The following is a 57,671-nucleotide window of genomic DNA, read 5'->3' as shown; positions in this document are numbered from 1 at the left end:
AATCGTTACCAGTTCCGTATACTGCAAACTGGTAAACGGAGGATAGTGCTTTAAAAAATCGGCAATTCGTTCTGCAATAGGATTTCTCATATCAAATTGTAATATTTACTAACTCATTTCCAATAGAATAACCTGTAAGAAATTAGCGATAGTATAATAGGGAATAATTTTCTAAATATAATAAAAAATAGTATACTTCAAAAGGGTAGCGGTTTAAACTTTATTAAGCATACAGTTGCGAAATTGTTATTATAATGACAGCCAATAAGGCACAGCCAATACCGTAGTAATTAATTTTTGAAAGTTTTTCATTAAAAGCGGTGATTCCAATTAAAGTTCCCAAAGCGATTACACCGAAATTCATGGCGGCAAATACAGTTGATGGGTTGTCTGTCAGTGCTTTATGTGCTTTTAAATAGAAAAGGATGTTACCGAAATTAAAAATCCCCAGCACCATACCGAAAATAAAATCCTGTCGCGTTAATTTTCGATTTTTAAAAATAAGCGAATAAACGCTCATCAAAGAACTGATGATGAAGGCGCCGCAAAAGATAAAAAATAATGAAGTGGTAAATGGGATTTCTTTGTACAACGCAATTTGTTTGAAAAGAACGTCGATGATTCCGAATCCTAATAATACGAGTAAAGGAAAAATCCAGTTGCTATTTTCTGAAGAAGATTCAGATTTTCGGTTTAACGTCAGGAATATTGCTGTAAATCCGATTGTCAGTCCGATACATTTTAATACGCTGATATTTTCATGAAAAATGAAGTACGATGCTAATATCGGAATGAACAAAGACAGACGCTGAGCGATTTCGGTTTTTATAATTCCAATATTTTTTACCGACGACGCTAAAACAAGAAATATGGTTGGTAGTAATATGGATAATGGCAGATAAAATTTCCATGGCGCCGAATTATCCAAAATTTTCATATCCGGAGAAAACGAAATATAGCTCAGAAGTGCAGCCGCTAAATAATTCCAGTTAATACTTTGTTTGATATTTATTTCGTAACGACGTGCTATTTTCAGGAGTACAGCAACGGAAACGCTGCAACAAATACTTAAAAGTATATAGATCATTTGGTAGGGAATATTTAATAGAGACAAAAGTAATAAGATTTCATAACAGCATTATTACACCTATTTAAATTTTCTATTTTACATAATGTATATTATAGTTCAAAAGTGGTTATAGCAATTTCTGCTTAAAATCGGCATATTTTATCGTCTGCGGCTACTTTTATGTACTTATTCGAATAAACAACAATCTTGTACTCTTTAAAATCTTGACATTTTATGGATTTTTTTAAGATCATCTCGCGTTTCCCGGCTTCTGATGAAGTTATGTCGAAATTATTAACTGAAGATTATCTAATTTTTTCTGAAACTAATTATATACTGTTTATCATATATAGTAATTGGTTTTAAAAACGTGCAAAAACTTCTTAAAAAATGTGCATTTCATCGATAAAAAAAATCACTTCGTCGAAATTTGACGATTTTAAAAAAATATCGTAATAGTATTCTTATGTAAATTTCGCGTAATTTATTGATTAACAAATGTTTAACATTGGTTATTTTGGTCGTTTTTGAGTATTTTCTGATAGCAAAATGCTGTTTCTGTAGAAGAAACCCTATTAATAAGGTTAAATTATGCATTTTGTCGATAAAAAGTGCATTTCGGCGATAAAATAATTTTGTTTTTTCGAACCTAACTTATAGGTTTGCAATGAGTTACAATTCAAAATAGCTCACAAGATTAAATCAGCAACAACTAAAAGAAATGATTATGAAGAAGGCAATTTTAACTGCAACATTACTTTTTACAATTTTCAGTTTTTCCCAAACTGCAACTAACGTAACCTATACCGCTTCGTCGGAAAATTTCACTAACCCTGAGCGTGGTTTTTATCACCACACAGAAACTCACTCAACTGGATACAACAGTTTAAGTCAATCTACTTTGACAGGCTACAGAACCAGTCAGAACATCACTTTGATACTTCGTGTATTCTACTTAGAGAATTTTAGAAATTCCCCAATTTCTTCAGATTATCTAAGCAAGGTACAGGCCGATTTCAATGCTATCAGAAATGCAGGTTTAAAATGTATCGTACGTTTTGCTTACTCTGATTCAGATGCAGCCGGTCAAAGAGATGCTTCAAAAGCACAAGTATTAGCTCACATCGAGCAACTTAGACCAATTCTTCAAAGTAACGTGGATGTAATCGCCGTTATGCAAGCCGGATTTATCGGGTCTTGGGGAGAATGGTATTATACAGACTACTTCGGTATGTCTCCAAGTTCAACAGATTATGCTAACAGAAGAGCTGTAGTTGAAAGTATTTTGAGTGCTTTACCTGCTTCAAGAATGGTGCAGATCAGAACACCTAAATTAAAACAAAATACTTTAGGATCTTCCTCTGCTTTAACTGCTAGCCAAGCATATAACGGATCGATTCTTTCAAGAGTGGGACACCATAATGACTGTTTCCTTTCAAGTTCAACGGATTACGGAACCTATAGTAACACATCAACTGAATACCCTTATTTGGAGCAGGAAACTAAGTTTACACCTATGGGTGGAGAAACTTGTTCGGTAAACTTACCTCGTTCAGGTTGTGCTACTGGTATGCAGGAAATGCAGAAATTCCACTATTCTTATTTGAATACAGACTATAACGCACAGGTAATTAGTGGTTTTGCATCTGAAGGTTGTTTACCTGATCTTAAAAACAAATTAGGTTACCGTTTTGAATTGGTAACAGGTTCGTTCCCTCAGGCAACTAACCTTGGTCAGACAATGAATGTAAACTTTAAAGTTAGAAACTCTGGTTTTGCAACGCCATTCAATCAAAGAACTGCTTACATCGTTTTCAAAAACACTGTAACTAATGAAGTGTATACTAAAGCTTTAGCAACAGATCCTAGATTATGGACAAGTCAGGCTGAAACAACAATCAATGAGACAATTACATTACCGTCAAACATTGTTCAGGGAACTTACAAATTGTATTTACACATTCCTGATGCAGCATCAAGCTTAAGCGCTCGTCCTGAATATGCAATCAGAATGGCAAATGCAAATACTTGGGAAGCTTCAACCGGATATAACAATCTGAATGCTACCGTAAATGTTGGACAAAACCTTGGAACAGGTGATACATCTTTGACTGTTAACGCATCAATTTACCCTATTCCTGCAAACACTGAAATATTCGTAGAAATGACAGGTATTGATCAGTATGCAATTGGGATGTACAACTCATTAGGTCAGAAAATAAATGTAAACTCTACATTAACAACCAATAAATTAGCTATTAACACAGAATTTTTGAGCGACGGAGTATATTATATCAAAATTTCTAATGGCCAAAAAAATGACACAAGACGCATAGTGGTAAAACACTAAACTTTTCATATTTTTTTTATTAGTTGATTGAAAATGGGAACTGTTGAAAAATGGTTCCTATTTTTTTTTCTTTTGTTTCAGATTATGTTTTACGCCAAATTGTAACGCATTCGAATAAAATTTATCCTGAAGATAAAATTCGAATATCGCTGAAACGGACGTGTAATCAAAGATCTGCCAATTGAGGTTTCCGACAAATCGTCCGAATTCTGAGGCGTAATCATCATAAAACCAACCCCCCTCCAGTTTCATACTGAAATCATCTTCGGAATTCCCGACGGAATAACCCACTCCGCCACCAATAAAAAAGCGGTCATCGATCATCCAATAAGGATATCCGGTAGATAACGGAATTGTCGATTCTCCCAGAGATGCCTGCGTTCTTGTTGCTTCAGTAAACGGTTGGAATCTGTGTTTTTTCTGCATCCAACGGTCAAAAATTACTTTTCCGGTTATACTGCCTTCATAAGACTCCTTCACGTAATAATCCTTATTGAGTATCTCGCTGGTGTTGTAATAATTGCCTTCAAGAGACAAACTGGTATTAAAATATTTGAAAAACTTATAATCCTGATAAAGGTTCAGCTGAAATCTGTAAATGCTTTTACTGTAAGACGGTCCGTTTTCTGCAGGCGCAATTTTTAATTCTGCGGAAGAATAACTGGTGTTTTTTGAATAATTGGCACCGGCTCCAAACTGAAAAAATGATTTTTGCAGCAGACTGTATTCATAACGGATGCTTGACCAATATTGCAGTTTTTCAAAATTTTTAGGATTATTGAACTGATACTGAACTCCGAATACATCATGGGTCCTGTTGTCTTCATAATCCGGGACTTCATAATCCACACGGTACATTGAACTATAGGTTACTCCAAAACCGTGCTGGTTTTTCTTTTTATCAAAAACGTTGTACGACAGCACATTTTCAAAAGCTGAAAGTTTGTCTTTGTTCGTTTGTAAATCGGTGTCATATTTTATGAAACTACCGTATTCCCTGCGATTTGTTTTGATTACATTTTTCAGAACATCGGGAAAAAATAAGCCCGGATAATTTTCCACCAAATCGTTCTGAAGACTGTTTTCTTCATAAATGACATCAGTATTCAACATTTTTTGAATGGTTTCCTTATCAGCAGATTCATCCGGAAGTTCGCTTGCCAAAACCCAGGATTCCTTGAATTTCCCCATGTCGTGGTACGCAATACTCATTTGCGCTTTTACTCTGTAGTCATCAGGATGATCTTTGATGTAGGCACTATATTCGTTAATCAGTTTTTGATATTCTTTTAATTCAACCAACCACGACATTTTGCTGTAAAAATCAATTTCGCTACTGTAGGCCGACCAGTCATACGCTTTTTGAAAATCGTTGTTATCCGCATAGATCCAGGTAATCGCGGTTGCCAGTTCTTTATAATCATCAGAAGGTTTTATTTTATCCAGTTCCGATATGGCGTTTTGCGGTTCATAATTTACCAGATAATCAAGGTATTTCATATAACTTTCATGAGAAGGATCCACCTTCATTAAATTGGTGAGCGCGATCTTTATCTTATCCTGATATTCTGCAGAATAAAAATAAGCGATGTAATTGTTGAGCAACTCCTTATCCTTTGGATTTGCAATCATCTGCGCACTCATCCATCGCTCCTGAATAATGTCATTTGGATAATAAACATGCTTAGCCAATTCCTGTGAATACATTATATTTTCCGGCATTGGATATTTGAGACAGTGTTCCTCAAGCATGGTCCATACTTCTTCTGCCCTCTCCTCCCAGGAAAGGTATTCGGCGTACTTGTTCCAGACTTCCGCATTTATTTTTGGTTCGGTAAGCATTCTCTCTCTTAATGCTTTAATTTCCGCTGCTAATTTTTCATCCGAATCATCTACCCAAATTGCTTCTTTTGCCAGACGTTCTACTTCAATTTTGTATTTTTTGAATTCAGCTCTGACATTTGCAACAGCTTTATCCAAAGAAGCGACATCATTATCGGCACGGAAATCCGGCATAGTTATTCTTGATTTATTGGTTCGCACCGAATATAAATAACCATCTAAATAGGGCACTTTTTTAAAGGCAGCACCCTGTCTTTTTAACTGCTCTTCTATTCGTGCTGCTTTTTCTTTTGTTCCGTAAACAAACCAATCCTGCTCCGAAAAATTGGAGTCTTCAGGTTTCAGTTTTTCAACAGTGTATATTCCGTGAACGGTTTTGTGATTAAAATAAGAAGCTCGCCAATCGTTTGTCATCAAGCCACTTTCACGTGCATCAAGATATCGGATGTTTGGGAAATCGGTGCGCATTGTTTGTAACAACTTATCAAATTCGGGATACATTGCCCTGTTGCTGTTTGGGGTTTTGTACCAGCCCAGATTATCATAATTACGTAAATCATAAATTCCTTTACTGATATTGGTACTCGGAATTTGATAAATATCGTCCGGGTGAAGAAAGTGTGTCCAGACTCCGGTATACATGTATAGCGAATACATCGTAAATTTTAAATCGGGATCGACATAAAATCCACTGGAAATCCTTGGAAAATCGAAGAATTCCGGTTCATAAGGATCAAAATCAAATTCACGGTCCCCTCCGTCTTTTTTAGCTCCGACGAAAATACTACACATGAATTTTATGGAAGGCATTCCTTTTTTTAATTGCTTCAACCCTACTCTGTCAATGTAGTTAGAAGGCGGTACATAGGTTACCGGCAGCGGTCCAAAATCGTTTACCTCCCATTTTTTTTCGGCAGCTTTCAGTGAGGTTGCCATAAAATCCGGGTTTTTCCAGTCGGATACGAGAAGGGAAACGTGGTTATATCCATGGAAGGCCAATTCATGTCCGTGTTTTGCTACGTCATTTACAAGCCACGTACTTAATCCGATCTCCTTTCCTTCGATTTCAATTATTTTTGAATCCCATTCTCTGAATAAAAATGGAGGTTTTACATTAGCATTGTAATCAAAGGTCGTCATTGCCGCATACTTTATATCGTGCTTTTTAGCCAGTTTTACTAAATCAGGCCACCAGACATGATGTACGTAATCCGTTATGGTTAAATTCATTTCGGAAAGCACGGGTTCACTTTTGATATCGTATAATGGTGACGGGAAATCATCTAAAAAAATCACTCCGGTATCGACCACGGGATAAGGAACTCCTTCCAGGCCTTTAAGAAGTCCTGCCACGATCAGACCACGGTCTTCTTTAATGAAAAAATAGGTGGTATTATAGTAGATCACTTTTCCTTTTCCAATTGAATTTTCAATAATTAAGGGATATTTCGGGTCGTTATCCGCGTAAGCGTCGACTTTTACTTTATCAGAAAAACAAACCCCTTTCAAACCGAAATGTTTAAGGTCTTTTTTATAGCTATGGTCTTTAAATCCGGGTAAAATATTGGTCTTGAACAAAAATCCTTCAGCTTCAGGATCCGTTTGATAATCGTTTTCCGGTTTCATTCCCACCAAGAATGAAAAGCGTTTGTCTTCACTACCGAAAGGCATGAATAAGGTACCTCCCCTAGCCACAAAATCGGTAATCACATCGATACTTTTATTGTTTAGTTTTTTGGTGTCCAAGAGACTTAAAACTCTGACACTGTTATCGATCTTAGGGTTTTTGTTCCATTCGGCCAACGTGACACTGCGAAAAGGGACTTTTGTATAATCACAAACCTTTCTGATATTTCTGTTTAAGGTCAGACTTTCAATATCACCCTTGTCACTAATGAACTGAACCATTGGCGGAAGGTTTAATGGTATTCCCGAATATCTGCGTAAAGTTATTTCGCCTGGTTTACGGGCATCCAATCCTGTTAATTCGTCGATTTGCACGCAGCCGGAAGCGATTGCCACCGCCAGTAATGCAAAAAACACACGAATTCTCAGTGAAGTATTTTTGTTGACAATCTTCATACATTAAAAAATTAAATCTTCTGTTTTACTTTGACCGGGATCGTTCTCAATCTCAAAAATTTTGATCAGATCACTTTCATAAAAAACGCTTATTTTACGACCGCGCTTTTTGAGGGTTTCCAGTTTTGAAAGTATCAGAGGTGTAATTTCACAGTTAACTATAATTCGGTTGGTTTTGTCATCACCTTTCTTGTAAACGAAAACCAAAACACTTTTAGGAAGTACGTATTCCGGATTATTTTGCAGGAATTTTGTATTCTTTTTATTCTTGAAATAAATGGAATCCCGTGTCAGATAATTTTTTGTGAAATCGGTATAATGAATAAAATAATGTTTGTTAATACTGATGGATTGCGTGGTATAGTCATTTACGACAGCATAAGAAAAAGGATAAAAACTAGAAGTTATCTTTTCATAGACATTGATGATGTCTCGCGGAATATCATCTGTTTTATGTAGTTTTTTATACTCTTTATTCTGGTAATAAAAAGCGGAATAAAGTACACCTGTAATAATAAGCACGGCAAAAACCGGTCGGATAAATTCAATTTTTGTGTAAAAGAAATAGCCTAACCTGATTATGAGTGCAATCGCAATTCCAAATAAAATGGGGATAAAAACACCTAAGGACAATTTCACCAAATCGGTGTCAATCCAACTGTTATCGATTTCCGAGAGAACGACCAAAAAATTAAAATAAACGAGAAAACACATTGCGGCATTCCATTTTTCGTTTTTTAAAATGATCAGTAAAAGACAGAAAGCCATACAGATATAGCTTAAATACTGATAGTAGATCATCAGTCGTTCATAAGAAACTACCAGGTGTGAAAAATAGGTATAGGCACTTACCGACATTAAGCTGGAGTGCACAAACAGAACGAAATCATCCCCAAAATGAGAACAGGCGGTTCCGTAGATGATAAAAAGCACCATCAGTGAAATTAAATAGGCACCGATGGTTATAAGGTTAGCGATTTTATGTTTGATGGAGGAAGTTAATAATCCGATAATTAAAAAAGGAAATATCAGTACCACCAAAGTGAAAATATCTATTAGACCTATGGCTGTAAAACCTAAAATATAATTGATAAAACAATTGAGATTATTGCTGTGCATTATTCCCGGTTTAAGATATAAAACCATAGCCGGGAGCGCGAAGGAAATGGCAAGAAACAAGGCCTGATGCTGCAAAATAAAAGTCAGATTCAAAGGCATAATGGTGTAGCTCACACTATAGAAAAGAGCGACCATCATAGGAGCTATTATTTTGGAATAAGTGATTTTGTTCACCACCCAAAAGAGAAGGATGCTGATTAAAACCGATTCCAGAATTCCCATGGATTGTAGCGCCACTTCGGGGCTCACGCTCGTAAATTTTCCGTAAAAATTGATCATGGCAAGTTCTCCAACTGTCAGGATTCCGTTCGTGAACCATCGTTGGGAATCAAAATCGATCACGCTTTCAAGATCAGAAATCCAGGAGCCTGATAAGGAAAACAAATCAAACTTGTAGAAAATGTAGCGACTGTAAAAAGTAACACACCCGATTATGGAAAGTAAAAAAAGATACCAAAGTCGGTTTTTGCGTTCCTTTGGGTCAGAGCGTGTTAAAACAAAAAAGCCTATCGGCTTTTTAAGTTCGATATTTTCGATCAATTCAAAAATATTTCGCTTTATTTTCTGGGAAACTATATTAACGGAATCGAAGATCTTCTTTATTCCGAAATAGTCAACGAAAATGGTAACCATTAAGATGATTACAACATTCAGTAGATTGTACATTCCAAGTTGCACCAATCCAAAAATCAGGAGCATGATGATGCTACCGTACTTAAACCACTGCTTTGCAATAAAGTCGAAGTAATTTACAGATTTGTCGTACGATATGAATTTTCTGTTCAGGTAGAACAAAAACAATATCATGAGACAAAGCCTCACAAAACCTGTTATTATTGCGCTTGAAATTATCATATACTACTACTCTATTTTATAAAATTTGGTATGCCCTGAAGATCAATCGTACCGATAAAATATAGAAATCTGGTTTTTGAAATTCGGTTCTGAATGTCTTTATACAGCGCTTCAGAATCAGCGTACTCGACAAGAATTATAGGGAATTTATATTTCTTATGTAACACGTTAAGTTTTTTGATATACTCTTCATAATCATTCTTTTCTCTGAGTTTGTAATTGTTGTCTGCAAAAGTGTAATTGCTTGCAACAGATTCCACCACAACGCCGTTTACGAATTTATGTGTATCTTCCAGAAGCTCTATTCCTGCATTCTGAAGGATAAAATGTTGCGGGTATTTGTTTTTTAATTTTTCTATGAAAACTACAATTTCTGCCCTCTGCTCTTTTTGAGGGCCGAAAGAAGTAAAATTGTCAATATTATCAAGAAATAGACCGTCGTAGCCTTCAGAAAGCATGCGGTCGATTTCAGAAAAAAGTACCTGAGAAGTTGAATCGGATTTTAGGTCTAAATAATAGCTGTCCCAATTCTCATTTTTTCCTATCGTAATGTCTTTTAGCTTTTTATAATGCTTTGATTGACTGTTTACTTCACCTAAACTAATGTAGGCTAAAACTTTACCATTTAGACTTTTTACCTTTTTAATGTCAGACGGATTGAAATTTTTTGATTCGAGAATTACGTATTCGAATCCCTTAATTTCAATCGGATTGACCTTTCCGTAGCAAAAAAAAACATTAGGTTTCTGATCGGTGTTCGACCAAACCCTAAATCCTAATAATGAAGGAAGTAGACAGAGAAACAATTTAATATGCTGCATAATAGTAGTAGTCTAAATTTTTAAAAAACTCGATATTGGCTTTTAAAGTCAAAAGCATAAAAACTAGCGAACCGACCAAAAGTCCGACGACACTGTACTCATAGGAAACAAAGCGGCTCATCAGGAAGCCCGTAAACGCGTTGGCTAGACAAGCAAAAACTATTGCTCTCAAAGGTTTTACCGGTTGCCCTAATGTGAAAAGGTATAGTGTGTTAAGCATACCCCAGGACAGAAAAAAATATCCCAATCCCCCTATCAGACAAACCCTGAAACTCAATGCTTCAAAAACCTCATTGAACTGAGCCTGATATCCCCAGGAAGATGTTATTATGAAATAAATCAAAACGAATATAAACAATGCGGAAACCGTAAGAATCCCGATATGCTGCCAGTACATTTTATAGAGTCCGCCATTGTACTTATCCGGAACACTATACGAGGTGTTTTTTTGGCCGATATCAATAAATTTTGAAAATGCTGCCAGGCTGTATTCCAACACTCCGGAAAGCAATAAGAAAAACATTATGGCTACATCCATTCCCAATTCATATTTCTTTTCAAAGTAGATTATATAAGGAACTGTGCCGCTTACATCCGCAGACCATGCCAGAATACGGTCAATGAAAATGAATATGTAAACCAACAAACCGTAAAAGAAGTAATGATAGTTCTGATAAAGCATTACAGGCGTTTTCACTTCCATATTGCAGTCGACCTGACATTTGTCTATTTTGTTTTTAAAAAAGTAATTTAAATATCCCTTTGATAAAATAATAGCCATCGCTATTCCGATCCAGTGTGTTAGATAAATAGGCGTGTCAGTAAATTTCTTAAGAGAAACAGCAGTTATAGTTGCCAGAAATATTGCCAATGATATTACCCAACGTCGTTTTATGGTATGCAGCGGAGCTATTACCAAAAGAAGCATTCCTACCAGAAAAGCATACATAAATAAAACAAACAGCAGCTTTGCAGGATACACGTGAAAAAAGAAATTAATCACAAAAATGCAAAGCAGCACCAGTGAAACTGATTTCGCTCCCAATAAAACCAGAAAATCAATGGTTTTACGTGTCATGGTATAATCTTCATAATTCCAGTAAAAAGACGCCTGATGGCCAATCACCTGTACAAATCCGCCGGTGGAAATAAGTCCGACAATTACACCCAGAACCACAGCGGTAGACTGCATATGGTTAAAACCAACATACGTCCACAGTGAATATCCGAAAAAGATAATGGCTAGTATTTGAACAAAAACAGGTAATAAATGCAAAATTCCCAAAGGATAATACTTTGCAAAAATTCTCATTTTGATCATCAGATATTCCGAAACCTGAAACGTTTTCGTCTCTTCATTTTTTTCAAGCTCTTTTTCCTTTTTATTTTTTAAAGTGATGTAATTAGGCGCCGAAATCAACTGATTGAATACTAAATCGGCCAAAGCTCGAATAGAAACAATGCCGAAATCATTCATAGTGTCTTTGTCTCGGATCCCCAACGATTCAATAGTGGCCGCCACCACGCGATTGCTCACGGGTTTGCCTATCTTGTCCATGATAACCTTTTTGAGGTTCTCGATATTTTGTAAATGACTTTTCATTATTGTTCTGAATGGTTAAGATGCTTCCATTGTTTTTTGGTCTGCGAGCTGCATATAGAAGGATTGCGTCGAGTTTTTCATGATTTTCTCATACGCTTCTTCGTATTCTTTTATGAACTTTCCGATGGTGAAATTTTCAGTCACTTTTCTGCGGGCATTGATTCCCATTTGTTTACGTAATTCATCATTTTGCAAGAGTTTGATAACGCAATTGCCGATATCTTCGTAATCTTTTGGTTTGCAGATGAATCCGCAATTTTCGTCCAAAGCTTCGGTAACACCTCCAACATCAGTGGCAACGACCGGAATTCCGCAACTCATGGATTCCAAAACCGTATAGGGGAATCCTTCTGAAATTGAAGTCAGAATCGAAATATCGCCTTCACAGAATAACTGGTGGGGCTTACTGTGGTATCCCGCCAGTTTAAAGTTGTCCCGTAATTTCAACTCGTCGATCAGGTCTTCACATTCCTTGGTATATTCCGGCACGGCATTGTTATCGCCGTAAACCAAAAACTGCACGTTCGGAATCTGCTGTGCAACTACGTGGCAGGATTTTATCATTGTGATAATATCTTTCAAATCGAAAATACGGGCTGCGGCGACCACGGTCGGAATGCCTGCAAGTCTTTCAGGTTTGGGTGCCGGAACAAACAAATTATGGTCGATTCCGTTATAGATCACATCGATGATTTCCGGATTAGCGCCATAAAGTTTTTCCCAGACCATGTTGAATTTATTTACCGAAAGTATCATGTCAGCCTTGTAGTATACCAGTTCGGTAATACTTTCTGAAAATTTGACAAGCATCTTTTTAAGAAAATAGGAGTATTCGGAAGAGTTGATTGCCAGCAGTCTTTCACGGATAAAAACCCCATGTTCAGTAGCGATTATTGGCGTGTTGTATTTGTATTTTAGAACCAATGCAGGGATCACCGGAAAACCGGAAATGGTTAAATGGGATATATCCGCTTTAGGAACATCGATCGAAAGCGGAATAAGAAAACGATAGATCCAGCGCATTCCAAAAGTCAGATCATTCAATGTTGCTTCTTCTTTCGTGTTGCGGCTTAGTTCGACCACCAGGTTACAGAAACAACGCCATACTGCCATACTCTGCATGGTTTTTTTGTAATCATGATGCTGAAAAAACTGCCACATTTTGAAGATAATATCATCAAAATCTTCTGCTTTTCGGGTATCGGAATAAATATTGGTTATCATTCTCCTGAATACGGGAATGAATTCTTCTCTGATTGTTTTTTCGTTCAGGTCTTCTTTTTCGTCAACAATTGTATAAAAATGTTTACCGTAATTGATCATCTCCTGCGGTTCAAGAGGTGACCAGAGCGGAACCTGAACAATCTGTTTTACATTTTCGCTTAAAGTATAACGTGGACGGCTCTCATATTGAGCGTTAATGGAGTACAGAATGAAATTAGCATTTTTTATTTCATTACAAAGCATGTGTGACCATGTTGAAACACCGCCACCATTATAAGGATAAGTTCCTTCTAATATCAATAGAATATCGTACTTTTTATTCATTTCAAAAACTATTTATTCCTTACAGCGGTAAAAAGGAATACCGCCTAAAAAAATGAATCACTAAAACCTCTGGGGTGTTTTTGAAACGTAGTACAGCTTGTGGTTAACTGTTAAAAATGTCGTAACGTATTGATTAATACAAATTTAAGTCAAACAAATTTGTTCCGTAAGCCGTGGCGTGTTAAAATAGTCAAATACAAAAAAATATCGACGAAATGCAATATTTGTTAAATCGTAAACAAATTAATCGCCGTTTCTTTGTCAAAGTATAAATTGTTAAAAATAAATGCCGTTTTTTTATTTAAAAAAAGAGAATAAAGTTTAATTTTGCAATCCAAATTTTTGAGTTCTTAACTAAACAACAAAACCGTGGAAAATCCAACTGCACAAAAATTAATCAATAAAATCCAGCTAGATTTATTCAAAAATGGATTTAATGCTGATACATTGATCACAGATTTAAAGAGATTAAGAGAATACGCTCTTGAAGAACAAAATCCTGTGTTGGTTAAAGCTATTCGTTTAGCTTATGAACACATTGAAAGCAATAATGGCTTTTTTATTGCTATTCCGGATGATGAACCAATGGAAGGATTTGACGGTACTTCAACCAATGTAACCGAAGAAGCTACAAACATTGAAAGTTTGGAATATCTGATTTCGCTTTTCGCGGATCTAAAAAACAAAAACAATATTGCTGATTTAAGAGAGTACAACAAATCTTTCTTGGCTTACTAATAAAGAAACGAACTTTTACGTTATATTGAAACTACGCTTTAGGCGTAGTTTTTTTATAAGTTTTAGTTAAAAAGTGGTTTTTTCTTTAATTTGTACGCTACATTTGATGTGTTTTATGACAAAACCTCAAAGTTTTAAACTTTAGAGGGTTTGTAAATACTTAATTTTCAATCGTTTATTATATGACACGTATTTTTAAAATTATCGCTTTACTTGAAGGAATTTCTCTTTTAGTGTTGTTCACTAATATGTTATTTCTAAAACCGACAAACTTCGATTTATACAAAACCCTTGTTATGCCTTTAGGGATGACACACGGTTTACTTTTTATAGGTTACGTTGTTTTGGCAACCATGTTTAAAATGGAAGAAAACTGGCCAATGAAAAAATACCTTCAGGTTTGTATTGCATCGGTAATTCCGTTCGGTACTTTTTACGTTGAGAAAAAAATACTTTAATTTTAAGGAATGAAAATCTTTAATTGGGCATATAAATTACTTCGATCATGGGATTTTAGTGATACGAAGGCTGATTATATTAACCTGGCTGTTAATATAGTTGTACTCGTTGTGGTTGCTTATATTTTAGATTATATTTTTAAAAAGATTTTAATCATTCTGATGGCTATTATTGCCGAAAGAACGAAATCTACGTTTGATGATTTTTTGGTTGCCAATAAAACGGCTAAGTACGTAGCGCATCTTTTCACGCTTTCCTTTATTTACAAAACCGTGCCCATTATTCTAAAGGAGTTTGTTTACTGGGAAGGTTTTTTCACGAAAGGGGTTAAATTTTACATCATTATATTGTCACTTTGGATCATCCGAAGTATTTTTTATTCCCTGAAAGATTACTTAAAAGATAAGCCGAAGTATAAAGATAAGCCCATTGACAGTTACATTCAGGTTATAATGATTTGCTTGTGGGTGTATGGAATTACATATTTTATTTTAACACTACTTAATATAGAATTTACAAGGCTCTTAACTGGATTAGGAGCTGTTTCTGCAATAATTATTTTAATTTTCCGTGATACGATTCTCGGATTTATTGCCAGTATCCAGGTTACGGTGAACGATATGGTTCGTATCGGGGACTGGATTACTATGGAAAAATATGGTGCAGACGGTGATGTTATCGAAATCAATCTAGTTACGGTAAAAGTGCAGAATTTCGACAATACCATCACCACGATTCCGACCTATTTCCTGATTTCCGATTCCTTTAAAAACTGGCGAGGCATGTTGGATTCAGACGGACGACGATTAAAACGTTCAATTCTTTTAAAATCCAGCAGTATTCGTTTTTTAAATGATGATGAAATCGAAAGTTTAAAGAAAATAGAGTTGATTGCCCCTTATTTAAATCACCGTCAGAAGGATATTGACAATTTCAACAAATCCAATAACATCGATAAATCGGTTTTAATTAACGGTCGTAACCTGACCAACTTTGGTGTTTTCCGTAAGTATATTGATATGTATATCTCTAATCATCCGGGAATAAATAAAGATATGTTATTCATGTGCAGGCAATTACAACCTACGCAAAACGGTATGCCGTTGGAAATTTATGCTTTCATAAAAGATAAAAGCTTGGTGGAATATGAAGCAATTATGGCCGATATTTTCGACCATATTTTAGCATCTGTTCGTTATTTTGAAATGGAAATCAATGAAACCGGTGCCATTAAAATAGAATACTAATTATTCTTCCACAGATAATTTCCCGTGAATAGCCGGTTGTCCGAAACTGTCTAAGTTTACCATCGTAATCGCATCCACAGTAATGATTACAGCTTTGGTCATGACATTTCGAACTTCACATCGCATTGTAATTGAAGTCTTTCCGAATTTCACGATATCAAGACCGATTTCAATAATATCTCCCTGTCGGGCTGAACTCGTAAAATTGATTTCCGACATGAATTTAGTAACAATACGGTTATTTTTTAAGATCATGATGGAATATAATGCAGCTTCGTCATCAATCCATGACAGTAATTTTCCTCCGAATAAGGTTCCGTTTGCATTTAGATCTTCAGGTCGTACCCATTTTCTGGTCTGGTAATTCATATATTCTGTTTTTGTAAGGCCAAAGTTACAATATCCAAGTGATCAAAGGCCAGTGTTGGTAAATTTTTTACAGAAAACCAATCAGCTTCTTTCGCATCATCAGCAGCAATAGCTTCAGTATCCGACGAAACAATTCCGAAATATGCAACTGAAACCGTATGTCCTCTCGGATCGCGAAACGGTTTCCCAAAAGCGCCAATTTGTTCTAAATCAGTAATCTTAATTTGCGTTTCTTCTTCCAATTCCCGGATTGCGGCTACTTTTAAATCCTCATTTTCATCGACAAATCCTCCAGGCAATGCCCAACAGTCTTTAAACGGATCATTTTTTCGTTTGATTAAAAGCAATTCGTAATTTTCCTTTTTTCGAAGGATCACGGCATCAACAGTCACGGATATTTTAGCAGTTTTCATGAGCAAAAGTTTTCAACACGAAACTACTAATAACTTTTCAAATACCCTCAGATAATGGAATTTCATTCTTCGTAACTTTAATACAAAGGATAAAAACCATGGAAAATCGCGACACTTTTCTTATTGATTTAAGAGGTGAACCTCTTGGAACGATTTCGGCTCAGTCAACTTCTGAAGAAATTTTTCAGAACAGGACTTTACGACCTATACTGGTTTTACAGAACGAACTCTTTATCGAAGTATTTCAGAATTATGCTGTGAAACAAAAAAGCGTATTCTTTTCGTTATCGCCTGAAAAAAAGATGCAATACATTGAAAATGTGATCCAAAGGGATATCAAGTTCAGAAATTCGCTGAAAGGTATTATCATCGGTCTTTTTACTGTTGAGGAATACAAGGATTACATTCAAAATTCGTCGAACATCAATAAGAGAATGATGAACATGTTGATTGAACGGCTTAAAAGTCAGGTTATGATTCTGGAAATGGAATAATTTAACTCAGATTGCAAATACCACAAACAAAAAAGCTGTCTTTACCGACAGCTTTTTTTATTTAGTAAATGTTCTCACCGTTTAAGTTGGTACGAAGTACCTCGCTCATATAATCGAAAAAAGGGCGCATCGCCTGGAAAGTATCTAAAACTTCCTGCTGGAAATTTGGAGATAAAACTTCTTTATCGGTAAACTTTCTGGTTACTAAGTACTGTTTTTTGCGGATCAGATCAATGGCCGGATGTGCTTTATCGAAACCTTTCGGCGCTGTTTTTAATTCATCGCCTTTTAATTCGCCGAAGAATTTTATAAAAGTAGTATCAGAAACAATCGCACGGATTTCTTCATCGTCCATTTCGAATTCTTTGCGGATACGGTTCAGATCTTCCGGATTCGGATCCCAGAAACCGCCGCCTACAAAACTTTCTCCCGGCTGGATGTGCAGATAATAGCCACCTCGTAAAAATGGCTTCGTACGTGAAAAATGAACACTGAAATGAGTTTTATAAGGTGCTTTATCTTTTGAGAAGCGCACATCACGATAAATTCTGAAAATCTGAATTTGCTCAATGCCATCCTGTTTGGCCAGCTTTTCCCCTACTTCGTTAAAAAAAACTTTTACATCTTTCTGAAGCGAATCAAAACGTTTTTTATTGTCGGTGAACCATTCTCTGTTGTTGTTATCATGTAATTCGGAGAGGAATTCCAATTGGGTTTTTGTAATCATTTTTTTATTTTAAATGTACAATAATATCTTCACACTACTTAAAATTATTTTTCCCTGGACTGGAGCACTTTAACCACATCATTTAATTGAAATCCCTTTACCTGCAATAAAATCAAATAGTGAAAAAGCAGATCGGCGCTCTCATTTAAGAATAGCTCATCGTTTTCATCTTTGGACTCAATCACAACTTCTACAGCTTCTTCTCCGACTTTCTGAGCAATTTTATTGATGCCTTTTTTAAATAAACAAGCAATATAACTTTTTTCAGAATCACCTTTTTCTCTACGCTCTGTAATGGTCTTTTCTAATTTTGAAATAAATCCAAATTCCTGATTGTTACTATTTTGCCAGCAGGTATCTGAACCGGTATGACAAGTTGGGCCAGTTGGGCTTGCCTGAACCAAAAGCGTGTCATTATCGCAATCTTCCGCAATGGAAATCAACTGTAAAAAATTACCACTCTCCTCGCCTTTTGTCCATAAACGATTCTTTGTTCGGCTGAAAAAAGTTACTTTTTGAGTTACTAACGTTCTATTCAGAGCTTCCTGATTCATGTAACCCAGCATCAGTACGTTTTTAGTTTCACTATCCTGAATTATTGCAGGAACCATTCCATCACTATTTTTGGTAAAATCTATTTTCATATTTCTATTTTTCTTTTCCCTTCTCCTTGTTTCTTCTCTCTACACTCGCACCCCTATCCCCTTTTCCTTCAAAAACTGTTTCAGCTCCGGAATCCCGATCTCCTGAAAGTGGAAAACACTGGCAGCTAAGGCAGCATCGGCTTTTCCAATGGTAAAGGTATCTGCAAAGTGCGTCATATTTCCTGCCCCACCGGATGCTATAATGGGAATATTTACAGTTTCGGAGAGTAACGCTAAAGCCTCATTGGCAAAACCGTTTTTAGTTCCGTCATTGGTCATGGAAGTAAACAGGATTTCTCCCGCTCCTCGCTGTTCCGCTTCTTTAGCCCAATCAAATAAATCAATTCCAGTTGGCGTTTTACCTCCTGTTAAATGAACAAGCCAGCGACTTTCGATTAGTTTTGCATCGATGGCCACGACAATACATTGGCTTCCGTATTTTGCAGCAATTTCAGTGATTAAATTCGGATCTCTAACTGCCGATGAATTGACAGAAACCTTATCAGCGCCATTTTTCAATAGCAGATCCACATCTTCAACCGATGAAATTCCGCCGCCAACCGTGAACGGAATATTGATGGCAGCAGCCACTTTTCGAACTAAATCTATTAATGTTGCACGACGTTCTTCGGTAGCTGAAATATCCAGAAAAACCAATTCGTCAGCTCCGGTTTCAGCATACTTTTTAGCCAATTCTACCGGATCTCCGGCATCTTTTAAATCAACGAAATTTACGCCTTTGACGGTTCTTCCGTTTTTAATATCGAGACAGGGAATAATTCTTTTTGTGAGCATATTTTCAGTTTAAGGCTTACAGTTTACAGTTTGTTGTGGAAATCCACTGCTTATTAATTTTTCGAGTTCTTTTAAGGGAATTCGGTTTTCATAGATAGCTTTACCAATGATTACGCCTTCGCATCCCAAATCTGCTAATTTTGGCAACTCGTCAATAGCCGAAATTCCTCCTGAAGCTATTAATTTCAGGTTTGGGACCGACTTCAAAATTTTTTGGTACAAATCAAATGAGGGGCCTTCGAGCATTCCGTCTTGGGCTATATCGGTACAGATAACATATTGAATTCCTTCTTGTTGGTATTGGCGAATAAATGGAATCAGATCTGCGTCCGATTCTTCCAACCAGCCGGAAACCGCAATTCTTTCATTATTGACATCAGCACCTAATATGATTTTTTCCGATCCGCATATTTCTATCCAATTTTTAAAAAGCTCCGGACTTTTAATCGCAACACTTCCCCCGGTAATTTGATTCGCACCTAACTCAAATGCAATTTTTAAATCTGTATCCGATTTTAATCCCCCTCCGAAATCAATTTTTAAACTTGTTTTAGTAGCAATCTGCTCTAACACTTTGTAATTGATGATACGATCCGATTTTGCACCGTCTAAATCAACTAAATGCAAATATTCAATTCCGTGTCCTTCGAATAATTTGGCAACTTCAAGCGGATTTTCATTGTATATTTTTTTGGTATGATAATCTCCTTTCGAAAGACGGACGCATTTTCCGTCGATGATGTCTAGGGCTGGAATGATTCGCATGTGATAGTAATTAGGAGTTAGTAATTAGACGTTAGAGAAAGGAAATTCTTCAAAATTTGCTCGCCGGCAGTCCCACTTTTCTCCGGGTGAAATTGTACACCGTAAAAATTGTCCCGCTGCAAAGCAGTAGTGTATTCAATTTCATAATTTGTTATCGCGATGGTATTTTGACAAAGTGGCGCATAAAAACTGTGTACCAGATACATAAATTCTTTCTCTTTAATTCCTTCAAATAAAGGAGATTGCAAATTGGATACTGTATTCCAGCCCATTTGAGGAACTTTCACCTGATTTGAAAACCTGATCACATCAACATCGAAAATCCCAAGTCCGCGTGTGTTTCCTTCTTCGGAATTATTACACATAAGTTGCATACCCAGACAAATACCTAAAACCGGTTGCTTTAATATCGGAATCAAAATATCTAACTTGCTTTCTTTCAGCTTCTTCATGGCACTGCCTGCCTCGCCTACGCCCGGGAAAATCACTTTGTCGGCTATTTTTATCTCGTTCCAATCCTTTGTGACTGTTCCTTGATGTCCCAATCGTTCCAAGGCAAATAACACGCTCTGGACATTTCCGGCGTCATAATCTATAATGGCTATTTTCATCATAAAAGTCCTTTCGTTGTTGGTAATATCATTTTTTCAAGATCTCTTTTTAGTGCTGCTTTTATCGCTTTGGCGAAAGCTTTAAAAATCGCTTCAATTTTATGATGTTCGTTTGTTCCTTCTGCTTTGATATTCAGATTGGCTTTCGCTCCGTCAGTAAAAGATTTAAAGAAATGGAAGAACATTTCTGTCGGCATCTTTCCAATCTTTTCACGTTTGAAATCGGCTTGCCAAACCAACCAGTTTCTTCCTCCAAAATCAATGGCTACCTGAGCTAAGCAGTCATCCATCGGTAAACAGAAACCGTAGCGTTCAATTCCGAGCTTGTCTCCAAGAGCTTTTGCAAATACTTCACCCAAAGCGATTGCAGTATCTTCAATTGTGTGGTGTTCATCAACTTCTAGGTCGCCTTGCACCTGAATATCCAAATCTATTTGCCCGTGACGAGCAATCTGCTCTAACATATGATCGAAAAAAGCTAAACCGGTGTTGATATTGCTTTTTCCGGTTCCATCCAAATTTACTGTTATGGTAATGTCCGTTTCGTTGGTTTTACGTACAATGGACGCGCTGCGTTTGTCCAATTTTAAAAACTCGTAAATGGTTTTCCAGGAAGTTGTGGTTAAAACGGTTATTGCTGCCAATTCTTCATATGAAGTTGTGATTTCGTTTTCACCCAAACCGACTTCGCTATTAATTAAAATCGCCTTCGATCCTAAATTTTTAGCCAATTCAATATCCGTGATTCGGTCACCAAGCACGAATGAATTTTCTAAATCATAATCGGGATTGTTTAAATATTTTGTCAACATTCCGGTTTTTGGTTTTCTGTTAGGTGAATTTTCTTCGGGAAAACTACTGTCGATAAATATTTCATTAAACACTACTCTTTCATTTTCAAAGGCTTTCAGGATAAATTCCTGTACCGGCCAAAAGCGCTCTTCCGGAAAACTTTCGGTTCCTAAACCATCCTGATTCGTAACCATGACGATCTCAAAATCCAGTTCATTTGCAATTTTGGAGAGGTATTGAAACACTTCGGGATAGAATTCAACTTTGGCTAAAGCATCCACCTGATAATCTTCCGGTTCCAGAATAAGCGTTCCGTCTCTGTCGATAAATAATACTTTCTTTCTCATTACAATGCTTTTAGTATATTGATGAGCAATTGGTTTTCGTCTGGTGTGCCGATCGAAATACGTAAACAGTTTTCGCAAAGCGGTTGATTGTTTCTGTTTCGGATTACAATGCCTTTTTCTATCAGTTGATTATATCTTTTAATGGCATCATCGACTTTAATCAGAATAAAATTGGCTTGTGAAGGATATATATTTTGAATAAAATTAACTTCAAGTAATTGTTTAAGTAAATTGTTCTTTTCTTCTTTAATTAAAGCTATTTTGTATTTTATAATTTCAATTTCTAATAACGCTTCTATTGCTTTTTTCTGTGATAACGTGTTCAGATTATAAGGCGTCTTTATTTTGTTTAAAACCGCTGTTACATCGGCTGAGGCATACAGAATTCCAATTCGGATTCCCGCTAAACCATAGGCTTTGGAAAGGGTTTGTATTATAATTAAATTTGGATAATTGTCCAATTTTGTCAGCCAGCTTTCTCCATCTGAAAAATCGATATAAGCCTCATCCAACACCACCAAACCATCAAAATTCTCTAATAAAGTTACGACACTTTCATTGGAAAAGGAATTTCCGGTCGGGTTGTTTGGTGAACACAGAAAAATCATTTTCGTATTGATATCAACAGCTTCTAAAATACGATCAACATCAGGCTGAAATTCGAATGATAACAATACTTCCCTATTTTCCACGGCATTCAGATTCGCCAAAACACTGTACATTCCGTATGTTGGCGGAAGCGTGATCACGTTATCGGAATTCGGTTCACAAAAAGCACGAAACAGTAGATCCAATACTTCGTCGCTGCCGTTTCCTAGTAAAATCTGATTCGGATTCACGGATTTTTGTTTTGCCAATATTTCTTTTAGCACCTGTTGTTGCGGATCAGGATAGCGATTCAAACCATTTTCAATAGGATTTTCATTGGCATCCAGGAAGACCATCTTTTGATTGAAATCTTTAAATTCATCTCTTGCCGAAGAATAAGGAAACATCGCTTTAATATTGTTTCTTATTAATTTTTCTAATTCCATTCTTTTTGTTTTTTAATTTTTGAAGACTGTTAAGACGAAGCGTTACTGCATTTTTATGGGCCTGTAAACCTTCTGCTTCCGCCATGATTTCAATTGTTTTCCCTATATTCTTTATGCCTTTTTCTGAAATCTTCTGGAAAGTCATCGCTTTTAAAAAACTGTCCAGATTCACACCGCTGTAGTTTTTGGCAAAACCGTTTGTCGGCAAAGTGTGATTCGTTCCCGAAGCATAATCTCCGGCACTCTCAGGAGTATAGTTTCCGATGAAAACAGATCCTGCATTGGCAATTCCTCTGATATAAAAACTCTCGTCTTCTACTGCTATAATAAGGTGTTCCGGGGCATATTCATTTATAAAATCCAAAGCCAGTTTATCGTTTTCCAGATAAATTAGTTTCGAATTTCGAATCGCCTTTGCTGCTATTTCCTTTCTTGGAAGTTCTTCCAGTTGCTTTGCGATTTCTTTTTCAACATCGGTAAGTAACTTTTGGGAGGTGGTAACCAAAACTACCTGGCTGTCAGCGCCGTGTTCAGCCTGGCTTAGTAAATCGGAAGCCACAAATTGTACATTGGCAGTATCATCGGCAACTGCTAACAATTCGGATGGTCCAGCCGGTATGTCGATGGCGACTCCAAATTGAACAGCTACTTGTTTAGCGATTGTTACGAATTGATTCCCGGGTCCGAATATTTTATAAACTTTTGGTATGGCATCGGTTCCGAAAGTCATTCCTGCAATGGCTTGTATGCCACCTACTTTCAAAATTTGGGTAATACCACATGAATACGCAGCAAATAAAATCGCAGGATTGATTTTTCCTTCTTTGTCCGGTGGCGAACAAAGTACAATCTCTGTGCAGCCCGCTATTTGAGCCGGAACTGCCAGCATCAAAACTGTAGAAAACAAAGGCGCTGATCCACCCGGAATATAAAGACCGACTTTTTGAATAGGCCTTTTTTCCTGCCAGCACGAAACACCTTCCATGGTTTCAATTTCAATTCTTTCCGTTTTTTGAGCATTGTGAAAGGTTTCGATATTAGATTTTGCCATGAGGATTGCTTCTTTCAATTCCTGTGGAACTTTCGCAATCGCTTCTTTAATTTCAATTTCGGATACGTTAATATCCTTAAGTGTAATTCCATCAAAAATTGAAGTGTATTTATTGATTGCTTGGTCACCTTTTTGTCTTACCTCTTTAAAAATTTCTTTTACGGTTTCTTCAATTGCGGCATAAGTCTTTGTCGGACGTTTTGTTAGGTTCCCCCATTGGGATTTGTCAGGATTTATTATTTTGTTCATATTGCTTCTGTTTATATAATCTATTCTCTTTTTTCTTGTCTCTTGCATTCTTTTTCTAAAGCACCATTTTCTCTATCGGGCAAATCAAAATATCTTCCGCTCCGGCATCTTTGAGTTGATTAATAACTTCCCAGAATTGCTCTTCATTTATTACCGAATGCAGGCTGCTCCAACCTTCCTCGGCTAAGGGGAGAATGGTGACGCTTTTTAAAACCGGAAGAATCGAACTGATTTCGGCAATCTTTTCATTCGGTACGTTCATGAGGATATATTTTGATTTTCGGGCTTTTAAAACTGATTGGATTCGGAAACGAAAACTGTTTAAAATCGTCATTTTTTTAGCTGTTAATTTTGGTGAAACTGCGAGAACTGCTTCGCTTTTCAGAATGACGGCGACTTCCTTCAGATTATTTTTGAAAAGTGTACTACCCGTAGAAACGATATCCACAATAGCATCAGATAAACCGATATTTGGAGCAATTTCAACAGAACCCGAAATTTCATGTAATTCGACCGGAATGTTTTTGGAATTAAAATAACTTAAAACCGTGTTGGGATAGGAAGTTGCTATACGTGAGCCGGTTAAGTCGGATATGCCGCTATATTCGAATGCTTCAGGTACCGCTACCGACACACGGCATTTTGAAAATCCCAGACGCTCCAGGATCTCGATGGAATCTCCTTTTTCTACCAACAGATTGTCGCCTACGATTGCGATATCTACTACGCCATCAAGTAGATACTGAGGAATATCCGAATTGCGAAGGAATAAAATTTCCATTGGAAAATTTGAAGATGTAGCTTTAAGCTGATCGTTACCGTTTTCTACGGATATGCCACAGTCTTTGAGAATTTTGAGACTGTCTTCGTTGAGACGTCCCGATTTTTGGATTGCAATTTTTAATGTACTCATGATTGTTTCGGTTGGAAATATTGTTTGAGTACAGCAAAAGAGTAGCAATAAAAAAACCCGTTTGATATACTCAAACGGGTTTTAAAAATATATGATTTATACACATACCATTATCACTTCGCTTGAGCGGAGAAATAATGATGATGATGTAATTGATTTAAAAACATTTCTTTGTGTTTTGATGTTGCAAATGTAAAATCTTTATTTTCACAAAAACAAATTATTTTTAAACTTTTTCTTTTTTAATGATCGTCGTTATGATCCTTTTCATTTGTTTCTGTTGCGGAAACTCCCATTTCATTGCTGTTTTCACGGATTTCAGTGTGACGGATTTCGCCACCTGTCGTTCCGGTTTTCTGAGCTAAAAACACAGCTGCAACTCCAAGTAGGATTGCGAAAAATGTAATCAAATTAGCTTTTGCATGTTTTTTTATGTTCAGGAATAAGCCTAATAATGAAACAGCACCTAAAGCATAAAGAACCAAGGCTAATTTTTCTGCTATCTCCTCATGTTCGTGAATTACTTCGTGGGTTACAGCTGGGAATTTTTCAGCCAATTCCTCTGCTCCTTCACCTGTATTCATACTGGCAAAACCGAAAATAGCTGCCACAATAAATAAAACATAAGCTGTGTTTTTGATAGAATTATTTTTAAAAACAGATCCGGCAATTAAAATTCCAAGTCCGAAAATGGTGCCGATAATCGGAAAGTGGTTAACCAACATGTGTAAATGAGCGTCGTTCATACTTGTTTTTTTGATTTAAGGGTTATTATTAGTTGAAATTCTGTCTGATTCTGATTACTGTTTTGAGCAACGAAGATATATTTTTTAATCGATTACATCAAATCCTCTTTTGAAAACCAAATTCATGCTGATTTTTAATGCTGAGGGAGCGTCAAAATAACTTCAGTCCCCTCTTTTAACTTACTTTTAATTTCGATATGAATGTTTAGAAGGAGGCATAACTTTTTTACTATGGACAAGCCAAGACCTGTTCCTTTAATTTCAGGATGATTCGATGGGTCGGAGCGATAAAACTGTTCGAAAACTTTATTCAGATCTTCTTTTTTGATGCCAATACCGTTATCGGTGATTCGACAAACTGTTTTTCCATGTTCCCTTGAAATGCTGACCGAAACACCGCCATTTTCGGAAGTGTATTTTATCGCATTCGACAATAAATTTCCGATAATTATTGATAGTAAATAACTGTCTGTTTTTATATAATAATCACTGGTGAAATCGTGTACGATGGTAATGTTTTTACTTTTTGATTTCGGCGATAATCGGGTAATAACATCCAAAAAAACCGAACTTAAAAGGACTTCTTCGTTTTTGATATTCTGTTTCTGATTTTCAAATCTTGCCAGCAACAGTAATTCGTCCACAAGATTATTTAAACGGTCGACTTCAGAAATGCAATAGTTGATTTTACGCTCGTACTCTTCTTTTTCCCTCGGTTTTCTGATTAAAACCTCCAAAGTGCCTTTAATTACAGCCAAAGGAGTTCGTAATTCGTGGGAAGCATCGGAAGTAAACTGTTTTTCGCGCGCTACAGAATCTTCAATTCGGTCTAAAAGATTGTTTATATTGTTTGAAAGAATGTGTAATTCGTCCTTATTTGAGGGCAATGCAATTCGGAACGACAAATCATCTTTTGTAATTTTTTCTGTGGTTTCAATTATTGTGCTCACCGGTTTGATACTTCTCCCGGCAATGATTCGGGCAAGAACAAAAAGGATGATCAGAATTAGCGGGTAAAGTATGAACAAGGTCTCATTTAGATTATCCAATACCTTTTTACTGTCTTCAAGGGAAAGCCCGACAAGAAGATAGCCAACTTTTGAATTATTATGGATTATTGGCGTCTGAGAAAGCCTTATGTGCTGGTTTTTCAAAGTGGTATCGTAAAAGTGTTTTTCTTTCAGATCCGGATCAAATTGTAAATTCTCGAATTTAAGATTCGGGGATTTTTCGATGGTTTTCCCGTTGATGTCGGTTATTTCGACAAAAATCGGATTTACAGAAACCGTGTTGTGTTCCCGTTCCTGCCATTCGTTTTTGTCAATCCATACGGTTTTCTCCGAGCTAAAAGTAACTTCTCTTAAATGCAACAGAATCTCGTCTTCTATCTGACTATTTACATGCTTGTAAATGCTGTACTTTGCAATTGAAAAAATGACAAAAAAAACCAAAAATATCAACAAAGCCGTCGATAAAATGTAGTTAAATGCGATCCTGTTTTTAAATGAAAGATTCAGCATGGTCTATCGGTGTATGGATTCGAAATCAGGTTCTATGTGAATTAATACATGACCTAATTCGGTAAGTTCTGTCCGAAGGGTATCCTTTAGAAGATGGGCAATATCGTGACCTTCTTTTACCGTTTTATTGCCGTCGACCATAACATGTAAATCAACATGGTATTTCATTCCTGCTTTACGGATGAAACATTTTTCGATAGCAATGACATTCGGAACCGTGGCTGCAATTTTTTTTATTTCCGCTTCCAGATCATGATATAAATGCTCATCCATGATTTCCCCAAGGGCCGGTCTGAAAATCTTATAACAATTGTACAGGATAAAACAGGAGGCTAATAAGGCAGCCCAATCATCCGCAGCTTCATATCCTTTTCCGAAATAAAGTGCAATCGAGATCCCTATAAATGCTGCTACAGAGGTAATTGCGTCGCTTCGATGGTGCCAGGCATCTGCTTCCAGCGCGCTGCTTTTTGTTTCTTTGCTTTTTCGCATTACCATTTGGAATGAATACTCCTTCCATAAAATAATGGCGCCTAAAATGAAAAGCGTGAAAGGTTTTGGCAAATCGTGAGGCGTACTGATATTATGAACGCTCTCGTATGCAATAATAGTAGCCGAGGTAATAAGAAAGCCAACAACAATGAAGGTAATTAAGGGTTCAGCTCTTCCGTGACCGTAAGGATGATTTTCATCGGCAGGTTTGTTGGAATATTTTATTCCGAAAAGCACAAGTAAAGAAGCGAAAATATCGGCAGTCGATTCGATTGCATCGGCAATCATGGCATACGAATTACCAAAAAATCCGGAAATCCCTTTTATCAGCGCCAATAAGGTATTACTGACGATACTGAAATAAGTAGCTTTTATTGCTGTTTCGGTTCTTGACATAGTTAACTTTCATTGGCAATATAGCCAACACCTCTTATCGTTTTGATCAGTTCGACATCCTTATTTAAATTGAGCTTTTTTCGGATCGCATTGATAAAAACATCGATGACACCCGTATCGTATTCAAAATGAATGTTCCAGACGTCTTCAATTATATTATTTCGGGTACAAACCGTTCCTTTGCGTTCAGTCAAATATTTGAGGAGTTCATATTCTCTTTGCGTAAGAACGACCTCTGTATCATCCATAAAAACCTGATGACTCAAGGTTTTTATGCTAATGTTGCCCAAAGTTAAAACATTTTGCTTGTCTTCACTGCGAAAATGGATTTTTATTCGTTCCAGTAATTCATCAAAACTGAAAGGTTTTTTGATGTAATCGTTAGCTCCGGAACGCAAACCTTCAATGGTTTCCTGAACAGTGTCCTTGGCTGTGAGAAATAAAATCGGGGTCTTTTCGTCTTTTTTGCGAATGGTTTTGCACACTTCCAATCCTGTTAGTTTAGGAAGCATCCAATCTAAAAGAATGATGTCCGGTATTTGTGTTTTAACCATTTCCAATGCCTGTATTCCATCGGAAGCAATAAAAACGGTATAGCCTTCTTCTTCCAAACCCTGTTTAAGAAAGTTAGAAATACCCTCTTCGTCTTCTACAATTAAAATCTTCATAATAAAAGGTTGTAAATTTTAGAGCGAAATTAACTATTTGTGAAAACAAACGGATTGTTATAAAACTATCTTAAGCGAACCTTAAGTGAACCTTAAGCGATTAAAAATGATAGGTTTATAAGTTTGCAGTGTAATATAATTGTAATGAAACCTGCAAAAAATAATGCCCCGTTTTTAAAGTTAGGTATTTTTTATTTAACTGTAAATCTGATCTTAAGAATAATACTGATTTTTCATCCGATTACCCAATCTGGTTTTGGATTTACTTCTGTTGCAAAAATATTGTTCTTAGGTCTTGTGTCAGACTTCTTTGTCTATACATTAGCAAGTTCTTTTTTATGGCTCTACCAAATATTCCTCTCCAATTCAAAATACCATAAACCTTGGGGATATATTATTTTTGGGCTATTAGTAGGCTTATTATTTTATATTTCCTTTTTCAATACCATTTTAAATGAATATGGAGGCGTAGTTCCAACTATCGGAATTGCTCTGGTTGGCTTGAAAACCTTTTTGTTTGGCTTGCTTCTTTTTCTTCCGAAATACCGCAAGAACATACGTTTAGCCCTCTATTCCATTACCATTTTCATTTTTGTTCTGATTATCATACAAAATGCGGTAAGCGAGTTTTTTTTCTGGAACGAATTTGGGGTTAAATACAATTTCATTGCAGTGGATTATCTTGTTTATACCAATACTGTTATTGGAAACATCATGGAATCCTATCCTGTAGCTCCTTTATTTATCGGAATCGGAATTGCATCGTTAGTTTCTACCTATATTATTGTAAAAAACACAAGTGCATTTTTAAATAACCTTCCTTCTTTTAAAGAAAAACTGCAACTTTCAATGGTTTATATTGTTCTGTTTTTCATCTCATTAGTTGCGGTTCCATTCATGACGAAGTTCGAAAATTCGGATAATATTTTCGTTAACGAACTTCAGGCTAATGGCGTGTATAAATTTTATACGGCTTTCATGAACAGTGAATTGGACTACAATAAATTCTATAAAACATTACCGGATCAAAAAGCATATGCTATTCTGAAATCGGAAATTCCTTCCGTAACAACAGCATCTACATTAAGAAATGTTCAGAGCGATAATACAGAACTTCATAAAAATGTAGTACTTATTACAGTCGAAAGTCTTAGTGCCGATTTCATGAAAACTTATGGTAATGAACAAAATATTACTCCTTTTCTGGATTCGCTGGCAGATAAAAGTTTATTATTCACAAATCTTTATGCAACCGGTAACAGAACTGTTCGAGGTTTGGAAGCTGTAACGCTTTGTATTCCTCCTACCGCTGGAGAAAGTGTTGTGAAGCGCGAGGACAACAAGAACAAATTTTCTACCGGAAGCGTTTTTAAACAAAAAGGATACGATGTCAAATACCTTTATGGAGGTGATGCCTATTTTGATAATATGGAAAGTTTCTTTAGAGGTAACGGTTATGATATAGTCGACAAAAAAGCGCTTAAACCAAGCGAGATTTCCTTTGAGAACATCTGGGGCGTTTGTGATGAGGATATGGCTAAAAAAGCAATTCAGGTGATGAATGAGGAAGCAAAAGAAGGAAAGCCTTTCTTTAATCACTGGATGACAGTAAGCAACCACAGACCATTTACTTACCCTGAGAATAAGATCGATATTTCTGCCGATTCAAAATCCCGTGAAGGCGGAGTAAAATATACGGATTATGCTTTGCGCCAGTTTTTTGCCATGGCTGAAAAACAATCTTGGTTTAAAAATACCGTATTTGTAATCATTGCAGATCATTGCGCTTCAAGTTCGGGTAAAACAGAATTACCGATGGAAAAATACAGAATTCCGGCCATGGTTTATTCCCCGGGATTCGTTGTGCCTCAGAAATATTCCAAATTAATGTCGCAAATCGATGTAATGCCAACGGTTATGGGATTGTTGCATTTTGACTATAAAAGTAAATTTTACGGACAGGATGTTATGAGAGCGGATTACAAACAAAGAGCTTTTATTGCAACCTATCAGGATTTAGGTTTAGTTAAAGATAATGTCTTAACCATCATTTCTCCGGTTAGAAAAGTAAAACAGTTTGATTTAATCAGTACTTCTCAGAATAGTGGATCTGGTATCTTTCAGATTCATTATGATGAAAAACCTAAAAAAGTGATCAATAAGAAGCTGGAAATTGAGACGATTTCTTATTATCAAAGCGCCTCGGAAATGCTGAAAAATAAAAAATATCAGAAAGTATAAAAAAATCCGATTCGCATGAATCGGATTTTTTTTGAATTATAATAAACCGTTGTATTTTCGGATGAACCATTCTGCAGAAAGACTGGCTGCTAATAGAATTAAGCACCAAACCCAATCAATCAGCGGGGTTTTCTTGATGATTGCTTTTTCTGTCGGGATGTAGTTTTCGTTGTTCAGTAAGTTTTTAATCAACTCATTAATCTGATTTGGATAATAAACTTTTCCGTTCGTGTTATTGGCTAATTGTTTTAAACGATTGATATCCGGATTTACGAATTGTTTTTCAATTTCAAAATCAAGTACCTCAAAACTGCCGGAATATTTTGTTTTAGATCGGTTTTCAGAAACGGTGAAACTATAATTTCCGTGTTCTAAACCATCTAAACTGACTTTATATTCCCCATTCCCTTTTAAGAAATCGTATTTCTTAGTCTTGCCGGTTTGTTTGTTCTGCAATGAAATGGTCAGACGGGCATCTTCATCAAATTCATAATTCTTATTAAAGTACTGCGCAGTAATTTCAATGGTTTCTCCCGAGTTGTAGAAACTCTCGTGTGTTACCACCAACGATTTTTTAGCTGCATTGGAAGCTAAGTACTGAATTGCTTTGTCGGTCAGAATGTCAAATTGCTCAAAGGATTTTGTTTTTAGATGACTTTCCATGCGCCATTTCCAGATGTTTTCTCCAAAAAGAAACGCGTTTCGCTTTAATCCGTTTTCAGAAAATGTCAACAACGGACTTTCAGTACCAATATTTCTAATTCTTGATTTTAAAAGTGTATTCGTGTTTTCTTTAAGCGTTATGGTTCCGAACGGATGTTGCAACGGAGGGAATTGTTCGAATCCGATATTTTCTGTAGCAAACGAATTAAACTGTGAATTGTAATCTGCTGAATAATCCTCACTCTGTCCTGTAACCTTAAATTGAACGTAATCCTGAGATTGGTTCAGCAGATTGAAATCGGTATTGGTTCCGGTAATGATCCAGGTGTTCAGTTGCAGCTTTTTGTTTTGTTCTAAAATCGGTTTGAATTCGAAATTTGGTTGGTATAAGATCAGAACATTGTAATCCTGTAATGATTTGATTTCGCTTGGTTTAACTATTGTTACTTTACGCTGCTGATTAGATTCAATTGCACGTTTTAAAGCGCCCAAATCAGGATGGTTAATTGCAGAAATTATTGCAATTTCAGAACGCTGGTCGATTACTTCCACAGCGAAATTCTTCGTGTTGTTGTAATTGTTTTTCTCTTTCTCCGCTGAAGAAATTATGGCTTTGAAAGTCTGCACTCCTACTCGGTCGGCATTCAGTAAAACTGAAATTACCTGTGCTTTTTTCGAAGGTGAGAAACTAATGTTTTGTTTATGGATCGTCGCATTTCCCTGCTGTATACTGAAAGTTGCATTGACCGCTTTAGTTCCGTTATACTGCAGAAAAACCTCTGCCGGGAATTTGTTTTTCAGGAATGCGTACTTGTTTACATTCAGCTGATTAACTTTTAAATCAAAAAACGTTGTCGTATCTCCTATTACCAAAGGATAAACGGTCGTGTTTTGCTGAAAACTGTAAACGTAATCATTTCCAATTGTCTGATTTCCGTCGGTTAATAAAACCACCGGGTAATTCTGACTGCGGTAGAACTGTTTTAAATTCTGGGCCGCCATGTCAATATGGGTTTGTTTTCCTTTGAAATCAATCGCCGTATTACTGTAAAAATCATTGTCAAAGCTAAATAACTGTACATCGTACTTAGATTTGATCATTTTATTCTGTGTCAGGGCTTCAATTAAATCCGGAATATTTACATCCTTATTTAAAAGTGCAATCGACTGGGAATTATCAACAACAATCGGCAATGGCGTTTTTGTCGTTTCAAATGTTTTTCTCGAAATTATCGGATTGATGAGCAATACGAAAATCAGAAATAATGAAAAAAAACGCAAAAAAGCCAAAAACAGATTTAGTTTTGATCTGTAATCGGCTTTGTATAAGTATTGGTAAAACGACAATCCGGCAGCAATCAGTACTGATAATAATAAAAGTAAAATCGTGCTTGTGGTCATTTTTTATTATTTGGCTATTTGGTCATGCGTTTAAAAAAACTCATAACTCATAATTTATAACTTAATTATGTTAACATTCCGCCGTCAACATTCATAACCTGCCCTGTAACGTATGCACTCAAATCACATGATAAGAAAACACAAGCATTTGCTACATCTTCAGGAGTACCGCCACGTCTTAAAGGAATACTTTCTCTCCATCCTTTTACAACATCCTCATTTAATTTGGCAGTCATTTCAGTTTCAATGAATCCCGGCGCGATCACGTTACAACGAATGTTACGGGAACCTAATTCCAATGCTACTGATTTTGAGAAACCTATAACACCGGCTTTTGAAGCTGCATAGTTGGTCTGACCTGCATTTCCTTTCACTCCTACCACCGAGCTCATATTAATGATAGAACCCGCTCTGTTTTTCAACATGATTTTCTGAACGGCTTTAGTCATATTGAACACCGATTTTAAATTCACATCGATAACTGTATCAAAATCTTCTTCCGTAATTCTCATTAAAAGGTTATCCTTTGTAATTCCGGCATTGTTAATTAAAATATCAACGTTTCCGAATTCAGCAATAACATCGTCAACTAATTTCTGAGCTTCGTTGAAATCAGCTGCATTTGATTGATATCCTTTTGCTTTAACTCCTAAAGCGGTTAATTCATTTTCCAATTCCTGAGCAGCAGCTGCAGAAGAACTGTATGTGAAAGCAACATTGGCGCCGTTTTTAGCAAAAACTTCTGCAATTCCTCTTCCTATTCCTCTACTAGCACCCGTAATGATCGCGGTTTTTCCTTCCAGTAATTTCATAATATTTTTATTAGATCTTTTTTATTACAGTTTCCAAAGATATTCTATTTTGACTTAAAAAAAAATCATTGCCCACCGAAAGTATTAACAAGTATTTTTTGTTATAAAACATAGCTAAAATTGATGATTTATTGATGTTAATTTAATAGTCGTTGATGAATAACTGCTTTAGGTCTTTAGAACTTTTATCAACTTTAGGTTTCGAAATCATAAAAATGGAATGTATTTAATAAATATTCTCCTTCATGCTTTTAAACGGTTTTTTTGTCAATTTGAAAGGTTAAATTGATAATTTTCAGCGATATAGCTATCTTTACTATGAGAAAAATTGTAAGATTTACTCCTTCTTTTCCTTTTTAGGAGTTTTGTATTGTACTTCTGTAAAGTTAATCAATCGCGGTTTTTCTTTTAAAAATATTAAATCGTTTAAAATAAAAAACTATGAAAAAATATCTAATTCTAGTATTAGCCGTAGTATTCGTTGCCTGTTCCAAAGATGAGGGTTATGGCGGACTGGCATCCATATCGGGAAAAGTGTATGCGCTGAATTATAATCAGGATCAGATCCTTATAAGTGAAGGTTATCTGGGTGATGTAAGGGTGTATATCAGTTCCCACGGAAATACTGATTTTTATGATGATGTTCGTACTTCTCATGATGGTTCGTTCAAATTTGATTTTCTGCAGGAAGGAACCTACGATGTCTGGGTGTATGGTGATTGTGATTATTGTCCTTGGGATCAGGTAATTGATATTAAGACCGAAATTAAAGTTGAATCCAAAAAGGCGGATATTGTCCTTGAGGATTTTGTAATTAAAATTTAAAGTTATGTTCAAAAAATTTACCACACAGTTGTCCTTACTCAATCCGGTGTCGCTCACCGATCTAGATTCTGTTGCGTTATTGAACAGAACCGATAGTAAGTACACGCTTAGAGGTGAAGATTTACTCAAAATAGTCCCCTGTCTAGTTGAGCATTATAATGTTTTGGAAATTAATGGTATACGTATTTTTTCATATGAGAATAATTATTTTGATACTCCTGATTTACAGTTCTTCAGAGATCATCATAATGGATATGTTAACAGGATTAAAGTACGAAGCAGAAGATATGTGGAATCCGACATGTGCTTTTTTGAAATCAAAAAGAAAGAGAAAGTCGACAGAACCAACAAGCATCGGGAAGCGATACCATATATGATTTCCAATATAGATGATATACGAAAAAATCTGATCCAGGAATATACGCGAAAAGCGATTGATGAAATAACCCTTATTTTAAAGAACAACTTTAACAGAATTACACTGGTAAACAATCAATTCACAGAAAGGGTTACCATAGATATGAATTTGCATTTTATTGACAATGAGCATGATATAAAATTCAAAAAAATTGCGATTATAGAAATCAAACAATCAAAAAGTACACATACATCGCCACTGACCACAGCTTTAAAATACAACAATATAAGAGAACAAAGCATCAGTAAATATATCTACGGCGTAATTTCATTAATTCCTACAGTGAAAAAAAACAATTTTATGCCGATCCTTAAAAAAATTAATAAACTTCAGCAATAATGGAAAGCGAAGAAGATTTGATAGGTACTTTAAGTACATATGATTTTGCTATGCGATCGGTCATCGATTTTGCAGCTATAGTTATACTTGTAGCTCTAATATATTATCCTAAGCATAGAAATAAAGACTTTATATTCACTTTTATTTTATTTAATGTCATGAATTTCATGATATGCTGTTTACTCAGCGCGGTAAAAATAAAAATAGGATTCGCATTTGGTCTTTTTGCCATGTTTTCAATTATCCGATATCGAACCATAGCTATCTCGATAAAGGACATGGGGTATTTCTTTGTCTGTGTGGCTCTCGGGATGTTAAACTCGCTGGCTACCATCAGTGATGGTTTCTGGCTCTTAATAATATGTAACCTGGTAGTGCTGTTCCTTACTTTCACAATGGAACGTCTTGATTTCCTTAAAAACGAAAATTCAAAAGATATCGTTTATGATAAAGTAGAATACATAAAACCGGACTTTAAAGTCGAATTGCTTGCGGATTTAAATAACCGAACCGGTTTGAATATTCATAGGGTTGAAATTGTTTCTATTGATTACCTGAAAGACACAGCACTGTTAAAGGCATATTATTATGCGAAGGAAAGTGAGAATGTACTACCAAAATCCGACAATGATGATTAAGAAAAAAATTCTCCTCTCGTTATTTTTGGTGCTGTTCACTTTTGAAGCTTTTTGTCAGAACAACTATACGGACTGGCAATATCGTCTGATTCCCGGTGTGAGTTACCGATTTAATAAGCATTGGAAAATATCCGGCGAATACCGATATTCTGCACAAAAGGATTTTCAGGAATTTCGTTCCAGTGCAGTAGAAGGTGCACTTCAATACAATTTCAATAAAGAATTCGCCATTGAAACCGGCTACAGGTTTACAACCTCCTACGAGAAGGACAGTCACCGATTTTTCGGCGCATTTAAGTATGACAAAAAATTCGATGCTTTCACTATATTTTCCGGTATTAAATATCAATGGTCAACGGGAAGTTTCGATGAAAGATATATGTCTTTTTACAAAGAACCCAATCAGATGCTCCGTGAAAAAATAGGATTAGATTACAATATTCCTAAATCAAAAGCCTCTGTATATGTGTCTTTTGAAGTCTTTTTAAAATTGGCTGAAACTGATCCGATTAAGTTGAACAGGCTTCGATATACTGTCGGCAGCGAATACAAATTCAAGTATGGAAATACAATGGGATTATCTGTATTTTATGATGACAAGGATAATCCTGAAAAGATTGATCGCTTTGTGCTGGAACTCAAATATAACTTAGCCATCGACGAGATGATCAAAAAGATCAAAAAAGAAAAGGAGAAAAAAGCAGAAGAGAAAATATAATTTAGTTCAGTGAGACACTATTTTATTAAAATATAAAAGCCCTGTAAAAACAGGGTTTTTTTTTAGTTTTTAATGAATTTCATATTCGACATTCCTTGATTTGTATCTGTTCTTAAAAAATAATTTCCTACTGCTAAATGAGAAACATCTATTGTTTTCACGGATTGCGCATTTGGAATAACCAATAGTAATTGTCCTAATGTATTGTAAATGCTTATGCGTTGAATTTCAATATTGCTTTTAGTTTCAATATTTAAGGTGTTTTTTACAGGGTTTGGAAATAAGTCGAAGTAATTTGAAAAACTGGAATCCTGAGTACTCAATGTCTGAATTGTTGTTGTTGCTGTATTTGTAATAATTGGAGCATTGTAATCAAAGTAAATATTTGCACTGTTGACGAATGTATCGCCATTCACAAGTGTCGGTTTTGTCTTGATTTTGAAAGCAACATAGCCATCATTATTAGCATCATCAAAAGGAAGATTAATGTTCTCAAATATGAATTCAACTTTATTTCCTGAAGAAATTTTTGTTATAAAAGAATGACTTCCTTTAATTGGGACTAAACTGGATACATCAAACTTAGCTGTATCAATCATGTCTTTTACAACGATATTTTCAGCAGGAAACGTTCCTGTGTTTTCAAAACGAATCATATAATGTACATACTTCCCTACTTCACTAGGACTAATCACTGTTCCTTCTAAACAGGTTTTGTCGTTTGGATCAAAAGAATTGAACACCGTTTGATTAAGCTGTGAAATGTTGTTTTCAGGGGTTTCATCTGTAGCAGAAGAAGTAATGGTAGCAGTAAAGTTTAAAATATCTCCACTATTAACCGGAGGAGTTTCTACAGGAGAGTTAACATTTAGATTCAATTCAATCTCTCTTGTTTCAAAAGGTGATAAGTTGCTAAAATCCCAAGAACGAGTATTCACAGATTGATTGGTATTTGCCGGGTTTGAAGAAACGAAATCCAAAACAGCATCCTCAAAAGTAAATGTAACAGTTCCTGATTGGGCATTTGTACCTTTATTTTCTAGAATAACCTTGTATTTAGAATAAAAACCGGGTCTTGCTATATTTATGGGAATCAACGTTATTTCTAAATCCGGGTGTACACCATTTGCGCTAATACAGAAATCCTGATTAAACGGACTTGATTGAGACGGAAATGCAGCATTAACATTACCGGGAGAAACTGTAAAGTAATTAGGGTTTTCAAGTATTGGTGTAATCACATAGGTTCCTGACTGTACATCATAATGATAAGCGCCTGAATTATCAGAAATCAGATTAGCAGTGTTAGTTCCATTATTAAATGACAAACCTAAATTTGGATAGTTTATATCTGTAAGATCACAACCATTACTATTTTCATCATATCTGTTATTTCCTTGAATTGTATAGAATGTTCCACCAGGCGTAAAACTACAATAGGAATTAACATGACAATTTGAGTAGTTATAATACGCGATTAAATTTTGAATTGACAGTATTTGATTGTCGTCAGCACAGATATACCTAAGATTAGGATTGTTTAAAAATGTTAAGCTCTCATTACTTCCGTTTTTTATAAATATAGACGCTAAGGAAGGATTGTCAGAACAAACTACTTGCATTAAATTTGGTTGATTACTTAAGTCTAATGTAGCTAGTTGATTATTATTACATCTAACATATCTTAAATTGTTATTAAGATTTATATTTAAATTTGTTAATAAATTATACCCACAATTAAGTTCATTTAATTGGGTTAGATTAGTTAAATCAATGTTTGTGAGTTGATTATTATCACATCCCAAATAAGTTAATGCATCACAATCAGACAAATTAATCGATGTTAAAGCATTGTTGTTACAATAAATCGTTCTTAAAGCAGATAATCCATTTAAACCTAATTGATTCAAATTATTATATTCACAATGTACCTCTCTTAAGTAAGGTCTGTTTGAAAGGTTTAAATTGGTTAGCCGATTATCTGCGCAATTTAAAGTTTCCAGATTAGGTAATGACTGAACATCCAAATTAGTTATTAAATTATCTGAGCATTGCAGATATTTAAGATTGTTTAAGCCTGATAAATTTAATGATGTTAATCGCCCATTTGTAATTTGTAAATCTTCAAGACTAGAAAGTCCCGTCAAATTAATATTTGCAAGAGTCGTATTGGAATTATTATTGTAGTAACTTATTTGAATTAAATTGCTTAATCCTGACAGATTAAGGTTAGCTATTCTTGAAGGTCCAGGAAACAGCTGTCTTAAGTTTGCAAAATATTCTATTCCTGTTAAATTAGTAACGTAGGGAGAGCTATTATTAAAATATATAGTACCTACTGAAAGAGCTTCACTTACTTGTATCTCACCATCATTATTACTGTCAACTATAATAAGCTGACTATTTACATCCCTAAATTCAGAAGTATTGAGATTATAATTTAATAATTTAGCTTTAAAAACGGGGTCCGGTATATTTATTGTTTGTGCTTTAGCTGTTGACAGGGTGCCTAAAATAAGGAGTAGAATGTAGATTTTTTTCATTTTTTTTAAATGATTTGAAAAGTAAATATACAAAATAGTACAATAAAAAAAGCCCTACAAAAATGTAGGGCTTATATTTATATAAAAAGAAAACTTTTACTTCTTATTTCAAAACAGCTAAAACCTCGCTTACTTTTTTACCGATTTCAGCCGGAGAATCCACAACGTGAATTCCGTTTTCTCTCATGATACGTTTTTTAGCTTCCGCTGTATCATCAGCTCCACCAACGATAGCACCAGCGTGACCCATTGTACGTCCTTTTGGCGCAGTTTCACCAGCGATAAAACCAACAACCGGCTTTCTGTTACCGTCAGCTTTGATCCAACGTGCGGCATCTGCTTCTAATTGTCCACCGATTTCACCAATCATGATGATGATTTCAGTTTCAGGGTCGTTCATTAATAATTCAACCGCTTCTCTTGTTGTAGTACCAATGATTGGGTCACCACCAATTCCGATTGCAGTTGTTACTCCTAATCCTTGTTTTGCAACCTGATCAGCAGCTTCGTAAGTTAAAGTTCCTGATTTAGAAACGATACCCACTGTACCTTTTTTGAAAACGAAACCTGGCATGATACCAACTTTTGCCTCACCCGGAGTAATAACACCAGGACAGTTAGGACCTACTAAACGACAGTTTTTACCTTTAATATAATCATAAGCTTTAATCATATCTGCAACAGGAATACCTTCTGTGATACAAATGATTACTTTGATACCGGCATCTGCAGCTTCCATGATAGCATCAGAAGCAAATGCAGGCGGAACAAAAATAATTGAAGTGTCAGCACCAGCTTGGTCAACTGCATCTTTTACAGTATTAAAAACAGGACGATCTAAGTGAGTAGACCCACCTTTTCCAGGAGTTACACCACCTACAACGTTTGTTCCGTATTCAATCATTTGAGAAGCGTGGAAAGTACCTTCACTTCCTGTGAACCCCTGAACAATGATTTTAGAATTTTTATTAACTAAAACACTCATGATATATTTTTTTATGTTGTTTTTAAAATGAATTGCAAAAATAGGTTTTTGAAAGAAATATATAAAGAATTTTGCTATAAACTTTCAAAGATTTTTTAGGCCGACTTAACCCAGCTGACTCATTTGATAACCACGGAACAGCTGGCCGTCCTTAACTTCCCAAATAGTAATACAATGTGCTAAAACGGTTTCGTCCGAAGGTGTTTCAATTGGCGTCACATAATATGTGAATCGCACCGTAACCAGATTGTCATCCTGTAAAACATGACTGATACTGATTCTGGATGACGTATAAGAACGCTCCATTTCAGCGGAAAGGTCAATCATATCACTTTTGTTCAATAGCAGGAATCCTTTGGAACTGTGCCAATTAAATTCCATTTCATCGTGAAGAAATCGTTGCAGCGTTTCTTTATTTCGAAGCGAATCGGATTGATAAAATTCTGTAACGATCTCCTTAGCCATCATTTTTGTTCAGCTTGTTTAAGATTTCCGGAATTTTTTTCACGTTCGCCAATTGTTTCAGTTTCTCACGAGATTCTTCGATAGGAGTTCCGAAATAGGTCTTACCTCCTTCTACAGATTTAGTAACACCTGTTTGTCCTAAAACAACAGCTTTTTCACCAATTGTAATTCCGCTAGTGGTACCAACCTGGCCCCAAAGCGTTACTTCGTCTTCAATAACCACGCATCCGGCAATTCCAGTTTGAGAGGCAATCAGACATTTTTTCCCGATAACAGTATCATGGCCAACGTGTACCTGATTGTCAATTTTAGTCCCTTCCCCTATCGTGGTATCTCCGGTAACTCCTTTGTCAATGGTACATAAAGCTCCGATTCCAACATTATCTTCAACTACTACACGTCCTCCCGACAATAATTGATCAAAACCTTCAGGTCGTTTTTTATAATAGAAAGCATCAGCACCTAAAATAGAGCCGGCATGAATGATGACATTATCTCCTATTACAGTGTTGTCGTAAAGTGAAACATTAGAATGAATCAGACAGTTCTTACCAATAACCACATTATTTCCGATAAAACAGTTCGGCTGAATTACAGTTCCTTCTCCAATAACAGCAGTTACTGAAATTGCTGAATTAGAAGAAAGGAATGGTCTGAAATGTCGCGTCAGTTTATTGAAATCACGAAACGGATCGTCAGAAATCAGCAAAGCTTTACCTTCAGGGCATTCAACTTTTTTGTTTATTAAAACGATGGTTGCCGCTGATTGCAATGCTTTATCATAGTACTTAGGATGATCGACGAAAACGATATCACCTCTTGTAACGACGTGAATTTCATTCATCCCGTGAACCGGAAAACGATCATCACCCACATACTCACATTGAATGATGTCGGCGATCTCTTTAAGAGTATGTGTTTTTGGAAATTTCATATAATATCGGTATCAGTGATCTGTTGTTTACAATCAGTGCCTGCTGTTCAAGTCAAACACTGATTGCTTACACACTTAAAATTATTCTTTTACACGCTCCATGTAAGAACCTGAAGCAGTATCGATTTTAACTTTATCACCTTCGTTGATGAACAAAGGTACGTTAATAGTAGCACCGGTTTCAACAGTTGCAGGTTTAGTTGCATTAGTTGCAGTGTTTCCTTTTACGCCCGGCTCAGCATAAGTAACTTCAAGAATTACTGAAGCCGGCATATCAACAGAAAGTGGAGCATCTGTTTCAGTGTTGATCTGAACCATTACATTAGTTCCTTCTTTCAATAAGTCCGGAGCATCAAGAATATCTCTGTTCAAAGAAATTTGTTCGAAAGTCTCGTTGTTCATGAAATGAAAATCCTGACCTTCAGCGTATAAGAATTGGAAAGTATGTGTTTCTACACGAACAACTTCAATTTTATGACCTGCAGAAAACGTATTATCCAATACTTTTCCATTTGTTAAACTTTTCAGCTTTGTTCTAACGAAAGCAGGACCTTTACCTGGTTTAACGTGAAGGAATTCAATGATTTTGTAAATATCATTATTGTATTTGATGCATAACCCGTTTCTGATATCAGCTGTACTTGCCATTTTGATTTATTTATTTGTTTGTTTTGTTTTATTAAATGCTTCCTGTATAACCTTTCATTACTCCTCGAGGTGAATTTCTAACGAAAAGAATAATTTCATCACGTTCAGGAGTAGCTTCCATCTCTGCTTCAATGATTCCTAATGCCTGAGTAGTATTAAAGTTCTTTTGAAACAGAATTCTGTAAATATCCTGGATCTCACGAATCTTTTCAGTTGAAAAACCTCTTCTTCTAAGTCCCACTGAATTGATACCTACATAAGATAATGGTTCTTTAGCCGCTTTGGTGTAAGGCGGAACATCTTTACGAACCAATGAACCTCCGGAAATCATAGCATGATCTCCAATAGAAACGAACTGGTGTATCGCAGCCAATCCACCAATGATGGCAAAATCACCTACGGTTACGTGTCCGGCCAAAGCCACTCCGTTAACGATAATGGCATTGTCTCCGATATGACAGTCGTGGGCAATGTGAGCAGTTGCCATAACTAAACAATTGCTTCCAATTTTCGTCTGACCTGAAGCGATGGTTCCTCTATTAACGGTAACACACTCTCTAATAGTAGTGTTATCTCCGATTATTGCAAGTGAATCTTCACCTCCAAATTTTAAATCCTGTGGCACTGCAGCAATTACAGCTCCGGGGAAAATATTGCAATTCTTACCAATACGTGCGCCTTCCATGATGGTTACATTCGAACCAATCCAGGTTCCTTCACCAATTTCAACATTGTTGTGAATGGTTGTGAAGGGCTCAATTACCACATTTTTGGCAATTTTCGCTCCCGGATGAACATAGGCTAAAGGTTGATTCATAATTTCTTTTTTAGTTCTTTTTTACAATTTGTGCCATTAATTCGGCTTCTGTAACTAATTTGCCGTTCGCGTAAGCACTTGCCTGCATATGACAGATTCCGCGACGGATTGGTGATAATAAAGTAAGTTTGAAAATTAAAGTATCTCCAGGTAAAACTTTGTGCTTGAATTTCACATTGTCAATTTTCATGAAATAAGTCAGGTAATTTTCAGGATCCGGAACAGTACTTAAGATCAAGATACCTCCGGTCTGAGCCATAGCTTCGATGATCAGAACCCCTGGCATTACTGGTGCTCCCGGAAAATGTCCAACGAAGAATTCTTCATTCATTGTAACATTTTTCAAACCAACAACATGGCTATCTGACATTTCTAAGATGCGATCCACCAACAAGAATGGGTTTCTGTGAGGTAACATCGACATGATTTTAGTAACATCCATCAATGGTTCTTTGTTTAAATCAAATACAGGAACCTGATTTTTCTGTTCGTTTTTAATAATCTTCGACATTTTCTTAGCAAACATAGTGTTCACAAAATGCCCCGGTTTATTAGCGATAACTTTTCCTTTGATTTTTGTACCTATCAAAGCCAAATCCCCTACTACATCAAGTAATTTATGACGTGCAGCTTCATTTGGATGATGTAATGTAAGGTTATCCAAAACTCCGTTTGGTTTCACCGAAATATTGTCTTTACCAAAAGCTTCTTTCAAACGTACCATCGTTTCATCGGAAATTTCTTTATCCACATAAACGATAGCGTTGTTCAAGTCACCACCTTTGATTAATCCGTGTTGTAACAAACCTTCCAATTCATGAAGGAAACTAAAAGTACGGCTGTCTGAAATCTCAGCTTTGAATTCATGGATGGATTTCATGGTAGCATTCTGCGTACCTAAAACTTTCGTACCAAAATCAACCATAGTAGTCACACAGTACTCATCGTAAGGGATAACAGTGATTTCACTTCCCGTTGCTTCGTCTGTGTATGAGATCACTTCTTTAACCACGTAAACATTACGTTCTGCTTCCTGTTCAACAACACCTGCTTTTTCGATCGCTTCTACGAAATATTTTGAAGAACCGTCCATGATAGGAGGTTCTGAAGCATTCAATTCAATGATAACGTTATCTACATCACATCCTACAAAAGCAGCTAAAACGTGCTCAGAAGTCTGGATTTTAACGCCTAATTTTTCAAGATTTGTACCTCTTTGAGTATTTACGACATAATTAGCATCTGCTTCAATGATCGGCTCGCCTTCCAAATCAACACGAACGAATGTGAATCCGTTGTTCACCGGTGCCGGCTTAAATGTCATTGTTACTTCCTGACCGGTATGTAACCCTACTCCTTTTAATGAAACTTCGCTTTTAATGGTTGTTTGCTTAACCATGGTTTATTGGTTTTTAGTTTAGTTAGTTTTTTTCTTTTTTTAGTTTGTGCAAATCGTCTACTATTTTAGGCAGATTCTTGAAATGAACGTATGATTTGTTGTAATCACCATAATTCAGCGCCGGACTTCCCTGAATTGCTTCACCATCCTTGATGTTTCTACCAACACCTGATTGTGCCTGGATTTTTACGCCATTACCGATTACTAAATGTCCTGCGATACCCACTTGTCCGCCAATCATACAATTTTTACCGATTTTGGTCGAACCAGCAACACCGGTCTGAGAAGCAATAACGGTATTTTCACCTATTTCAACATTATGTGCGATTTGAATCTGATTGTCCAGTTTTACACCTTTACGGATAACGGTTGAACCTAAAGTCGCTCTGTCGATAGTCGTACAAGAACCGATATCTACATTGTCTTCGATGATTACGTTCCCGATTTGCGGTACTTTAGAATAAGTTCCGTCTTCCTGAGGAGCAAACCCAAATCCGTCCGAACCGATAATAGAACCGGAATGTATCGTGCAGTTAGCACCTACCTCTGTTTCGGAATAAATTCGGACACCGGCAAACAAAACGGTATTGTCACCTATAACGACATTATCTCCTACGAAACTGTTCGGGTAGATTTTTACGTTATTACCGATTTTTACGTTTTTACCGATATAGCAAAAACTTCCCAAATAAAGGTTTTCACCATATTCGACATGTTCAGAAATAACAGAAGGCTGTTCAATTCCGGATTTCATCAGTTTTACCTGATTGTAGTATTCCAGAAGTTTGGAAAAAGATTTATAGGCATCTTCCACTTTGATCAAAGTGGTTGTGATCGGCTGATCCGGTTCAAAAGTCGAGTTTACGATAGTAATGGTCGCTTTTGTCGTATATATATAGTTCAGATATTTCGGATTAGCCAAAAAAGTAAGAGAACCTTCTGTTCCTTCTTCAATTTTAGCTAATTTATAGACTTCCGCTGAAGGATTTCCAACAACTTCGCCTTCTAAAATACCAGCTATCTGTTCTGCTGTAAATTTCATCTTAAAGTATTTTAATTTACTTTCCGTATAAGATGAAACTCGCAAATTTTAATTTGGAGCATGTCTATTTTAAGCAGAGCTCGTTTCATCTGTGCAAAAATATAAAATTTAATCGAATCTTAACTTTCTAACAGTACTTTTGGGAAACAGAGAAAATATTTGGTTACCGGTTTTGATAATGCTTTTAAATTCAGTTGGTCAGAAGCTTCCACTACGTCTTCAATAGTTTTGTCTTTCTTATAAATATGAATAGGTTCGCCGGTTTTATTGTACGCCTGATTCTTGATTTTTCCTTTGAAAATGAAATATTCCGTTTCTTTCTCGGATAAATTGTGAAGCGTCATCAATTTTGATTTCAAATCTCCGATCTGTTCCTTGCTGACTTTTTCAGGAACCATCCTGATCTTGAGCAAATCACGGTTGATAATCATTTTACTCAGAGAAGAAAGCACGAAATCATCATGGAATTGCCATGTTTTTATGGCGCTGACAATATCAAAATCGTCTAAGAGAGCGAATTTCTTCAGTGTCGGAACATCAAAACTTTCCTGAGATATCTTGTGCAGCATAAAAAACTGCAACGGTTCGCTGCAAGGAAGCAGTGCTCCTTTCTGCGTCAGTTCTTTTGCGCGCTTTAAAATTTTTGTCAGCGTTAATTCGGCTACAAGGCTGGTTTTGTGAAGATAAGCCTGCCAATACATTAATCGTCTTGCTACCAAAAACTGTTCTACGGAATAAATTCCCTTTTCTTCAATAACCAAAACATCATCAACAACATGCATCATCTGGATCAGTCGCTCGGAATTGATATTTCCTTCGGCAACACCTGTATAAAAACTGTCACGTTTCAGATAATCCATTCGGTCCATATCCAGCTGACTTGAAATAAGTTGCAACATAAATCTTCTGTGATATTCTCCTTTGAAGATTTGAATCGCCAATGATAATTTTCCGTCGAATTCGCGGTTTAATTCATTCATAAAGAACAATGAAATTTCTTCATGATGCACCGATTCCACAATACTATGTTCCATTGCGTGCGAAAAAGGCCCATGTCCTATGTCGTGCAGTAAAATAGCTATGTAAAGTGCATTTTCTTCGTCTTCAGAAATTACAACATCTTTAAATCGCAAGGTCTGCACTGCTTTCTGCATAATGTGCAAACAACCTAAAGCATGATGGAAACGCGTATGATGTGCGCCGGGATAAACCAAGTATGACATTCCCATCTGGGAAATCCTTCGTAAGCGCTGAAAATAAGGATGTTGTATTAAATCGTAAATTAAGGTATTTGGAATGGTTATGAAACCATAAATGGGGTCGTTCAGTATTTTGAGCTTGTTAATCTGATTCACGCAAGTATAATATTTAAACAAATATAATAAAATTAGGATTGGTTGCTCATTCGTTACTTATCAGAAATAAAAAACCACCCTTTCGAGTGGTTTCAATTTTAAGTTTTAAGGGTGTTACCAAATCACAACACGCATATTTTCAGGCCGGTACATCTTATCACCTTTCTTGATTTTAAACGTTGTGTAAAATTCCGGGATGTTACTTAATGGGCCGTTGATTCGGAATCTTGCCGGAGCGTGAACGTCGGTCATTATCTGTTGGGACAATGCTTCTTTTTTCACATTCACCATCCACGCATAACCATACGCTAAAAAGAAGCGTTCGTTTGGATTTAAACCGGCAACTTTCTGGCTGTTTTTGAATTGCGCTGTTTTCTTAAAGGCCTCATAACCCATAACAACTCCGCCCAAATCAGCAATATTTTCGCCCTGTGTGGCATCTCCGTTTACGAATTTGCCTTCCAAAGCTTCATATTTATTGAATTGTTCTACAATTAGTTTTGTTTTGGACTGGAATTTTTCCAAATCTTCTTTTGTCCACCAATTGTTTAAATTTCCTTTTTCATCGTATTGGCTTCCCTGATCATCGAAACCATGTGTAATTTCATGTCCGAATGTAGAGCCGCCGATAATTCCGTATAAAACCGCGTCATCCGGCATTCTTCCTTCAAATCCGGGTACGATGATATTACACGCCGGAACGCAGATTTCGTTGTTACTTGGGTTGTAATATGCATTGTACGTTTGCGGATACATGCCCCACTCTGTTCTGTCAACCGGTTTTCCGTATTTGGCGATCATATAATCGTATTCCCATTTGTTGGTGTTCATCACGTTTGTACAATACGATTTTCTGTCGATGGAAACGCTGCTCATATCTTTCCATTTGTCAGGATATCCCACTTTCATTACGATCTTACTCAGTTTATTCAAAGCTTTTTCCTTTGTAGTCGGACTCATCCAGTCTAATTTCTTGATGTGATCTGCGTAAACGTCTCTGATGTTATTTCCGATTTCCAAAAGTTTTTCTTTGGTTCCTTTTGGCAGATATTCTTCAACATACACCTGTCCGATCAACTCTCCCAACGAAGCATCTGTGCGGGAAACAACTCTTTTCCATCTTGGTTTCTGTTTCGCAACTCCGTTCATCACTGTAGAATAGAATTTGAAATTCTGTAATTCAATAGTATGATTTAAATACGACGCGTAACTGTCTACCAGATTCCATTTTAAATATACTTTCCAGTCTTCAACAGTATATGTTTTAAGTAATTGGTTCAGACCTTTGTAAAATTCGGGCTGTCCTACAATTAAGGAATCCGCTTTGGCCACTTTCAAAGTAGCTAACATTTTGTCAACACTTAAATTTGGAGCCAACGCTTTAAATTTCGAAACCTCCATTTTGTTGTAATTCTTTATCGGATCACGTAATGCTTCCAGTTTGCGGGAAACTTTGGCCAGATCCGTTTCCATTTTCATGATGGTTCCGGCATTTTTAGCGGCTGAAGTTTTATCCTGACCAATTAGTTTCAGCATTTCTTCAAGATGTTTCACGTATTCTTTACGGATGTTTACGGTTTGCTCATCATTATTGAAATAATAGTCGCGATCACCTAGTCCCAATCCGCCCTGAGCGAAAAACAACGCATACTTTGTACTGTTTTTGTCGTCCTGACTTAAATAAAAATTAAAAGCCGGGCTTGCTCCGATGGTGTGAAGATGTGCAATAGCTTGTGGTATAGATGACAGATCTTTTACAGCATCAATACGGGCCATTTCCTCTTTTATTGGATTGATTCCTGCTTTTTCGATGGCCAGTGAATCCATTCCGGAAGCGTAGAAATCACCGATTTTTTGCTTATTACTCCCTTTCGTCGCTTCTTTATCTTCTGACGATTTAATACAAATTGCTTTTATCTGAGCGTTGATTGTATCACCGATTGTCCTGAAGATCCCATTACTGCTTTCCGTTTCAGGGATCGGATTTTTTTTGAACCAGCCTCCATTGGCATAATGGAAGAAATCTTCACCTGGATGTAAACTGGTGTCCCGGTTTATCGCTAATGGATCAGGTTGTACTGCATCGGAAGTTTCATTTTTTTTACAGCTTGTCACGACCAGAGTTGTACCGGCTACAAGCAATGTAAAGTGTTTGAATTTCATAGAGTTACTGTTTAAGTTGATTTGATTAGTTTTCAAAGATATCTTAATCTTCTCTTCTTTACAAATAGTATGATGATTACGATGAAATCAAATTTTATTAAAAATATACAATAGACTGATTATGAGGTTTTTAAATATAATTTTTGATTGTATAATCGTGTTAAAATCACTAAATTTATAGCTTCATTTACAGTATAATTCTTAAATAAATCCTTATGAAAAACTTAGAAAAAACGTTAGTTAAAGGAATGTTTGTTCTTTTGCTATTTACATTAGGCGCCTTCGCTCAGGACAAAAAAATGGAAGCCAATAAAATGATTAATAATCTGGTGGACAACAAAACGGTTCACGCCGCTGAAATCACGCTACAGCCGGGAGAGAAAACCGATATGCACACACACCCAGCCCACTTCTTTTATGCTTTATCGGAAGGAAAAATCGTGGTTCATTATAAAGACGGAAAAGAGGAAACCATGGAATTAAAACCCGGTGTTTCAGGTTATGGTGATCCCGAACGCCCTCACATTACTGAGAATGTCGGTACAACAGTAGTTAAATTTCTAATCGTGGAATTAAAAGAACATCCTTACAAAGAAGCTAAACCTAAAAAATGAAACAAGGATGCGCGCTAAATTGATAATAAAAAGATGAACATTTTTGATGATCATCTTTTTTATTTATGCTTTCTGAGGATTTCTTTCAGTACAATTCAATGATCAAAATCCTGATTTCCCGAACGTAAAAAAACTCCTAATAATAAGATGTTTATTTTTACAATAATTTTAACCTGATTCCGTTGATAAAAGCATATCTTGCAATATATAATATAATAAAGAAGCATCATGAGCGATATAAAGATACTTTGGGTTGACGATGAAATTGATTTATTAAAACCGCATATTTTATTCCTTGAGAAAAAGGGATACAATGTAACTACCTGTAATAACGGTCAGGATGCCATTGATATATTTGACGATCAGAACTTTGATATCGTTTTTTTAGACGAAAACATGCCTGGTTTAAGTGGATTGGAAACACTTGCTGAAATCAAGGAGAAGAAATCTGCCACGCCTGTAATCATGATCACGAAAAGTGAGGAGGAATACATCATGGAGGAAGCTATTGGTTCCAAAATTGCCGATTATTTAATCAAACCGGTTAATCCTAACCAGATTTTGCTGAGCCTTAAAAAGAATCTAGACCATTCCCGACTTATTTCCGAAAAAACCACATTAGATTATCAAAAGGAATTCAGAAAGATCGCTATGGATATGGCTATGGTCAACACCTATGAGGATTGGGTGGAACTGTACAAAAAATTATTGTTTTGGGAGATTGAGCTGGAAAATATTGAAGACCAGAGTATGGTGGAGATTTTGGAAAGTCAGAAAGTGGAAGCCAATTCGCAATTCGGGAAATTCATTGAGAAAAACTACGAAAAATGGTTCGCCTCCGAAGAAAACCGCCCTTACCTTTCGCATGAGATCTTCAGAAAGCTGGTTGTTCCGGAAATCCGTAAAAAAGATAAGCCTATTTTATTTGTTGTAATTGACAACCTTCGTTATGATCAGTGGAAAGCCTTTGAAAGTGTAGTCAACAATCATTATAAACTTGAAAAAGAAACAAGTTACTTTGCTATTCTTCCAACAGCTACGCAATATGCACGTAACGCTATTTTCTCTGGTTTGACGCCTTTGGAAATGGAAAAAAATTATCCGCAATATTGGAAGAATGACACGGATGAAGGCGGTAAAAACCTGTTCGAAGGAGAATTTCTAACAGAACAATTGAAACGCCTTCGAATTGATATTAAACAGGAATATTATAAAATAACCAATTTTAAAGACGGAAAAAAACTGGTAGATAACTTCAAAACGTTGAAAAATAACGATCTGACTACCGTGGTTTACAATTTCGTAGACATGCTTTCTCATGCCAAAACCGAAATGGAAGTGGTTAAGGAATTAGCTTCGAATGACAAAGCTTATCGTTCTTTAACATTGAGCTGGTTTAAGAATTCGCCTCTTTTGGAAATCATTCAACAGGCTCAGCAATTAGGGTTCAAACTGATTCTAACTACAGACCACGGAACCATCAACTGTAAAAACCCGTCAAAAGTAATCGGCGATAAACAAACGAGTTTGAATTTACGTTACAAAACCGGAAGAAGTCTTACTTACGAAGATAAAGACGTATATGCTGTAAAAGATCCGAAAAAGATTGGTTTGCCGGCAATCAACATGAGCAGTTCTTTTATTTTCGCCAAGAATGATTTATTTCTGGCCTACGTGAACAATTTCAACCATTATGTAAGCTATTACCGTAATACCTATCAACACGGCGGTATTTCTTTGGAAGAAATGATAGTTCCTTTCTTGGTTTTCAATCCAAAATAGGTATATTTGGATTGTAAATTTCTTACAATCAAATAAAAGCCGTTTTATTTATGGAAATCACCTTCACTCTTGAAGAAATTAATGACGTCGTAAAGCAGATTTTTGCCCACAGCATAAAAAAAGTAGTTACTTTCCACGCCGATATGGGTGTGGGAAAAACTACCTTAATTAAAGAATTGGTTACTTATCTCGGTGTTAAGCATATGGCATCAAGTCCGACGTTCTCCCTTGTGAACGAATATAAAGCTGCTAACGAGGATATTATCTATCACTTTGATCTTTATCGTTTAAATTCGGAAGAAGAAGCCTATGATATGGGTCTTGATGAATATTTCTATTCAGGGAACTGGTGTTTTATCGAATGGCCTGAAAAAACGCCTAATCTCATTCCTTTAGATCATACAGCAATTCATATAAGCCTTTTGCCGAACGGAAAACGTCATTTGACCGTTAAATGATTATGGTTTTAGGTTTAAATTTTGTAATTTGTGAACGATTCATATAATTAAAGCATGTCAATAACACCATTTTCCAAACAACAACTACTTCCTCAGGAAGAAAAGTTAGAGATAGAAAAGCACAAAAGTGCTCTTTTTATCGGAATACCTAAAGAAACTTCCTATCAGGAGCGTCGCATCTGCCTTACTCCTGACGCGGTGAATTCTTTGACCTCACACGGCCATAGGGTATTAATGGAATCTGGTGCAGGTTCGCATTCAAGTTTTTCAGATAAAGAATACAGCGATGCAGGAGCCGAAATAACAAGCGATACCAAAAAGGTTTTCAGTTGCCCCATGATTCTCAAAGTGGAACCGCCTACCCTTCAGGAAATCGAAATGATGAATCCACAAACCTTCTTAATTTCCGCAATTCAGTTAAAAACACAGAAAAAAGCATATTTTGAAGCTTTGGCTACCAAAAGAATTACAGCGCTTGCTTTTGAATTTATAAAAGATGAAGACGGATCCTACCCTGCTGTAAAATCACTTAGTGAAATTGCCGGTACTGCTTCGGTGCTGATTGCGGCGGAGTTAATGATCAGTCAGTCCGTTGGAAAAGGACTTTTAATGGGTAACATTACGGGAGTAAGACCAACAGAAGTTGTTATTTTAGGAGCCGGAACTGTTGCGGAATATGCTGCCAGAACCGCAATAGGATTGGGAGCAACAGTAAAAGTATTTGATAATTCCATTACGAAATTACGCCGATTACAGAATATGTTGAACCAGCGTATTTTCACTTCTACCATACAGGAAAAATCATTGTTAAAAGCATTACGCCGATGTGATGTAGCCATTGGAGCCATGCGCGGAAAAAACCGAACTCCTGTCGTTGTGACCGAAACAATGGTGGAACACATGAAAAAAGGTGCTGTGATTGTTGACGTAAGTATCGATACAGGAGGATGTTTTGAAACTTCAGAAATCACTACCCATGAAAAACCGACTTTCATCAAAAGCAATGTAATCCATTATTGCGTACCGAATATTCCTTCCCGCTATTCTAAAACCGCTTCAATGTCCATAAGTAACATTATTACGCCTTCCTTGTTAAAAATAGCTGATGATGGTGGTTTGGAAAGCGCAATTCGTTGTGACAGAGGTTTGAAAAACGGAGTTTATTTCTATCACGGAATCTTAACCAACAAATCCATTGCCGACTGGTTTAATATTTCCTACCGTGATATAAACCTGATTGTATTTTAGTTGGTAATAGCAGATTCTTTGTTTACTTTTGCCGTAAATATTTTACAATGAAATTTGTACATCGTTTAGCGTATTATCTTTTCGGACTGCTATTAGGCGGTATGTTCTTAATGTTCTTCTTCCAAAAAAAGAAAACAGAGTTTTGTTATATGCCCAATTGCAGAGTTTTGAAAGACCTAAGAAGCAAGCCTATTTCCTATTCAAAAGAAGCTGAAGCTAAAATCAATGAAAAATGGGTTACCGTGGAAGATATCAAAAAATGTCTTCAGGATGGTGATGTGGATTTTGATAAAAGCAACAAACCTTACGAGCAAGGCAAGTTATATATTATTGAAGGGAAAAATGCTAAAAATGAAGCCATTACTGTTGAAATGGTTAATTTCAGCGAAAGAGTTCTGTTGAAAGACGTAAAAAAACAGTAAAATATCTTGTGTAATCAAAATCCTGATGTATATTTGCAACGCAATCAGGTTCACTTGAAAGCACTAATATAGGGCGATTAGCTCAGCTGGTTCAGAGCACCTCGTTTACACCGAGGGGGTCGGGGGTTCGAACCCCTCATCGCCCACTTATTAAATCCCGCAGGAATGTGGGATTTTTTTATACGCCAAATTTATTATATATGCCATATACTGTTTATATTTTACACAGTTCTACAAAGGATAGGTTTTACATTGGATATACATCCAATTTAGAAGAACGAATTATACGTCACAATCAAAAAAGCAAAGGTTTTACTGGTACTGTAAATGATTGGAAAATTGTTTATATTGAAAATTACGACAGTAAAGAACAAGCTCAACAAAGAGAATTACAAATTAAATCATGGAAAAGCAAGGCTAAAATCCAGGAATTAATTGTCAAAAAAGCCTAGCTCAGCTGGTTCAGAGCATCCCGATTCTATCGGGAGCGGTCGGGGGTTCGAACCCCTTTCCGATATTCGGAACAGGCAATCGCCCACAAAATTAAAGCACTTCTTTTGAAGTGCTTTTTTTATACCATCTTCTCAAAAGTTTCATTATTACAAAAAAACTATACTGAACTTTTAATTCAGTGTCAAAAATATTTATCCTGAGTACTGTAAATAGATATGTAAATATGTGTATTACTCACAAATAGTAGTCTTTTTACTTCTATTTAAAAATGAAATAATTCGTATTCAAAAAGCAAATACAAAAATACAACAAAGTGGTTATCAGTAAGTTGTATATTTTTAAATAAAGAAAATCGTAACTTTATATGGCTTATCATTTAAATTGTGGAGTCATGAAAAAGTATTTACTTTTCTTAATCATATCCTTCTTTGCTATTTACTGTTATTCACAACCTCCCATTAGTTGGCAGAAATCTTTAGGGGGCACAGGCATCGATATAATGAATTCAGTACAACAAACATCAGACGGTGGATATATACTGGCAGGATATTCTAATTCAAATAATGGTGATGTTACCGGAAATCATGGAGGTGCTGATTATTGGGTAGTTAAACTTAGCGCGACGGGACTCATCCAATGGCAGAAATCTTTAGGAGGAACCGGTGAAGATATGGCAGATTCAATAATACAAACTACTGATGGTGGCTATATAATTGCAGGGACTTCTAATTCGAATAATGGTCAGGTTTCAGGAAATCATGGGGATTCTGATTGTTGGATAGTGAAACTAACCGGTTTCGGCACTATTCAATGGCAGAAATCTTTTGGAGGCACGCTTACAGATATGGCCAGTTCGATAGTGCAAACGTCTGACGGCGGCTATGTTATTGCAGGACAATCCAGGTCAAATAATGGTGATGTAAGCGGAAATTACGGGGGGTATGATTATCTGATACTTAAACTGACCAATTCAGGTGCTATCGAATGGAAAAAATCTTTAGGAGGAACTCTTAATGACTATGCATGCTCCATTCAACAAACTACTGACGGAGGATATATAATCGCAGGAGATAGTAATTCGAATGATAAAGACGTTTCCGGGCATCATGGCTATTATGATATATGGGCAGTTAAACTAAGCAGCACAGGGCTTCTTGTGTGGCAGCGATCTTTAGGAGGAAGCAGTGCGGACGCGACATATTCAATTCTGCAAACTTCCGATGGAGGTTACATAGTTGCAGGATACTCAAACTCAAATGATGGCGATATCATCGGAAATCACGGTGATTTTGATTATTGGATTGTGAAGCTCTCCAGTACAGGAATTATCAATTGGAAAAAATCTATAGGTGGAACAAATCTTGATCAGGCCTATTCCATACAACAAACTTACGATGGAGGATATATAGTTGGAGGATTTTCTAATTCAAATGATGGTGATGTTAGTGGAAATCATGGTGGTTATGATTATTGGGTAGTTAAGTTGACAAATACAGGAGATATCCAATGGCAGAAATCCTTGGGAGGTACCGGAATTGATAAAATAACATTAATTAAACAAACTACCGATGCCGGATATATAATTGCCGGATACTCTGATTCGATTAATAATGATGTTACAGGAAATCACGGTGATTTTGATTTTTGGATCGTTAAAATAAGTAGCATATTAAACACAACCGAATCAGTTCAGGAAAATTTATTCAGTGTTTATCCGAACCCTGCAAGCAATGAAATTCATATAAATATGTTGGAAAATAATTTTGGTTTACCCTACACTATTTATGATCAGGCCGGAAGATTGATTCTAAGCGGAAAACTAAACGACCATGATTCAACCATTAGAATCCATAATCTCTCAAAAGGCACATATATTCTGAGCGTTGGCAACAAAATCAAAACAAATAAGAAGATTATTAAAGAATAGATGTTCTAACCCTAAAAAAAGATTTTTTAAATTCTGTGTATTGAAAATTCTTAATAACTACGGCAAAAAGTACTAAATCCTATATAAATATCGTTATAATCAAAAAGGCATTATGAAACTTAATCTTCCGCTTTTTTCGGCCATAAACAGCTTTTTAGTAGCTCAGTTTCTTTTCTTTATCGATGAAGGTTACTACGATTTCCGATGGATGAAAGATTTAGGGAATTGGATTGTATTTGTTGTGTACTTTTTCGTGCTTTTCGGAATGCTTTTACTATTGAATTCACTTCTGGAAAAAGTAAAAGTCAACCGGATTTATCAGACAGCAATCGACTTAATTGCCTTTCCGATAGCTTTGATATTTCTGCGCTGGATATAAAAAAACAAACCCCGAAATACTTTGGGTTTTACTATGATTACAAGCTATTAGTGTAAATTTCTTCTTCTTCCCTCCTACAGAAATATTTTCATGACGTCGCGGATCAAATATCGCATATCTCCACAGACCTTTTCTGATGGTATTTATTTGCCATGGTGATAATAATCCTATAAGAAAACGAACAATATTTCACGCATCAATAAGTTGTTAGTCAATTAGTTACAATTATTTTAGTAAATAAAATCGTAACTTTATTATGCTAAACGTAAAGGATTAAAATCATGAAAAAATATACACTTTTCTTTATAGTTTTCCTGCTGTTTGCTTATGGTTATGGGCAGAATTTCGAGAAATTTTTAGGGGGTTCACAAGAAGAAATAATATACTGCGCCCAACAAACTACCGATGGCGGATATATATGTGCCGGAACTTCAGTTTCTAATGACGGCGATCTGAGCGGGAATTTTTGCTCTATGTTAATTCGTGGTGTTTGGATCGTTAAACTAAGTCAAAACGGAATCATCGAATGGCAGAAATGTTTGGGAGCAAATAGTATAGCATATTCAATTCAACAAGCAGGTGATGGCGGCTATACAGTTGCAGGAACCAGTTTTTTTTTAGAAGGAGATGCAACTGGAAATCATGGAGGTTCGGATTTTTATATTGCTAAACTGGATTCCGCAGGAAACATCCTTTGGCAGAAATCATTGGGAGGACATAACAACGAGTACTCTTTTTCGATACGCCGAACCAAAGACGGGGGCTATATAATCGCAGGCGAAACTAATTCCAATGATAGTGAGGTGCCCGGAAATCATGGCTTTGATGATTTTTGGATTGTTAAACTCTCCAATACGGGAAAAATCCAATGGCAAAAATGTTTAGGGGGGGCAGGTTACGATGGGGCATATTCAGTTGAACAAACTACTGATGGAGGTTATATAATAGCGGGAGTATCTGGTTCCAACGATGGCGACGTTAGCGCAAATCATGGAAGTAGTGATATATGGATCGTAAAGTTGAATAAGAAGGGAAACATCCAATGGGAAAAATCGTTGGGAGGATCGGGCTACGATGGAGCTTTTTCAATCCAGCAAACGCACGGGGGCTATATAATAGCAGGATTTTCAGATTCAAGTGACGGTGATGTGAGCGGTAATCATGGAAATTACGATATGTGGATTGTTAAAATCTCCAATTCAGGAAAAATCCAGTGGCAAAAA

52 protein-coding genes, 1 tRNA gene and 1 pseudogene (2 of these 54 cut by a window edge) are annotated in these 57,671 nt (G+C 36.2%); 20 read left to right on the top strand and 34 right to left on the bottom strand.

The window, feature by feature from the left end; translation table 11 throughout:
• Together AC3E9U_RS00750 and AC3E9U_RS00745 are read right to left on the bottom strand one after the other, a co-directional pair.
• Nucleotides 1-90 carry the 5' portion of a DUF294 nucleotidyltransferase-like domain-containing protein gene (locus AC3E9U_RS00750; protein ID WP_488744993.1) on the bottom strand. The gene continues 1,830 nt to the left of window position 1, outside the view, so the window shows 90 of its 1,920 coding nt (coding positions 1-90); it begins with the start codon at nt 88-90; its stop codon lies beyond the left edge, outside the window.
• Nucleotides 91-223: 133 nt separating this feature from the next.
• Nucleotides 224-1,087, bottom strand: a complete 864-nt coding sequence (locus tag AC3E9U_RS00745; protein WP_488744992.1) for an EamA family transporter — start codon at nt 1,085-1,087, stop codon at nt 224-226.
• 709 nt (nt 1,088-1,796) lie between these two features.
• Between AC3E9U_RS00745 and AC3E9U_RS00740 the strand changes: the two genes are divergently transcribed.
• Nucleotides 1,797-3,419: a DUF4832 domain-containing protein gene (locus AC3E9U_RS00740; protein WP_488744991.1), complete on the top strand. Its 1,623-nt coding sequence runs from the start codon at nt 1,797-1,799 to the stop codon at nt 3,417-3,419.
• Nucleotides 3,420-3,476: 57 nt separating this feature from the next.
• On the opposite strand, the gene AC3E9U_RS00735 is transcribed toward AC3E9U_RS00740, so the two are convergent.
• The 5 genes from AC3E9U_RS00735 to pelF are packed head-to-tail and all read right to left on the bottom strand — an operon-like array spanning nt 3,477 to nt 13,289.
• Nucleotides 3,477-7,343, bottom strand: coding sequence for a DUF2194 domain-containing protein (locus AC3E9U_RS00735; RefSeq protein ID WP_488744990.1), 3,867 nt, complete (start codon nt 7,341-7,343; stop codon nt 3,477-3,479).
• Nucleotides 7,344-7,346: 3 nt separating this feature from the next.
• Complete coding sequence (locus tag AC3E9U_RS00730; RefSeq protein ID WP_488744989.1) at nt 7,347-9,317, bottom strand: hypothetical protein; 1,971 nt, start codon at nt 9,315-9,317, stop codon at nt 7,347-7,349.
• An 11-nt stretch (nt 9,318-9,328) separates the two neighbouring features.
• Complete coding sequence (locus AC3E9U_RS00725) at nt 9,329-10,138, bottom strand: endo alpha-1,4 polygalactosaminidase (RefSeq protein ID WP_488744988.1); 810 nt, start codon at nt 10,136-10,138, stop codon at nt 9,329-9,331.
• Nucleotides 10,125-11,696 carry a hypothetical protein gene (locus AC3E9U_RS00720; RefSeq protein ID WP_488744987.1) on the bottom strand — a complete coding sequence of 524 codons (1,572 nt, stop codon included), beginning with the start codon at nt 11,694-11,696 and terminating at the stop codon, nt 10,125-10,127. The genes AC3E9U_RS00725 and AC3E9U_RS00720 overlap by 14 nt, the downstream gene beginning before the upstream one ends.
• Nucleotides 11,697-11,756: 60 nt before the next feature.
• The gene (gene pelF / locus AC3E9U_RS00715; protein WP_488744986.1) at nt 11,757-13,289 is read right to left on the bottom strand and encodes a GT4 family glycosyltransferase PelF; all 1,533 of its coding nucleotides are present in this window, start codon (nt 13,287-13,289) and stop codon (nt 11,757-11,759) included.
• A 369-nt stretch (nt 13,290-13,658) separates the two neighbouring features.
• On the opposite strand from pelF, the gene AC3E9U_RS00710 reads away from it, so the two are divergent.
• The 3 genes from AC3E9U_RS00710 (at nt 13,659) to AC3E9U_RS00700 (ending at nt 15,733) form a co-directional block, all read left to right on the top strand.
• On the top strand, nt 13,659-14,027 hold the full coding sequence (locus AC3E9U_RS00710) for a hypothetical protein (RefSeq protein ID WP_488744985.1): 369 nt from the start codon (nt 13,659-13,661) through the stop codon (nt 14,025-14,027).
• A 182-nt stretch (nt 14,028-14,209) separates the two neighbouring features.
• Entirely contained in the window at nt 14,210-14,485 is a 276-nt protein-coding gene (locus tag AC3E9U_RS00705; RefSeq protein WP_488744984.1) for a DUF3817 domain-containing protein, read from the top strand.
• A gap of 9 nt (nt 14,486-14,494) precedes the next feature.
• Complete coding sequence (locus tag AC3E9U_RS00700; RefSeq protein ID WP_488744983.1) at nt 14,495-15,733, top strand: mechanosensitive ion channel family protein; 1,239 nt, start codon at nt 14,495-14,497, stop codon at nt 15,731-15,733.
• Here the strand turns inward: AC3E9U_RS00700 and AC3E9U_RS00695 are convergent, their stop codons facing one another.
• Complete coding sequence (locus AC3E9U_RS00695; RefSeq protein WP_488744982.1) at nt 15,734-16,102, bottom strand: acyl-CoA thioesterase; 369 nt, start codon at nt 16,100-16,102, stop codon at nt 15,734-15,736.
• Nucleotides 16,099-16,515 carry an NUDIX domain-containing protein gene (locus AC3E9U_RS00690; RefSeq protein ID WP_488744981.1) on the bottom strand — a complete coding sequence of 139 codons (417 nt, stop codon included), beginning with the start codon at nt 16,513-16,515 and terminating at the stop codon, nt 16,099-16,101. Before AC3E9U_RS00690 ends, AC3E9U_RS00695 begins: the two co-directional genes overlap by 4 nt.
• A gap of 98 nt (nt 16,516-16,613) precedes the next feature.
• On the opposite strand from AC3E9U_RS00690, the gene AC3E9U_RS00685 reads away from it, so the two are divergent.
• Nucleotides 16,614-17,009, top strand: coding sequence for a glyoxalase (locus AC3E9U_RS00685; protein WP_488744980.1), 396 nt, complete (start codon nt 16,614-16,616; stop codon nt 17,007-17,009).
• A 61-nt stretch (nt 17,010-17,070) separates the two neighbouring features.
• Here AC3E9U_RS00685 and AC3E9U_RS00680 read toward each other — a convergent pair whose 3' ends face one another.
• The 13 genes and pseudogenes from AC3E9U_RS00680 to AC3E9U_RS00620 form a co-directional block, all read right to left on the bottom strand.
• Nucleotides 17,071-17,736 carry a DUF2461 domain-containing protein gene (locus AC3E9U_RS00680; protein ID WP_488744979.1) on the bottom strand — a complete coding sequence of 222 codons (666 nt, stop codon included), beginning with the start codon at nt 17,734-17,736 and terminating at the stop codon, nt 17,071-17,073.
• A gap of 44 nt (nt 17,737-17,780) precedes the next feature.
• Nucleotides 17,781-18,389: pseudogene (hisIE, locus tag AC3E9U_RS00675) on the bottom strand (bifunctional phosphoribosyl-AMP cyclohydrolase/phosphoribosyl-ATP diphosphatase HisIE); the annotation flags it as partial.
• A 30-nt stretch (nt 18,390-18,419) separates the two neighbouring features.
• Nucleotides 18,420-19,175, bottom strand: a complete 756-nt coding sequence (hisF, locus tag AC3E9U_RS00670; protein WP_488744978.1) for an imidazole glycerol phosphate synthase subunit HisF — start codon at nt 19,173-19,175, stop codon at nt 18,420-18,422.
• Nucleotides 19,176-19,184: 9 nt separating this feature from the next.
• Nucleotides 19,185-19,940 (bottom strand): 1-(5-phosphoribosyl)-5-[(5-phosphoribosylamino)methylideneamino]imidazole-4-carboxamide isomerase, encoded by a 756-nt coding sequence (hisA, locus tag AC3E9U_RS00665; RefSeq protein ID WP_488744977.1) that lies wholly within the window; start codon nt 19,938-19,940, stop codon nt 19,185-19,187.
• Between the two features lie 17 nt (nt 19,941-19,957).
• On the bottom strand, nt 19,958-20,551 hold the full coding sequence (gene hisH, locus AC3E9U_RS00660) for an imidazole glycerol phosphate synthase subunit HisH (RefSeq protein ID WP_488745490.1): 594 nt from the start codon (nt 20,549-20,551) through the stop codon (nt 19,958-19,960).
• A complete protein-coding gene (hisB, locus tag AC3E9U_RS00655; protein WP_488744976.1) occupies nt 20,551-21,690 on the bottom strand; it encodes a bifunctional histidinol-phosphatase/imidazoleglycerol-phosphate dehydratase HisB in 1,140 nt (379 codons plus the stop codon). Before hisB ends, hisH begins: the two co-directional genes overlap by 1 nt.
• Nucleotides 21,690-22,724, bottom strand: coding sequence for a histidinol-phosphate transaminase (hisC, locus tag AC3E9U_RS00650; protein WP_488744975.1), 1,035 nt, complete (start codon nt 22,722-22,724; stop codon nt 21,690-21,692). The genes hisB and hisC overlap by 1 nt, the downstream gene beginning before the upstream one ends.
• The gene (gene hisD / locus AC3E9U_RS00645; protein WP_488744974.1) at nt 22,690-24,024 is read right to left on the bottom strand and encodes a histidinol dehydrogenase; all 1,335 of its coding nucleotides are present in this window, start codon (nt 24,022-24,024) and stop codon (nt 22,690-22,692) included. Before hisD ends, hisC begins: the two co-directional genes overlap by 35 nt.
• Before the next feature lie 55 nt (nt 24,025-24,079).
• Nucleotides 24,080-24,937, bottom strand: a complete 858-nt coding sequence (gene hisG, locus AC3E9U_RS00640) for an ATP phosphoribosyltransferase (protein ID WP_488744973.1) — start codon at nt 24,935-24,937, stop codon at nt 24,080-24,082.
• 242 nt (nt 24,938-25,179) lie between these two features.
• Complete coding sequence (locus AC3E9U_RS00635) at nt 25,180-25,683, bottom strand: DUF2231 domain-containing protein (protein WP_488744972.1); 504 nt, start codon at nt 25,681-25,683, stop codon at nt 25,180-25,182.
• A 134-nt stretch (nt 25,684-25,817) separates the two neighbouring features.
• The gene (locus tag AC3E9U_RS00630) at nt 25,818-27,203 is read right to left on the bottom strand and encodes a sensor histidine kinase (protein WP_488744971.1); all 1,386 of its coding nucleotides are present in this window, start codon (nt 27,201-27,203) and stop codon (nt 25,818-25,820) included.
• 3 nt (nt 27,204-27,206) lie between these two features.
• On the bottom strand, nt 27,207-28,091 hold the full coding sequence (locus AC3E9U_RS00625; RefSeq protein ID WP_488744970.1) for a cation diffusion facilitator family transporter: 885 nt from the start codon (nt 28,089-28,091) through the stop codon (nt 27,207-27,209).
• A 2-nt stretch (nt 28,092-28,093) separates the two neighbouring features.
• Nucleotides 28,094-28,759 carry a response regulator transcription factor gene (locus AC3E9U_RS00620; protein ID WP_488744969.1) on the bottom strand — a complete coding sequence of 222 codons (666 nt, stop codon included), beginning with the start codon at nt 28,757-28,759 and terminating at the stop codon, nt 28,094-28,096.
• A 144-nt stretch (nt 28,760-28,903) separates the two neighbouring features.
• Between AC3E9U_RS00620 and AC3E9U_RS00615 the strand changes: the two genes are divergently transcribed.
• Entirely contained in the window at nt 28,904-31,000 is a 2,097-nt protein-coding gene (locus AC3E9U_RS00615; RefSeq protein WP_488744968.1) for an LTA synthase family protein, read from the top strand.
• 36 nt (nt 31,001-31,036) lie between these two features.
• On the opposite strand, the gene AC3E9U_RS00610 is transcribed toward AC3E9U_RS00615, so the two are convergent.
• Both AC3E9U_RS00610 and fabG read right to left on the bottom strand, forming a co-directional pair.
• Nucleotides 31,037-33,064: a hypothetical protein gene (locus AC3E9U_RS00610; protein ID WP_488744967.1), complete on the bottom strand. Its 2,028-nt coding sequence runs from the start codon at nt 33,062-33,064 to the stop codon at nt 31,037-31,039.
• 65 nt (nt 33,065-33,129) lie between these two features.
• A complete protein-coding gene (gene fabG / locus AC3E9U_RS00605; RefSeq protein WP_488744966.1) occupies nt 33,130-33,876 on the bottom strand; it encodes a 3-oxoacyl-[acyl-carrier-protein] reductase in 747 nt (248 codons plus the stop codon).
• 441 nt (nt 33,877-34,317) lie between these two features.
• On the opposite strand from fabG, the gene AC3E9U_RS00600 reads away from it, so the two are divergent.
• The 4 genes from AC3E9U_RS00600 to AC3E9U_RS00585 are packed head-to-tail and all read left to right on the top strand — an operon-like array spanning nt 34,318 to nt 36,814.
• Nucleotides 34,318-34,701 carry a hypothetical protein gene (locus tag AC3E9U_RS00600; protein WP_488744965.1) on the top strand — a complete coding sequence of 128 codons (384 nt, stop codon included), beginning with the start codon at nt 34,318-34,320 and terminating at the stop codon, nt 34,699-34,701.
• A 4-nt stretch (nt 34,702-34,705) separates the two neighbouring features.
• Complete coding sequence (locus tag AC3E9U_RS00595; RefSeq protein WP_488744964.1) at nt 34,706-35,458, top strand: polyphosphate polymerase domain-containing protein; 753 nt, start codon at nt 34,706-34,708, stop codon at nt 35,456-35,458.
• Nucleotides 35,458-36,096: a DUF4956 domain-containing protein gene (locus AC3E9U_RS00590; protein WP_488744963.1), complete on the top strand. Its 639-nt coding sequence runs from the start codon at nt 35,458-35,460 to the stop codon at nt 36,094-36,096. The genes AC3E9U_RS00595 and AC3E9U_RS00590 overlap by 1 nt, the downstream gene beginning before the upstream one ends.
• A complete protein-coding gene (locus AC3E9U_RS00585) occupies nt 36,086-36,814 on the top strand; it encodes a DUF2490 domain-containing protein (protein WP_488744962.1) in 729 nt (242 codons plus the stop codon). The genes AC3E9U_RS00590 and AC3E9U_RS00585 overlap by 11 nt, the downstream gene beginning before the upstream one ends.
• 62 nt (nt 36,815-36,876) lie before the next feature.
• Here AC3E9U_RS00585 and AC3E9U_RS00580 read toward each other — a convergent pair whose 3' ends face one another.
• From AC3E9U_RS00580 to AC3E9U_RS00535, 10 genes are all read right to left on the bottom strand, one after another.
• Nucleotides 36,877-39,357 (bottom strand): DUF7619 domain-containing protein, encoded by a 2,481-nt coding sequence (locus tag AC3E9U_RS00580; RefSeq protein ID WP_488744961.1) that lies wholly within the window; start codon nt 39,355-39,357, stop codon nt 36,877-36,879.
• Nucleotides 39,358-39,460: 103 nt separating this feature from the next.
• Nucleotides 39,461-40,342: a succinate--CoA ligase subunit alpha gene (gene sucD, locus AC3E9U_RS00575; protein WP_488744960.1), complete on the bottom strand. Its 882-nt coding sequence runs from the start codon at nt 40,340-40,342 to the stop codon at nt 39,461-39,463.
• A 105-nt stretch (nt 40,343-40,447) separates the two neighbouring features.
• Nucleotides 40,448-40,810: a nuclear transport factor 2 family protein gene (locus tag AC3E9U_RS00570; RefSeq protein WP_488744959.1), complete on the bottom strand. Its 363-nt coding sequence runs from the start codon at nt 40,808-40,810 to the stop codon at nt 40,448-40,450.
• Nucleotides 40,800-41,741, bottom strand: a complete 942-nt coding sequence (locus AC3E9U_RS00565; protein ID WP_488744958.1) for a UDP-3-O-(3-hydroxymyristoyl)glucosamine N-acyltransferase — start codon at nt 41,739-41,741, stop codon at nt 40,800-40,802. The genes AC3E9U_RS00570 and AC3E9U_RS00565 overlap by 11 nt, the downstream gene beginning before the upstream one ends.
• An 81-nt stretch (nt 41,742-41,822) precedes the next feature.
• Nucleotides 41,823-42,389 carry an elongation factor P gene (gene efp / locus AC3E9U_RS00560; RefSeq protein WP_488744957.1) on the bottom strand — a complete coding sequence of 189 codons (567 nt, stop codon included), beginning with the start codon at nt 42,387-42,389 and terminating at the stop codon, nt 41,823-41,825.
• Between the two features lie 31 nt (nt 42,390-42,420).
• On the bottom strand, nt 42,421-43,206 hold the full coding sequence (gene lpxA / locus AC3E9U_RS00555) for an acyl-ACP--UDP-N-acetylglucosamine O-acyltransferase (RefSeq protein ID WP_488744956.1): 786 nt from the start codon (nt 43,204-43,206) through the stop codon (nt 42,421-42,423).
• A gap of 10 nt (nt 43,207-43,216) precedes the next feature.
• Nucleotides 43,217-44,605, bottom strand: coding sequence for a bifunctional UDP-3-O-[3-hydroxymyristoyl] N-acetylglucosamine deacetylase/3-hydroxyacyl-ACP dehydratase (locus tag AC3E9U_RS00550; RefSeq protein WP_488744955.1), 1,389 nt, complete (start codon nt 44,603-44,605; stop codon nt 43,217-43,219).
• A 22-nt stretch (nt 44,606-44,627) separates the two neighbouring features.
• Nucleotides 44,628-45,647, bottom strand: coding sequence for a UDP-3-O-(3-hydroxymyristoyl)glucosamine N-acyltransferase (gene lpxD / locus AC3E9U_RS00545; protein ID WP_488744954.1), 1,020 nt, complete (start codon nt 45,645-45,647; stop codon nt 44,628-44,630).
• Nucleotides 45,648-45,766: 119 nt separating this feature from the next.
• Nucleotides 45,767-47,002: an HD domain-containing protein gene (locus AC3E9U_RS00540; protein ID WP_488744953.1), complete on the bottom strand. Its 1,236-nt coding sequence runs from the start codon at nt 47,000-47,002 to the stop codon at nt 45,767-45,769.
• A 114-nt stretch (nt 47,003-47,116) separates the two neighbouring features.
• On the bottom strand, nt 47,117-49,165 hold the full coding sequence (locus AC3E9U_RS00535; RefSeq protein ID WP_488744952.1) for a M13 family metallopeptidase: 2,049 nt from the start codon (nt 49,163-49,165) through the stop codon (nt 47,117-47,119).
• 215 nt (nt 49,166-49,380) lie between these two features.
• Here AC3E9U_RS00535 and AC3E9U_RS00530 point away from each other — a divergent pair, with 215 nt between their 5' ends.
• The 10 genes from AC3E9U_RS00530 to AC3E9U_RS00485 all read left to right on the top strand — a co-directional run.
• The gene (locus AC3E9U_RS00530; protein WP_488744951.1) at nt 49,381-49,779 is read left to right on the top strand and encodes a cupin domain-containing protein; all 399 of its coding nucleotides are present in this window, start codon (nt 49,381-49,383) and stop codon (nt 49,777-49,779) included.
• A gap of 228 nt (nt 49,780-50,007) precedes the next feature.
• On the top strand, nt 50,008-51,561 hold the full coding sequence (gene porX, locus AC3E9U_RS00525; protein ID WP_488744950.1) for a T9SS response regulator signal transducer PorX: 1,554 nt from the start codon (nt 50,008-50,010) through the stop codon (nt 51,559-51,561).
• A gap of 50 nt (nt 51,562-51,611) precedes the next feature.
• A complete protein-coding gene (tsaE, locus tag AC3E9U_RS00520) occupies nt 51,612-52,019 on the top strand; it encodes a tRNA (adenosine(37)-N6)-threonylcarbamoyltransferase complex ATPase subunit type 1 TsaE (protein WP_488744949.1) in 408 nt (135 codons plus the stop codon).
• 54 nt (nt 52,020-52,073) lie between these two features.
• Nucleotides 52,074-53,267: an alanine dehydrogenase gene (locus tag AC3E9U_RS00515; RefSeq protein WP_488744948.1), complete on the top strand. Its 1,194-nt coding sequence runs from the start codon at nt 52,074-52,076 to the stop codon at nt 53,265-53,267.
• Nucleotides 53,268-53,314: 47 nt separating this feature from the next.
• The gene (locus AC3E9U_RS00510; protein ID WP_488744947.1) at nt 53,315-53,689 is read left to right on the top strand and encodes a DUF4258 domain-containing protein; all 375 of its coding nucleotides are present in this window, start codon (nt 53,315-53,317) and stop codon (nt 53,687-53,689) included.
• Nucleotides 53,690-53,760: 71 nt separating this feature from the next.
• Nucleotides 53,761-53,835 (top strand) — tRNA-Val (locus AC3E9U_RS00505).
• A 54-nt stretch (nt 53,836-53,889) separates the two neighbouring features.
• Nucleotides 53,890-54,141 (top strand): GIY-YIG nuclease family protein, encoded by a 252-nt coding sequence (locus AC3E9U_RS00500; protein WP_488744946.1) that lies wholly within the window; start codon nt 53,890-53,892, stop codon nt 54,139-54,141.
• A 392-nt stretch (nt 54,142-54,533) separates the two neighbouring features.
• Nucleotides 54,534-56,069, top strand: coding sequence for a T9SS type A sorting domain-containing protein (locus AC3E9U_RS00495; RefSeq protein ID WP_488744945.1), 1,536 nt, complete (start codon nt 54,534-54,536; stop codon nt 56,067-56,069).
• A 112-nt stretch (nt 56,070-56,181) separates the two neighbouring features.
• The gene (locus AC3E9U_RS00490) at nt 56,182-56,448 is read left to right on the top strand and encodes a hypothetical protein (protein ID WP_488744944.1); all 267 of its coding nucleotides are present in this window, start codon (nt 56,182-56,184) and stop codon (nt 56,446-56,448) included.
• Nucleotides 56,449-56,729: 281 nt separating this feature from the next.
• Nucleotides 56,730-57,671: the 5' portion of a T9SS type A sorting domain-containing protein gene (locus AC3E9U_RS00485; RefSeq protein ID WP_488744943.1), read on the top strand. The gene runs 597 nt beyond the window's last position; only the first 942 of its 1,539 coding nucleotides appear in the window; the start codon lies at nt 56,730-56,732; the stop codon falls past the right edge of the window.

Source organism: Flavobacterium sp. 21.1 (genome assembly GCF_057801535.1).
This window is presented reverse-complemented; position numbering and strand designations above follow the sequence as displayed.

What these genes read in the sequence shown, in the direction of transcription:
- AC3E9U_RS00745 (WP_488744992.1), bottom strand. Translation starts at nt 1,087, where the DNA reads ATGATCTATATACTTTTAAGTATTTGTTGCAGCGTTTCCGTTGCTGTA.
- AC3E9U_RS00740 (WP_488744991.1), top strand. Translation starts at nt 1,797, where the DNA reads ATGAAGAAGGCAATTTTAACTGCAACATTACTTTTTACAATTTTCAGT.
- AC3E9U_RS00735 (WP_488744990.1), bottom strand. Translation starts at nt 7,343, where the DNA reads ATGAAGATTGTCAACAAAAATACTTCACTGAGAATTCGTGTGTTTTTT.
- AC3E9U_RS00730 (WP_488744989.1), bottom strand. Translation starts at nt 9,317, where the DNA reads ATGATAATTTCAAGCGCAATAATAACAGGTTTTGTGAGGCTTTGTCTC.
- AC3E9U_RS00725 (WP_488744988.1), bottom strand. Translation starts at nt 10,138, where the DNA reads ATGCAGCATATTAAATTGTTTCTCTGTCTACTTCCTTCATTATTAGGA.
- AC3E9U_RS00720 (WP_488744987.1), bottom strand. Translation starts at nt 11,696, where the DNA reads ATGGACAAGATAGGCAAACCCGTGAGCAATCGCGTGGTGGCGGCCACT.
- pelF (WP_488744986.1), bottom strand. Translation starts at nt 13,289, where the DNA reads ATGAATAAAAAGTACGATATTCTATTGATATTAGAAGGAACTTATCCT.
- AC3E9U_RS00705 (WP_488744984.1), top strand. Translation starts at nt 14,210, where the DNA reads ATGACACGTATTTTTAAAATTATCGCTTTACTTGAAGGAATTTCTCTT.
- AC3E9U_RS00700 (WP_488744983.1), top strand. Translation starts at nt 14,495, where the DNA reads ATGAAAATCTTTAATTGGGCATATAAATTACTTCGATCATGGGATTTT.
- AC3E9U_RS00695 (WP_488744982.1), bottom strand. Translation starts at nt 16,102, where the DNA reads ATGAATTACCAGACCAGAAAATGGGTACGACCTGAAGATCTAAATGCA.
- AC3E9U_RS00690 (WP_488744981.1), bottom strand. Translation starts at nt 16,515, where the DNA reads ATGAAAACTGCTAAAATATCCGTGACTGTTGATGCCGTGATCCTTCGA.
- AC3E9U_RS00685 (WP_488744980.1), top strand. Translation starts at nt 16,614, where the DNA reads ATGGAAAATCGCGACACTTTTCTTATTGATTTAAGAGGTGAACCTCTT.
- AC3E9U_RS00680 (WP_488744979.1), bottom strand. Translation starts at nt 17,736, where the DNA reads ATGATTACAAAAACCCAATTGGAATTCCTCTCCGAATTACATGATAAC.
- hisF (WP_488744978.1), bottom strand. Translation starts at nt 19,175, where the DNA reads ATGCTCACAAAAAGAATTATTCCCTGTCTCGATATTAAAAACGGAAGA.
- hisA (WP_488744977.1), bottom strand. Translation starts at nt 19,940, where the DNA reads ATGCGAATCATTCCAGCCCTAGACATCATCGACGGAAAATGCGTCCGT.
- hisH (WP_488745490.1), bottom strand. Translation starts at nt 20,551, where the DNA reads ATGAAAATAGCCATTATAGATTATGACGCCGGAAATGTCCAGAGCGTG.
- hisB (WP_488744976.1), bottom strand. Translation starts at nt 21,690, where the DNA reads ATGAGAAAGAAAGTATTATTTATCGACAGAGACGGAACGCTTATTCTG.
- hisC (WP_488744975.1), bottom strand. Translation starts at nt 22,724, where the DNA reads ATGGAATTAGAAAAATTAATAAGAAACAATATTAAAGCGATGTTTCCT.
- hisD (WP_488744974.1), bottom strand. Translation starts at nt 24,024, where the DNA reads ATGAACAAAATAATAAATCCTGACAAATCCCAATGGGGGAACCTAACA.
- hisG (WP_488744973.1), bottom strand. Translation starts at nt 24,937, where the DNA reads ATGAGTACATTAAAAATTGCAATCCAAAAATCGGGACGTCTCAACGAA.
- AC3E9U_RS00635 (WP_488744972.1), bottom strand. Translation starts at nt 25,683, where the DNA reads ATGAACGACGCTCATTTACACATGTTGGTTAACCACTTTCCGATTATC.
- AC3E9U_RS00630 (WP_488744971.1), bottom strand. Translation starts at nt 27,203, where the DNA reads ATGCTGAATCTTTCATTTAAAAACAGGATCGCATTTAACTACATTTTA.
- AC3E9U_RS00625 (WP_488744970.1), bottom strand. Translation starts at nt 28,091, where the DNA reads ATGTCAAGAACCGAAACAGCAATAAAAGCTACTTATTTCAGTATCGTC.
- AC3E9U_RS00620 (WP_488744969.1), bottom strand. Translation starts at nt 28,759, where the DNA reads ATGAAGATTTTAATTGTAGAAGACGAAGAGGGTATTTCTAACTTTCTT.
- AC3E9U_RS00615 (WP_488744968.1), top strand. Translation starts at nt 28,904, where the DNA reads ATGAAACCTGCAAAAAATAATGCCCCGTTTTTAAAGTTAGGTATTTTT.
- AC3E9U_RS00610 (WP_488744967.1), bottom strand. Translation starts at nt 33,064, where the DNA reads ATGACCACAAGCACGATTTTACTTTTATTATTATCAGTACTGATTGCT.
- fabG (WP_488744966.1), bottom strand. Translation starts at nt 33,876, where the DNA reads ATGAAATTACTGGAAGGAAAAACCGCGATCATTACGGGTGCTAGTAGA.
- AC3E9U_RS00600 (WP_488744965.1), top strand. Translation starts at nt 34,318, where the DNA reads ATGAAAAAATATCTAATTCTAGTATTAGCCGTAGTATTCGTTGCCTGT.
- AC3E9U_RS00595 (WP_488744964.1), top strand. Translation starts at nt 34,706, where the DNA reads ATGTTCAAAAAATTTACCACACAGTTGTCCTTACTCAATCCGGTGTCG.
- AC3E9U_RS00590 (WP_488744963.1), top strand. Translation starts at nt 35,458, where the DNA reads ATGGAAAGCGAAGAAGATTTGATAGGTACTTTAAGTACATATGATTTT.
- AC3E9U_RS00585 (WP_488744962.1), top strand. Translation starts at nt 36,086, where the DNA reads ATGATGATTAAGAAAAAAATTCTCCTCTCGTTATTTTTGGTGCTGTTC.
- AC3E9U_RS00580 (WP_488744961.1), bottom strand. Translation starts at nt 39,357, where the DNA reads ATGAAAAAAATCTACATTCTACTCCTTATTTTAGGCACCCTGTCAACA.
- sucD (WP_488744960.1), bottom strand. Translation starts at nt 40,342, where the DNA reads ATGAGTGTTTTAGTTAATAAAAATTCTAAAATCATTGTTCAGGGGTTC.
- AC3E9U_RS00570 (WP_488744959.1), bottom strand. Translation starts at nt 40,810, where the DNA reads ATGATGGCTAAGGAGATCGTTACAGAATTTTATCAATCCGATTCGCTT.
- AC3E9U_RS00565 (WP_488744958.1), bottom strand. Translation starts at nt 41,741, where the DNA reads ATGAAATTTCCAAAAACACATACTCTTAAAGAGATCGCCGACATCATT.
- efp (WP_488744957.1), bottom strand. Translation starts at nt 42,389, where the DNA reads ATGGCAAGTACAGCTGATATCAGAAACGGGTTATGCATCAAATACAAT.
- lpxA (WP_488744956.1), bottom strand. Translation starts at nt 43,206, where the DNA reads ATGAATCAACCTTTAGCCTATGTTCATCCGGGAGCGAAAATTGCCAAA.
- AC3E9U_RS00550 (WP_488744955.1), bottom strand. Translation starts at nt 44,605, where the DNA reads ATGGTTAAGCAAACAACCATTAAAAGCGAAGTTTCATTAAAAGGAGTA.
- lpxD (WP_488744954.1), bottom strand. Translation starts at nt 45,647, where the DNA reads ATGAAATTTACAGCAGAACAGATAGCTGGTATTTTAGAAGGCGAAGTT.
- AC3E9U_RS00535 (WP_488744952.1), bottom strand. Translation starts at nt 49,165, where the DNA reads ATGAAATTCAAACACTTTACATTGCTTGTAGCCGGTACAACTCTGGTC.
- AC3E9U_RS00530 (WP_488744951.1), top strand. Translation starts at nt 49,381, where the DNA reads ATGAAAAACTTAGAAAAAACGTTAGTTAAAGGAATGTTTGTTCTTTTG.
- porX (WP_488744950.1), top strand. Translation starts at nt 50,008, where the DNA reads ATGAGCGATATAAAGATACTTTGGGTTGACGATGAAATTGATTTATTA.
- tsaE (WP_488744949.1), top strand. Translation starts at nt 51,612, where the DNA reads ATGGAAATCACCTTCACTCTTGAAGAAATTAATGACGTCGTAAAGCAG.
- AC3E9U_RS00515 (WP_488744948.1), top strand. Translation starts at nt 52,074, where the DNA reads ATGTCAATAACACCATTTTCCAAACAACAACTACTTCCTCAGGAAGAA.
- AC3E9U_RS00510 (WP_488744947.1), top strand. Translation starts at nt 53,315, where the DNA reads ATGAAATTTGTACATCGTTTAGCGTATTATCTTTTCGGACTGCTATTA.
- AC3E9U_RS00500 (WP_488744946.1), top strand. Translation starts at nt 53,890, where the DNA reads ATGCCATATACTGTTTATATTTTACACAGTTCTACAAAGGATAGGTTT.
- AC3E9U_RS00495 (WP_488744945.1), top strand. Translation starts at nt 54,534, where the DNA reads ATGAAAAAGTATTTACTTTTCTTAATCATATCCTTCTTTGCTATTTAC.
- AC3E9U_RS00490 (WP_488744944.1), top strand. Translation starts at nt 56,182, where the DNA reads ATGAAACTTAATCTTCCGCTTTTTTCGGCCATAAACAGCTTTTTAGTA.